Consider the following 57,671-nt stretch of genomic DNA (forward strand, 5'->3'; position numbering starts at 1 on the left):
CAGGGACGAAAGTCGGGACTAGTGATCCGGCACTTGCGAGTGGAAGCGGTGTCGCTCAACGGATAAAAGGTACCCCGGGGATAACAGGCTGATCTTCCCCAAGAGTCCATATCGACGGGATGGTTTGGCACCTCGATGTCGGCTCGTCGCATCCTGGGGCTGTAGCAGGTCCCAAGGGTTGGGCTGTTCGCCCATTAAAGCGGTACGCGAGCTGGGTTTAGAACGTCGTGAGACAGTTCGGTCCCTATCCGCCGTGCGCGTTGGATACTTGAGAAGGGCTGTCCCTAGTACGAGAGGACCGGGACGGACGAACCTCTGGTGTGCCAGTTGTCCCGCCAGGGGCACGGCTGGTTGGCTACGTTCGGAAGGGATAACCGCTGAAAGCATCTAAGCGGGAAGCCTGCTTCGAGATGAGGTATCCCACCACCTTTGAGTGGGTAAGGCCCCCAGCTAGACGACTGGGTTGATAGGCCGGAGATGTAAGCCAGGTAACTGGTTCAGTTGACCGGTACTAATAGGCCGAGGGCTTAACCACATTAAACAAGGTGCTCGACACGCGTCCACTGTGTGATATCTCAGCAAACAACCACCCCCCCTATAGGCCTGGGTGCAACACCCGGGGCAGACAGGAGTGGGGGGTTGGTGCGCTGGCCAGTGTGCCGGTGGTCATAGCGGAGGGGAAACGCCCGGTCTCATTCCGAACCCGGAAGCTAAGCCCTCCAGCGCCGATGGTACTGCACTCGGGAGGGTGTGGGAGAGTAGGACGCCGCCGGACTCAAACCATGGTGAGGGCCGCCCCCAACAAGGGGCGGCCCTCACCTTTTTTGTACCCACAATCGATCTCATGCGCCCACTCGATTGGCCCCTTCATGCTCCCGGGTCCGCGACCTTCGGGTTACTGGCGCTTCGGGTTACTGGCGCTTCGGGTTACTGGCGCTTCGGGTAGCTGGCGCTTCTGGGTCAGTCGCGCTTTTGGGCGGCTTCGCGCACGGAGAGAATCAGCTTCGCCGACTCATCCTCGGATCGCTTGGGAAACAGCGCCAGCGCCACGCTGCCATGGTCTGCCCAGCCGCACACGGCCATGTCGCCGTCGTCGGTGGGGGTACGACCACATTTCACGGTGCCCCCGAGCGGGCCGGCGGGTACTTCGTGCACGTGAGTTACGGCGCCCTGGGCGTCCGACACCAGCCGGAACGCCTTCGTCAGCTCGTCCTCCGGCTGCCAGACCAGACCCGTGCCGCCGACGAAGAGGACGCCGCGACCGGCAGGGTCCTGATACGCGGCCGCGACGGTGTCATCGAGGTCCACCTCGGCAACCAACGCGGTCTGTAGGTACTCGGCGGTACTCCGGCCGTTGTCGCTGTCGTCCCGGGGAAGGTCTGCGACCTGGGCCGGTGCGGCGACCGTGGCGTCCTTCTGCGAGATGATCCGCCAGCCGACAAAACCGGCTGCCACGGCCCCGGCCACCCCGACCGCCAGGAGGGAAGTGAGGGCGATCGTGCGAGCACGTCGGCGCGGCCCAGAAGGCGCCGAAGCTTCGGCGCCTGCGGTCTCGGTTGCTTCCGCGCCGGTCGCGTCGGTGCCGGCGGTGGATTCCGCCGGCTTCGCCGCGGACGTGGCCTCGGCGGATCCCGGGGCAGCCGGGGAGGGCGTACCGGGGGTCGGGCCGGGGTCGCGTTCGGGCATTGCGCGAGCCTACAGCCATCGCCGCCCAGGGGCGGTGCCAGCGAAGGCTGTGCCAGCGAAGGCTGTGCCAGCTAGGGCGGTGCCAGCGAAGGCCACCCAGGCGCCGTCCGTAGAATTGTCGGGTGACCGATGCAGCGCAGACCCGTACCCCTGACAGCCGTCCGACCGGGGGCCTCTCGGCCCAGTACCAGCCCGGTGAGGTAGAGCAGCGGCGGTACGAGCGGTGGGTAGCGGGCGGTTACTTCACAGCGGATCCGGCCAGTGACAAGCCGCCGTTCTCGATCGTGATCCCACCACCCAACGTGACCGGCTCCCTGCACGTCGGTCACGCGCTGGATCACACGATCCAGGACACTCTGTCGCGGCTGAAGCGGATGCAGGGCTACGAGGTGTTGTGGCTGCCCGGCATGGACCACGCCGGCATCGCCACCCAGAACGTCGTGGAGCGTCAGCTGGCCGCCCAGCAGATGTCTCGTCATGATCTGGGCCGGGAAGCGTTCGTGGAGCGCGTCTGGCAGTGGAAAGCGGAGTCCGGCGGGGCGATCCTCGGCCAGATGCGCCGGCTGGGCGATTCCGTGGACTGGACCCGCGAGCGCTTCACGATGGATGAGGGGCTGTCCCGGGCCGTACAGACGATCTTCAAGCGGTTGTTCGACGACAAGCTGATCTACCGCGCGGAGCGGATCATCAACTGGTGTCCCCGCTGCCTCACCGCGCTCAGCGACATCGAGGTGGAGCACACCGAGGACGACGGTGAGCTGGTCTCCATCCGGTACGGCGACGGGGACGCCGCCGTCGTGGTCGCGACCACCCGCGCCGAGACCATGCTGGGTGACACCGCGGTCGCGGTGCACCCGGACGACGAACGGTACAAGCACCTCGTCGGCACCGAGGTGGAGCTGCCGCTGACCGGCCGGCGTATTCCGATCGTGGCCGACGACCACGTCGATCCGGCATTCGGTACGGGCGCGGTGAAGGTGACCCCGGCGCACGACCCGAACGACTTCGAGATCGGCCAGCGGCACGGCCTGCCCAGCCTGACCATCATGGACGAACGGGCCGTGGTCACCGTTCCCGGGCCGTTCGAGGGCCTGGACCGGTACGAGGCCCGGCCTGCCATCGTGGCCGCGCTGCGCGAGGAGGGCCGGATCGTCGCGGAGAAGCGGCCGTACGTGCACTCGGTGGGGCACTGCTCGCGGTGCAAGACCACGGTCGAGCCGCGGTTGTCGCTGCAGTGGTTCGTGAGCACCGGTCCGCTGGCGAAGGCCGCGGGGGACGCGGTGCGTGACGGGCGCGTGGCGATCGAACCGGTCGAGTTGGCGAAGCGGTACTTCGCCTGGGTCGACAACATGCATGACTGGTGCATCTCCCGCCAGCTGTGGTGGGGACACCGGATCCCGGTCTGGTACGGCCCGGACGGCGAGGTCGTCTGTGTCGGCCCGGACGAGCAGCCGCCGTCGGGCGAGGGCTGGCGCCAGGACGAGGATGTGCTCGACACCTGGTTCTCCTCGGCCCTGTGGCCGTTCTCCACCATGGGCTGGCCGGAGCAGACCGCCGAGCTGGCGAAGTTCTACCCGACCAGCGTGCTGGTCACCGGCTACGACATCCTGTTCTTCTGGGTCGCCCGGATGATGATGTTCGGCCTGTACGCGATGGGTGGGCGTCAGCCGTTCGACGTGGTCGCGCTGCACGGGATGGTCCGCGACGGGCACGGCAAGAAGATGTCGAAGTCGTTCGGCAATGTGGTCGACCCGCTGGACTGGATCGATCGGTACGGCGCGGACGCGACCCGGTTCACCCTCGCCAGGGGGGCCAACCCCGGCTCGGACGTGCCGATCAGCGAGGAGTGGTGCCAGGGTTCGCGCAACTTCTGCAACAAGCTGTGGAACGCCACCCGGTTCGCGCTCATGAACGGGGCCACCGTCGCGGGTGATCTGCCGCCCGCCGAGGAACTCTCCACAATCGACCGGTGGATCCTGTCCCGGCTGCAACACGTCGTCGCGGAGGTGGACGAGCAGTTCGCGGCGTACGAGTTCGCCAAGGTGTGCGACACCTTGTACCACTTCGCCTGGGACGACGTGTGCGACTGGTACGTGGAGCTGAGCAAGCCGGTGCTGGCCGCGGAAGGCGCGGACGGGGAGCGGACCCGGCGGGTCCTCGGGCACGTCCTCGACCAGTTGCTGCGGCTGCTGCACCCGGTGATCCCGTTCGTCACCGAGGAGCTGTGGACCGTGCTCACGGGCGGCGAGACCGTCATGCGTGCCACCTGGCCGGCGGTCGACCGTACCCGGATCGACGATGCCGCCGAGGAGGAACTGGCCGCGCTGCAGAAGGTGGTCACCGAGGTCCGGCGGTTCCGCTCGGACCAGGGCCTGCGGCCCGGGCAGCGGGTCACCGCGGCCCTGACCGGCCTCGGCAATGTCGGCATCGACGTGCACGAGTCGCTGATCCGGTCGCTGGCCCGGCTCGACAGCCCCGGCACCGACTTCGCGGCCACGGCAACCCTCGCCGTCACCGGCGGGATCACGGTCGACCTGGACACCCGCGGCACCATCGACGTGGCAGCGGAGCGGGCCCGGCTGGAGAAGGACCGCGCCGCCGCGGAGAAGGAGGCCGCGCAGTGCCGGGGCAAGCTCGGCAACGAGGCGTTCGTCGGCAAGGCGCCGGAGCAGGTGGTCGCGAAGATCAAGGACCGGCTGGCCACGGCCGAGGCCGACCTGACGCGGATCGCCGCGGCCCTGACCGCCCTGCCCTCGGCATGAGCGCGTGCACCGAGCGCCGGTCCGGCCGGCTCAGCGTGAGTGAGGGCGGCCAGGGCCTGTCCTGCTGGCTCCGGGTGAGCGAGCACGGCCAGCGTCGTGGTGGCTCAGCGTGAGCGAGAGCGGCGGGCGCCCGTCCGGGTGGCCCAGCGTGACTGAAGACACCGAGGGCCGCGAGACCATGCGGAAGGCAGGCACGGCATGAGCGGCGGGAGCCGGTACGACGAGGTGGCGGGCGCGCTGGAGCAGCGCGGCTTCACCCGGATGGACTTCGACCTGCAGAAGATCCGTGACCTGATGGACGTGCTGGGCAGCCCGCAGCGGGCGTACCCGGCGATTCATCTCACCGGCACGAACGGCAAGACCAGCACTGCTCGCATGATCGACGCGCTGCTGCGGGCGCACGGGCTGCACACCGGCCGGTACACCAGTCCGCACCTGGAGACCGTCCGGGAGCGGATCAGCCTGGACGGGCAGCCGATCTCCGAGGAGCGGCTGGTGGCCACGTACGACGAGGTCGCGCCGCTGGCCGCGCTCGTGGACGCGCGCGTGGCGGAGCCGCTGACGTACTTCGACATGACCACGGCCATGGCGTACGCGGCGTTCGCGGACGCTCCCGTGGACATCGCGGTCGTCGAGGTCGGGCTGGGTGGTGCCGAGGACGCCACGAACGTCATCGAGGCGGGGGTCTGCGTCATCACCCCGATCGGCCTGGATCACACCGAGTGGCTCGGCGACACCATCGAGGACATCGCCTGGGCGAAGGCCGGGATCATCCACGCCGGTGCCACCGTGGTCAGCGCGGCCCAGACCGAGGAGGCCATGCGTCCGTTGCTGGAGCACTGCGCCCAGGTCGGCGCGACCATCGCCCGGGAGGGGTCCGAGTTCGGCGTCATGCGCCGAGGCATCGCGGTCGGCGGGCAGGTGCTCAGCCTGCAGGGCCTCGGCGGCGTGTACGAGGACGTGTTCCTGCCGCTGCACGGTGCGCACCAGGCGCAGAACGCCGCGGTGGCGCTGGCCGCAGTCGAGGCGTTCCTCGGGGCCGGTGCGCACAAGCAGCTGGAACCCGATCTGGTGCGCGAGGGCTTCGCCGGGGTCGACTCGCCGGGCCGCCTCGAACGGGTGCGCAGCGCGCCGACGATCCTGCTCGACGGGGCGCACAACCCGCACGGCATGGCTGCCACGGTGACCGCGCTGGACGAGGAGTTCTCGTTCCGGCGCCTCGTGGCGGTGGTGGCCGTGCTGGCCGACAAGGACATCTCCGGGTTGCTGGACCTGCTGGAGCCGGCCGCCGACCGGATCGTGGTCACCCGCAACAGCTCGCCGCGCGCCATGCCGGTGGAGGAGTTGGCGCAGCAGGCCGCCGCCGTTTTCGGCGAGGAACGGGTCACGGTCGCGCAGTCCATGCCCGACGCCATCGAGGAGGCGGTCGTCCTGGCCGAGGCGGACCTGGACGGCGAGCTGAGCGGTGTGGGCGTGCTGATCACCGGCTCGATCGTGACGGTCGCCGACGCGCGGAAACTGCTCAAGCGGTGACCGCTCCACCGCCCGCCGGCGACGACGCGGCCGCCGCAGACGCGTCGGCGAACACAGCCGACTCCCCTCCCGCTGCGGGCGTGCCGGGCGCTGCGGGCGTGCCGGGCGGGACGCCGCGGCCGTCGGGACTGCGCAATCCGCAGGCGGCCGTGCGCGGGCTGGGCGCGGGCACGCTCGCGTTGGAGGCGGTCGTGCTGCTGTTGGCCATCCAGCCGATCCGGGTGCTGGGTGGCCACCTCAGCGGGTGGGGTGTCGGCGCGGTCGTCGCCCTGGCGGTGGCGTGCGTGGTGGTCGCGGGCAGCATGCGGCGCGGCTGGGCCTGGCCTGCCGGCACCGCGATCCAGGTGCTCCTGCTGGCGTGTGGATTGCTGCACTGGTCGCTGGCGGTGCTCGGGCTGATCTTCGGCGCCGCCTGGGGGTACGCGACGTACGTGCGGCGCACGATCCTGGGCTGAACGGTCGTCGGGCCGCCCCTGCGGTCGGGTGGCGGGGCGGCCTCAGCTGATCGCCCGCCATTGGGTGATCGCGATGTTGTGGTCGTCCGGGTCGTGGAACGACGCCGCCCACAGTTCCAGCCGGTCACCGCGGTTCACCGGGCGGGGCCCGTGCACGAACGTGATGCCCTTGCGCGTCAGCTCGGCGTACACGGCCTCGAGGTCGCCGACCTCCAGATTGACGTGGAGGAGGCGGGCGGTGCTGGCGGACAGGTCGTGGACGGTGCGCAGGACGAGGCGGGTGTCGCCGGAGCCGAGTACCACGCTGCCCTCGCCGCTGTCGATCTGGAAGAAGCCGAGGAGGTCCCGGTAGAACGCGACCGAGCGCCTCAGGTCGGTGACCAGGACGGTGATGCCGACGCCGTGGATCGCCGCGGCCTCGCCGGGGCGGGCACTGGGGTACGCCGTGATCAGCTCGTCGACTCGCTCGTCCGGTTCGTATCCGCCGTCGAGATCCGTCCAGGGGCTGCCGGCCGGCGGCCCCGGTAGGTCGGTGGCCGGGGGTTGCGGGCTTGGCGCGGGTGGCGCCTCCGTGATTCCGTCGAGCGGAATGTCGATCTCGGAGTCGTGGGCGGGAGCGGGGTCGATCTCGGAGTCGTGGGCGACCGGATCGGTCGGGGGCTCCGGGTCTTCCGTTGTCGTCGCGTCGTCGGTCCGGTGTTCGGTGGAGACTCGCTGTTCCGGTGCGGCCGCTGTGGGCGCCGCTTCCGGTGCGACGGGGGGCGCAGCCGGGCCGAAGTTCAGCGTCGCGGTCGCCGCCCGCGGCCGGGGACTCGGGCGCGACCCGTTGGGCCGTGGGCCCGCGGGACCACTCGGCCCGGCGGCCGCGGCCGGTATGGGCGCGGGCCGGTCCTGGGCCGACGCGTTCTGCGGGAGGCCCGGGTCGTCGTCGTGGTCGACCAGTTGCCCCTCGAGGATCATCGGGCCGCCCGGTGCGTCGCGCACGATCACCGCGCCCGCCGACTCCTCCGCCTGCTGGCCGGAGCGGGGCGCGGGCGGCGGGGGCGGCTCGTCGGGGCCCAGATCCCAGACACGTTCGCGGGCGGCCCACGGCGGGGGCTCCGGCTCGCCAAGGAGATCGTCGTCCGACGGCTCGTCCAGCGGGTCGTGGCCGGGCACCGGCGGGTTCAGCACCGTGGCGTCGGCGCGCGATGGCGCCTCTTCCCAGGTGATCCGTACCCGGCGCATGTCGTCGACGTCCACCGTCACCGGCAGGGTGTCACCCGGGAGAGGCCACTTGTCGACCGGGACGCGGGGGTCGCGGATGACCACTTCGGAGATCGGCAGGCCGGGGGCGATGACGACGACCTGCAACTCGGCGCGTCCGTACACCGAGGAGGAGGGTGGCTCGGAGACGGCCTTGACCTGGGCGGTGCCGCTCACCCAGGCGCGGGCGCCGCGGCGTACGACATTGACCATGGCCAGGGCGATCGCGAGGGCCAGCAGGGCGACGCCGAGGGCGACGATCGACCAGCTCGACAGGCCGAGCCCGAACAGCATGACGAACACGGCGATGGTGCCGAGCACCGCGGCCAGGAGCTTGCGGGCCGGGGCGATGGGGCGGCCGTTCTGGTTCGCCACTGTGGACCTCCCGAGTATTACCGCAAGGCTAGGCCGCCGCGGCGCTATCCGGAAAGTCGGGATGGTGGTATCCGCTCGTCGCGGTACCCATCGGTTGACGCACCGCCCTGGGGCGGATGTGGACGATCGGGCAGCTGCGGGGCCCCGCGGGCCTCGACCGCGATCCCCCGTGTGCACCCGCAGCCCCCCACCACGATCACGACCGATTCCTGCGTCTCCGGCAGGCGGTCCGGCCGTGAATGTCTACGTCGCTGGACCGTCGCGGCATCGGCATTCCGGGGGGCCGGGCCGACCGGTACGGCTGGGTCGGGCGCGGCGCTGGCCGCCTGGCTTGTCGGCGTTGTCCTCTCACGAGTGAAGACCGTAAGGCGGTGTGGCGGAGCTGGAAACGGATTCGTCGATATCCGAATCGTCGAGGTGTCGTGGCGCCCGGCCGGTTGCCGGCGGCTCACCGCCGCCGACTGCACCGCGCTGCGGGGGCTGGCCGCGCTGCCGACCGGGAGCTGGCGCGCGGATGACGGACCCGATTCCGGTGGATCGCCGGGAGGTGGGCGGTGGGCGCTCGCGGCGCCACCGGTACCGATAGGCTGCATCCCGGTGCCCGGCACCGGTGTGTTGTCTCGTCCCGACCAGGAGGAACCGTGTCCACCAGCGCTGCCGAGCGCTCGCTCGTGCTCATCAAGCCGGACGCCGTGCGGCGCGGCCTCGTCGGCGAGATCCTCGGCCGTTTCGAGCGCAAGGGCCTCGTGATCGAGGAGATGGTGCTGCGCACCATGGACGCGCAACTGGCCGACCAGCACTACGCGGAGCACGTGGACAAGGCGTTCTACCCGCCGCTGAAGCAGTTCATGACCGGCGGTCCGCTGGTCGCCCTCGTGATCAGCGGCGACGGGGCGATCGAGGTCGTACGCGGGATGATCGGCGCCACGGACGGGCGCAAGGCCGCCGCGGGGACGCTGCGCGGCGACCTGTCGCTGTCGAACCGGGAGAATCTGGTGCACGCGTCCGACTCGCCCGACAGCGCCAAGCGTGAGCTGGCGCTGTGGTTCCCGCACATTTAGGGGTTCCCGCACATTTAGGGCGTCGGGGGCGGTTCCGTCCGGGTCGAGATGGCCAGCCGGTTCCACACGTTGATCGTGGCGATCGCCATCAGCAGGTTGGCCAGTTCTTCGGGCGTGAACTGCTGGGCGGCCGCGTCCCACACGTCGTCGGGCACACCCTGGTCGCCGAGCCGGGTGACCGCGTCGGTCAGGGCGAACGCGGCGCGTTCCCGTTCGGTGTAGAACGGGTTGTCGTGCCAGGCCGCGAGACCGAACAGGCGGCGGCTGTCCTCGCCCGCGGCCAGGGCGTCGCGGCTGTGCATGTCGACGCAGAACGCGCAGCCGTTGACCATCGAGGCGCGCAGCTTGACCAGTTCGTACAGGACCGGGTCGTTGTGCTTGCGGGCGTAGATCTCCATGCCCATGACGGCCTTGTACGCCTCCGGGGCGACCTCGTTCACGGCCAGGCGCGGCATGGTGTCCTCCTTGTGAGTCGGTGACATAGGCAGGACGGTGGCGTCGCTCACAGCGTATCGAGGGTCGTGTGCCCGTTCAGGAAACAGATGCGCTGGTATCCGAGTCGAGCAGGTTGAGCAGGGCGCGGCCGGTGGGCTCGAGGCCGTACAGGACGCGGCGGCCGGCTCGGCGGCGCTGCACGACGCCGGCGGCCTGCAGCGCGGAGAGGTGTTCCGACACCGTGCTCGGGGCCAGCCCCAGCGCGGCCGCCAGGCCCGTGGTGGTGGCGGGGACGGTCAGCGCCCGCAGCAGTGCGGCGCGCCCGCGACCGATCAGCAGCGCCAGCCGATCGAGGCTGTCCGCGGCGCTCGGTGGCGGGCGCTCGGACAGCACGGCCGCGCCGCGGGCCTGGTATCCCACCAGCATGACGTTCGGATTGTCGTGGGAGGCCATGACCGAGCCGCCCGCGAAGATCAACGGCACCAGCAGGAGGCGCTGGTTGGCCGCGCGGAGGTCTTCCCTCCCCAAAGACTGCTCGAGCATGGTCAAAAACGGAGGCCGCCAGATGATCTGATCGTGCAACTGCGTCAGCAGCGCGTCGGGCCCGCGGGCGGCGAGCGCCTGTGCGCGCAGCAGCACCTCCTCCTCCAGGGCGGCCCGCACCGCGGGCCAGTACGGCGCGACTGCCGCGTCCCAGTAGGCCGCCAGCCCGTCGGCAAGCCATCCGAATGCGGCCGCCGGATCGGTGCGGAACGGCCGCAGGAAGTCCGGTTCGCCGTCCGGATAGTGCTGCGCGAACTGCTCCTCGACCACCTCGGCCGGTATGGCGCGAAGAACCTCGAGTTCCTCAGTGAGGGTCAGCAACGAGCCGGTGGGCAGGGGCACGAAAAGGTCGGGGAAGGAGGGGCGCATCCGGAAGTACAGGTGGACCGGCTCGGCGGCGGGGTCGTTGCGTAGGACGTCCCAGGCTCGCGCGGACCAGCGATCGTACGGCCACGGGACGCCGTTCGGGCTCCGCTGCAGGAGAAACAGCCCGGCGATCAGCTCGGTCAGCGGACTGATCGCGATGCGGGTGCGGGTCACGGTCCGTTCATCGATCTCGATCCGGATCACGGCCCGAGTTTAGGCGGAGGCGGTAAACACGCTAGGTGACCCGATTCGGGGGGTTGCCGCGTGAGCTGGTCTTGAGAAAAGACTGACTGTGACCGAACTCAAGTAGACCCTCCGTTCGCCGACATCAATTGGTGATGCGGGACACTCGACAGGAGGACGACCAATGGTGCGGATTTTGCGGCGGGTGCGGCTGCGCTCGCGCCTGCTCCTGGCGTTCGGGGCGTTCTGCCTGCTGATCTCGGCGATGACCTTCGTCGGCGTCATGGAGTCGAGCCGCCAGGCGGCGGTCACCGACGAGGTGGCCCGGTTGCAGGTGCTGACCCGCGACGTCATGCAGCTCAAGTTCCGTAGCGCGGACGTCAGCGCGCGCCAGCTCGCGTACGCCTGGGACGTGCCGTTCCTCGGCGGCAAGGCGGCCACGAACCCGGAGTCGGACAACCGCAAGATCTTCCTGGGTGTCCTGAAGGACGCCGAGGCGGACCTGAAGGCGGTGCACGCCGGCGATCTGACCCCCGCCGAGCAGAAGATCCTCGCCGCCATCAAGGCCAGCTTCGCCGACTACCAGAAGTACGACGGCCAGGTTGTCGACCTGTTCCGGCAGGACTCCCCGGAGTCGATGAAGCTGGCGAACATGCTGATCCTGGGCAACGGGTACGACGCGTACTACGCGATCATGGACAACACCCTGCAGCTGATCGACTCCGTGCACGCGCGCAGTGACGTGGCCCAGCACGAGGCCCGGCTCGCCGCCCAGCGGCTGCGGATGCTGCTGTTCGTGGGGGCCGGTCTGGCGGTCGTGCTGACCGTACTGATGGGCCTGGCCATCACCAACAGCGTGGTCAAGCCGGTCGCCGCGGTGGCGGAGGCGCTGCGTACCCTCGCCCGCCGCGACCTGACGGGCAACCTGGCGGTCGAGGGCCGCGACGAACTCACCGTGATGGCCCGGGCGTTCAACGAGGCCACTGCGGCCATGCGGGAGACCCTGGCCAGTGTCGGCGCGCGGGCGTCGGCGGTGGCGTCGTCCTCGCGGGCGCTGGCGGCGGTGTCCGACCGGATGCAGGAGCAGGCCGCGGGCACCAGCATGCAGGCCAACATCGTGGCCGGCGCGGCCGGGGAGGTGTCCGACAACGTGACGGGCATGGCCTCCGCGGCCGAGCAGATGAACGCCTCGATCAACGAGATCGCCCGCAGCACCGAGGCCGCGGCCGCGGTGGCGGGCGACGCCGTGGCCACCGCCCAGGAGACCTCCGCCGCGGTGCGTGAGCTGATCGAGGCCAGCGGCGAGATCGGCCAGATCGTCAAGACGATCACCGCGATCGCGGAGCAGACCAACCTGCTGGCGCTGAACGCGACCATCGAGGCGGCCCGCGCGGGCGACGCGGGCAAGGGCTTCGCGGTGGTGGCCAGCGAGGTGAAGGACCTGTCCCAGGAGACGGCCCGCGCCTCGGAAGACATCATCGCCAAGATCGACGCGATCCAGCAGACCACCGAGCGGGCGGCCGCGTCCATCGGGCAGATCTCCGGGGTGGTCAAGCAGATCTCCGAGCTGCAGAGCACCATCGCGGCGGCCGTGGAGGAGCAGTCCGCCACCACGGCGGAGATCAACCGCAACGTCTCCGAGGTCTCCACCGGTTCGCAGCAGATCGCCGCCGGGGTGGGCGGGGTCGCCGACATCGCGTCGGCCACCACCCGCGACGCCGACGCCACCCGGGAATCCGCCCGCGACCTCGGTGACACCGCCCGCGAACTGGACGAACTGGTCTCCTCGTTCGGCTACTGACGCGCAGCCCGGATTACCCGGGCGGTGCCCGCCCGGGTAATCCGGGTGAGGTGACCCGGCCACGGCCGGTATCGTGGTCAGCCAGGCGACGAACCGGCCATCACCGGGGAGCCTCCGGAAGAACGGGCGGGCCACCCTGCCCCAGTAGAACCGGGCGGACCGGCCCGCACCCACGCCGGCAACGAGCGGGCGTCCCGTACGCGGGGCGCCAAGCGAGGTGGTACCGCGGGCCGGAAGGCTCGTCCTCGCAGACCACGACAACGTGAGCTGCCCGAGGAGACGGACCACCAATGGCCTACCCCAAGCACAGCGACGCGGCCGGCGTGCCGGCCAGCCCCGACCTGCCCGCGGTCGAGCGCTCGGTGCTCGAGCACTGGGCCACGGACCACACCTTCGAGGCCAGCGTCGAGCAACGCCCCGCCGGTGACAACGGGAGCAACGAGTTCGTCTTCTACGACGGGCCGCCGTTCGCCAACGGGCTGCCGCACTACGGCCACCTGTTCACCGGCTACGTCAAGGACGTCGTGCCGCGCTACCAGACGATGCGCGGGCGGCGCGTCGAGCGCCGCTTCGGCTGGGACACCCACGGCCTGCCCGCCGAGGTGGAGGCGGAGAAGCAGCTCGGCATCACCACCAAGGCGCAGATCGTCGACCTCGGCATCGACAAGTTCAACGAGGCGTGCCGGGCCTCCGTGCTCGCCTACACCAAGGATTGGGAACGCTACGTCACCCGGCAGGCCCGGTGGGTGGACTTCGGCAACGACTACAAGACCCTCGACCCGGACTACATGGAATCGGTCATGTGGGCCTTCAAGACCCTGCACGACAAGGGCCTGGTGTACGAGGGGTTCCGGGTCCTCGCGTACTGCTTCCGGTGCGAGACGCCGCTGTCGAACACCGAGACCCGGATGGACGACGTCTACCGGGACCGGACCGACCCGGCGCTGACGGTGTGGTTCCAGCTGGAGTCCGGCGAGAAGGTCGGGGTCTGGACCACCACGCCGTGGACGCTGCCGTCGAACCTCGCGCTCGCGGTCGGCCCGGACATCGAGTACGCGGTGCTGGAGCGCGACGGTCAGAAGTACCTGTTCGGGGCGGGGCGCGTCGCCGCGTACGCAAAAGAGCTTGAAGGGTTCGAGCAGGTCGGCACCGTGTTCGGCCGGGACCTGGTGGGGAAGCGGTACACGCCGCTGTTCGACTACCTGGTCGAGCAGGGCGGGCCGAACGCGTTCCAGGTGCTCGGCGCAGACTTCGTGACCACCGAGGACGGTACCGGGGTGGTGCACCTGGCGCCCGCGTTCGGTGAGGACGACCAGAACGTGTGCAACGCGGCCGGGATCCCGACCGTGGTGACTGTGGACGATCACACCCGGTTCACCGCGCTGGTGCCCGACTACCAGGGCATGCAGGTCTTCGACGCGAACAAGCCGGTGATCGCCGCGCTCAAGGAGCGGGGCGTGGTGCTGCGCCACGATGGCTACACGCACTCGTATCCGCACTGCTGGCGCTGCGACACCCCGCTGGTTTACAAGGCGGTGTCGTCGTGGTTCGTGGCGGTGAGCACGTTCCGGGACCGGATGGTGGAGCTGAACCAGGAGATCACCTGGACGCCCGCGCACATCAAGGACGGCTCGTTCGGCAAGTGGCTGGCGGGTGCCCGGGACTGGTCGATCAGCCGGAACCGGTTCTGGGGCTCGCCGATCCCGGTGTGGAAGTCGGATGACCCGAACTATCCGCGGGTCGACGTGTACGGCTCGTTCGCGGAGCTGGAGAAGGACTTCGGGGTGAAGGTCAGCGACCTGCACCGGCCGTACATCGATGAACTGACCCGGCCGAACCCGGACGACCCGACCGGGCAGTCCGTGATGCGCCGGGTGCCGGAGGTCCTGGACTGCTGGTTCGAGTCCGGGTCGATGCCGTTCGCCCAGGTGCACTACCCGTTCGAGAACAAGGAGTGGTTCGAGCACCACTACCCGGGCGACTTCATCGTCGAGTACATCGGGCAGACCCGCGGCTGGTTCTACACCATGCACGTGCTGGCCACGGCGCTGTTCGACCGGCCCGCGTTCCGCAACTGCCTCAGCCACGGCATCCTGCAGGGCGCCGACGGCCGCAAGATGTCCAAGAGCCTGCGCAACTACCCGGACGTCTACGAGGTCTTCGACCAGTACGGCTCCGACGCGATGCGCTGGATGCTGGTGTCCTCGCCGGTGCTGCGCGGCGGGGACATGCCGGTCACCGAGACGGCGATCCGGGACGCCGTGCGCCAGGTGCTGCTGCCGCTGTGGAACGTCTGGTACTTCTTCAGCCTGTACGCCAACGCGTCGGGTCACGAGGCGCGCCTGCGGACCGACTCGACCCACCTGCTGGACCGCTACGTCCTCGCCAAGACCGGCGAGCTGGTCACGGACGTGCAGCGGCAGATGGACGAGTACGACATCTCCGGGGCGTGCGCGACCGTCCGGTCGTACCTGGACGCGCTGACGAACTGGTACGTGCGCCGCTCCCGGGACCGGTTCTGGGCGGGCGACGCGGACGCGTTCGACACCCTGGCCACCGTGCTGGAGACCCTGTGCCGGGTGGTGGCGCCGCTGGCGCCGCTGACCGCGGAGGAGATCTGGCGCGGCCTGACCGGCGAGCGTTCCGTGCACCTGACCGACTGGCCGTCCGCGGAGCAGTTCCCGGCCGACCACGAGCTGGTCGCCGCCATGGACGCGATCCGGGACGTGGCGTCGGCGGCGCTGTCGCTGCGCAAGGCGCGTGGCCTGCGGGTGCGGCTGCCGCTGGCGACGCTGACGGTGGCCACGGCCGGGGCGGCCGGCCTGGAACCGTTCGCGGACCTGCTGGCCGACGAGGTCAACGTCAAACAGGTGCGGTTCAGCCAGGACATGGCGACGTACTGCCGCCAGGTGCTGACCGTGGTGCCGCGGGTGCTCGGCCCGCGGGTCGGCAAGCAGGTCCAGCAGGTGATCAAGGCGGTCAAGGCCGAGGAGTGGGAGCTGGTCGACGGCGCGCCGGTCGCGGCCGGGGTCACGCTCGCCGAAGGGGAGTACGAGCTGCGCCTGGTCGCGGCGGACGTGGAGAACTCCGCGCCGCTGCCCGGGGGTGCGGGCGTGGTCGTCCTCGACACCACGGTCACCCCGGAACTGGCCGCCGAGGGCCTGGCCCGCGACGTCATCCGGGTGGTGCAGCAGGCCCGGCGCGACGCCGACCTGGACGTGTCGGACCGGATCAGCCTGACCGTCGCGGCCGCGGCCGAGGTCGAGGCCGCGGTGGACCGGCACCGGGCGTTCGTGGCGGACGAGACGCTGGCGACGTCGCTGTCGTTCGGGGTGCTGGATCCCAGTGCCGGGTTCACCGGCGAGGTCGGTGACGGCGAGCAGGTGACCGTCGCGGTGGTCCGCGCGGTGTGAGAATTGCCTCTTGGCTCGGCGTACCCCGCTTCCGCCGGGGACGCCGAGCCCGGCAATCCAAGATCCACGCGAGACCGGGGGCGCGCGTCCGATAGCCTCACAACCGCCCCCCACCTTTCTTGCACGCCCGCCGGAGGAACCGTTGCCGCTGCTCTACTCGATCGGCAAAGTCACTGTCGGTAACGCCATGATCCTCGGCTGGCGACCTCAGGTCGACGGCCTCGAACACATCCCCACCACCGGCGGCGCCATCTTCGCCGGTAACCACCTGTCGGTCGCCGACGAACTGTTCCTCGGCGCCGTCGTCCCCCGGCACATCGCGTTCTGGGCCAAGGCCGAGTACTTCACCGGCAAGGGCCTCGGCGGCCTGTTCACCCGCACGCTCATGCACGGCCTGGGCGCCATCAAGGTGGAACGGGCGGGCGGGCGCGCCGCGCTGACCGCGTTCGACGGGGCTATCCCCGTGCTCAAGGGCGGCGACATGGTCGCCGTCTACCCCGAGGGGACCCGTTCCCCGGACGGGCGGCTCTACCGGGGCCGTACCGGGGTGGCCCGGCTCGGGGTCGCCTCGGGGGTGCCGATCATCCCGGTCGGCATGCTGGGCACCGACGAAGTGCAGCCCATCGGGCAGCCGTACCCGAAGCCCGGCAAGGGGCGCGGCAAGGTCGTGGTGCGGTTCGGCAAGCCGATCGAGACCGTCGGGCGCGGCGATGACCGTACGTCGCTACGGGCGCTGACCGACGAGGTCATGGCCGAGATCCAGAAGCTCACCGGGCAGGAGTACGTGCCCCGGTACGCCCCGCCGCGCCAGCAGCAGTCCTGACGGCGGGCCGCTACCCGCGACTGAGGACGGCGTCGCGCAACCTGCCGACCAGCTTGGCGCTCTCGTCGATCGAGCGGCGGGTCAGCAGCACCGTGGCCAGGCTGCCGTGGTCGGCCCAGCCGCACACCACGACCGCGTTGCCGCCGCTGCGTCCGACACCGCAGCGTTCGTGTGCGCCCGCCTCGCCCAGGTCGTACGGTGCGAGGTCGCCCAGGCGGTAGTCGTCGGCGAGATGCCGCAACTCCGCCTCGAGGTCGGCCTCCGGTCGCAGGCGCAGGCCGGTGGTGCCGAAGATCGTGACCCGTTTACCCCGGCCGTCGCCGTACACCCCGGCGAAGGCGGTGCCGTCGGCCAGGCCGCTGTCGCGCAGCTGATCCGCCAGGCGGTCGGTGGCGCGCCTGCTGGCGGCGTCGTCGCGCAGGTTCAGGTCGGCCACCTCATCCGGCAGGTCCGCCGTCACCGGGTACTGGTGCGCTGCGGGCCAGCCGAGGTAGGCCGGAACACCGCAGCAGAAGGCCGCGCTGAGCAGCGAGAACACGAACAGTTTGCGCAGCGGGTGGCGCCGGCGGCGCGGCGCGGCGGGCCCCGGTCTGCCGCCCGGCGGTGCCACACCGGGGCGGCCGCCTCCGGGTGGCGCCCCGACAGGGCGGGCACCGGCCGGGGGTGCCGCGGGTGGCCGGGTGGGTGGACGCCAGGCCGGAGGCGGGGCCGGGTGCGGCGGGCGGGCGCCCGCCGGGGTGAACGGCGCCCCGGCCGATGGACGGGCCGCGGGCTGAGAGTACGGCGGGCGGGACCCGGCCGGGGCGGGTCGTGCCGGTGGCGCGGGAGGCCGGACCGGGGGTTGCGTGCGGCGGCTCCACCAGTGGCGCCGTGCGGCGGGCTGGCCGCCGCTCGGCGCTGCGGCCGGTGCCGGTCCCCCGGGCACCGGGCCACCCGGAACCGGACCGCCCTGCGTCCGCGCGCCCTGTGTCCGCGCGCCCTGTCGCCCGGCCGCCTGCCTCGGCGGTGGGCCGACCGGGGGCGGGGCGGCCGGTGGCCGGGCGGCCGGCTGCGAAGGATACGGCGGCGGTGCGGCGTCGATCCGGGTCGGCTGCGGGGCGTCGATCCGGGTGGGTGGCAGAACCTCCGGTGCCGGGGGCGGCAGCAGATCCCATGGGGTGTCCTGGTCGGCCCACGGATCGACGGCCGGAGGCACGTCCCAGTCGTCGTCCCGCCCGTCCGGGCTGGGCACGGCCCGCCACCGCGACCACCACGGGCGCTTGGCCTCGGCGGCCGGTACGGCTGCCGACCCGCTCCAGCGCGCCGGGGCGGGCGCGGTCGACGGCTCGGCGGCCGCCGGGGTGGTGCCGGCAGCGCCGGTCTCGACCCGGGTGGCGTCGCCCCGGCTGGGGACGGCCCGGGTCGTGTCGGCCGCGCTGGAGTCTGCCCGGGTTGCGTCGGCCGCGCTGGTGACGGCCCGCGTCGTGTCCGCGGAGCCGGGATCCGCGCGGGTCGCGTCGGCCGAGCCGGGATCCGCGCGGGTCGCGTCGGCCGGGGTGGGGTCCGCGCCGGTCGCGTCGGCCGGGGTGGTCTCGTTCCTGACTGCGCCGGCTGTCGCGGCATTGGGCGGGCCGGGGGTGGACGGCAGGGCCGGTGTGGGCTCGTCGGGCAGCTCGGCGGCCGAGGGCGGTTCGCCCTGCTGGTCGGCCATCCGCGCGCTCCTTCCGTGGCCCCCCTTGAGCCTGCTGCCAGGTTAGAGCCGGGGTGCCACCCGGCCGGACGGCGCCCATCGGGCAGGAAGTATTCCGGCCAGTCGGATCAACCGCCGCGTGATCGGTGACCCCGCGCCCGGGCTGCCCTGCCGAAGGTGATGGGCGTGTGCGCCTGTGCGGGTGTGCACGTCGGACCGGGACCGTATCGTGACCAGGGATGTACACGCTTCGACGAAACGCCGTGCCGCGGTCCACCAGCGCGGGCGGTCGGGCAGCGGCGCCCGGAACGCGTCGCGACCGGTGGCATGCCGCACAGAGCCCCCGGACACGGACCGCATCGTCCTGTTCGCTCACATCGGCGTGGGATGTTCCGCCCGGCTCGGTACGGCGGGCGCGCGAGATTCCACTCTCGACGGTTACGCTGCGAACGTGCTGGACATTCGGGGTGAGCCCGCACCACGTCACGTGCCGGGGCGCTCGGCGAGCCCCGCAATCGGTGTGCAGCGTCACCCCGAGGACGAGCGATGAGCGAACGGAGCTGGCGCGGCGACCCCACGATCCCGGCGGGGCGGCGGCATGGATGACGATCCGATCCGGCCCGAGATGACACAGGAACTGCGGCTGCCCTGGGAGGAGGACCCGGAGGAGCTGTACGAGCAGGCCCCGTGCGGCTACCTCACGACCCTGCCCGACGGCACGATCGTCCGGGTGAACCAGACGCTGCTGAGCTGGACCGGCTACCCGCGGTCGGCGCTGGTGGGGCGCCGCCGCTTCCGTGACCTGCTCACCGCGGACAGCCGCAGCTATCACGAGACGCGGTACGCGCCACTGCTCACCATGCAGGGCGACGTACGCGAGGTGGCGTTCGACCTCGTCTGCGCCGACGGGCGCCAGTTGCCGACGCTCGTCAACTCGGTGCTGAGCCGCGATCCCGGCGGGCTGCCCCGGGTGATCCGTACGACGGTCTTCGACGCCACCGAGCGGCGTGGCTACGAGCAGGATCTGCTCGTCGCGCGGCGGGCGGCCGAGGCGTCCGAGCGGCGGGTCGGCGTACTGCAGCAGATCGTCGCGGAGCTGGCGGCCGCTCCTACCGAGGCCGAGGTGGCCGAGGCGGTGGTCCGGGCGCCCGGACCGGCGTTCGGCGCGCTCGACGCCAGCATCTGGCTGGTCGACGCGGACGGTGACCGGCTCGTCGTGGTGGCCTCCACCGGACCCACCCCGCCGAATGGCGAACAGGTGCCGCGCTCCTCGACGCGATCGGTCGCGCAGGTCGCCCGGCGTGGCGACCTGCATGTCATCGGCTCGGTGCGGGAGGCGGCCGAGCACTTCCCGGAGCTGGCCGAGACGATGCGCCGCACCGGCCGCAGCACTGTCGTGCTGCTGCCGCTGACGGCCGGGCCGGGGCATGACGCGGGCCCGCCGGACGTCTTGGGTGTGCTGGCGTTCGGCTTCGTGGAACAGCGCGCGCTCAACGACAGCGAGCTGCGGGTGGTGCGGTTGCTCGGACACCAGGCGGGGCAGGCGCTCGACCGGGCCCGCCTCTACGACGCCACCCGCCGCCGGGAGGCGCGGGCGGTGTTCCTGGCTGAGACCACCCGGGCGCTGGAGGAGCTGCCCCGGCTGCTGCCGCGGGCCCGTCGGCTGGTCGAGCGGCTCGTTCCCGAGGTGGCCGGGTGGGCGGAGGTGCGCCTGCGGGTCGGCCCGGCCGGAGTGGTCGCCGAGGCGGGTGCCCCGGCACCCGACCCGCGGTGGCTGACCGAGCGGGCGGCAGCGGTGACCGCCTCAGGCGATCCCGACTACCCGCCGGACACCGGGCCGGACCGCGAACGCGGCTGTGTCGTGCTGCCGCTGACCGTGCGCGGCCGGGTCCTGGGCACCCTGGCCCTGCGCCCGGCCAGCGGGCGACGGCTGGGCGGGGCCCGCTTCCTCGGCGAGCTGGCCGACCGGGCCGCCCTGTCGCTGGAGAACGCCCGCCTGTACGAGCAGGAACGCACCATCGCCCGCAGCCTGCAGCGCAGCCTGCTGGCCGGGGACCTGCCCGCCGACTCCCGCTACACGCTGGAGACGTACTACCAGGCGGCCGGGCAGGACCTGGAGGTCGGCGGGGACTGGTTCGACGCGTTCCGGATCACCGGCGACAAGCTGGGAGTGGTGGTCGGTGACGTGGTGGGCCGGGGCATCGACGCCGCGACCACCATGGGTCAGTTGCGCAGTGCCATCCGCGCTCTCGCCTCGGCCGAGGCCGGGCCGGCGCGGCTGCTGGAGCGGCTGGACCGGTTCGTCGAGCGGGTCGAGTCGGCCCGGATGACCACGGTCGCGTACGCGGAGATCAACCTGGCCACCTCCGAGATGACGTACGCCTGCGCGGGGCACCAGCCCCCGCTGCTGGCCGAGCCGGGCAGCGCTCCGCGCTACCTGCTGGACGGCCGGTCCGGCCCGCTGGGCTCGCGGGCCGCCCGGCCGGAACGGGTCGAGCACCGGATCCGGCTGGCCGCGGGCAGCCGGCTGCTGCTGTACACCGACGGCCTGATCGAGCGCCGGGACCGGCCCCTGGACGCCGGTTTCGAGGTGCTGGCCCGCGCGTACGCCCGGTGCCGCGACGCCCCGCTGCCCGGCCTCGCCGCGCGGCTGGCGGATCTGCTGGTGGGTCGCGACCACGGCGACGACGTCTGCCTGCTGTGCCTGGCCATGGGCACCGAGGAGCGGCTGGAACGCAGCATCGGCGCGGATCCGATGCAGATCGCGCTGCTGCGCAAGGATCTGCGGGGCTGGCTGGCCGCGCACGCGGTCGACGCGGACAGCAGCGAGGCGGTGCTGCTGGCCTGCTCCGAGGCGGTGGCCAACGCGATCGAGCACGGGTATCGCGACGACCCGTTCGGGACGGTGCGGGTGGAGGCGTCGGTGGCCGGGAGCGCGGTCGAGGTGCGGGTGGCCGACCGGGGGACCTGGCGGCAGACCCGGGACGAGGACGTACGGGGACGGGGGCTGAGGCTGATGCGTCAGGTGATGGACGAGGTGGTGATCGCCCGCGGCGAGGGCACCACGGTCACGATGCGGCGGGGCCGGCGGGCGCAGCCGTGACCCGGCAGGTGGCCTTCGGACGGCAGGACGGCACCGACGTGGTGCGCCTCCACGGGGAGATCGACTTCGCCAACGCCGCCGCGATCGGCCGGGAGATCGTGCACCGCACCGGCACGTCCGGCCCGGTGCTGATCGATCTGACCGGGGTCGCGTTCCTCGACGGGGCCGGGGTGCGGCTGCTGGACGCGCTGGTGGCCGATGTCGAACGGCAGGGTCGCCGGATCCGGCTCGTCGTGGGACCGTCCGGCCCGGCCCGGATGACACTGATGTTGCGGGCGTTCCGTGACGAGCTGCTGGCCGCCGAGCTGGACGAGGCCGCGGCTGAACTGGGCCGCGGACCCGCGTACCCTGGAGTCCCATGAGCGTGGCTTCCGTATTTCCGCAGCTGGAGCAGTTGCTGCCCCGGGTGAGTAAGCCGATCCAGTACGTGGGCGGCGAGCTCGGCGCCGTGGTCAAGGACTGGGACCAGGCCACGGTGCGGTGGGCCCTGATGTACCCGGACGCGTACGAGGTGGGCCTGCCCAACCAGGGCGTGCAGATCCTGTACGAGGTGCTCAACGAGCAGCCGGACGTGCTGGCCGAGCGGACGTACGCGGTCTGGCCCGACCTCGAGGCGCTGATGCGCGAGCACGGGGTGCCGCAGTTCACGGTCGACGCGCACCGGCCGGTGCGGGCGTTCGACGTGCTCGGGGTGTCGTTCGCCACCGAGCTGGGCTACACGAACCTGCTCAGCGCGCTCGACCTGGCCGGGATCCCGCTGGAGGCCAGGGACCGCACCGAGGCCGACCCGATCGTGGTCGCGGGCGGGCACGCCAGCTTCAACCCGGAGCCGATCGCGGACTTCGTCGACGCCGCGGTGCTGGGCGACGGCGAGGAGGCGGTCCTGGAGATCTCCGGGATCATCCGGGAGTGGAAGGCCGAGGGGTGCCCGGGCGGGCGCGAGGAGCTGCTGCTGCGGCTGGCCCGTACGGAAAGCATCTATGTCCCGCGCTTCTACGACGTCGACTACCTGAGCGACGGCCGGATCCAGCGGGTCGTGCCGAACCGCCCGGACGTGCCGTTCCGGGTCGCCAAGCGCACGACGATGGACCTGGACGCCTGGCCGTACCCGAAGAAGCCGTTGGTCCCGCTGGCGGAGACCGTGCACGAGCGGTACGCGGTGGAGATCTTCCGGGGTTGCACCCGGGGTTGCCGGTTCTGCCAGGCCGGGATGATCACCCGGCCGGTGCGGGAGCGGTCCATCACGACCGTGGGGCAGATGGTGCGCGACGGGCTGGAGTTCTCCGGCTTCAACGAGGTCGGCCTGCTGTCGCTGTCCAGCGCGGATCACTCCGAGATCGGCGACATGTGCTCCGGCCTGGCCCAGCAGTACGCCGACACCAACGTGTCGCTGTCGCTGCCCTCGACGCGGGTGGACGCGTTCAACATCGAACTGGCTCAGGAGCTGTCCCGCAACGGCCGCCGCACCGGCCTGACGTTCGCCCCGGAGGGCGGCTCGGAGCGCATCCGCAAGGTCATCAACAAGATGGTGACCGAGGAGGATCTGATCCGTACGGTGGTCACGGCGTACTCGAACGGCTGGCGGCAGGTGAAGCTGTACTTCATGTGCGGCCTGCCCACCGAGACCGACGACGACGTGGTGCAGATCGCCAAGATGGCGCACCATGTGATCCGGGCCGGGCGGGAAGCCGCGGGCACCAAGGACATCCGGTGCACGGTGTCGATCGGCGGGTTCGTGCCCAAGCCGCACACCCCGTTCCAGTGGGCCGCGATGACCCCGCCCGAGGTGATCGACCACCGGCTGAAGCTGCTCAAACAGGAGATCAACAGCGACCGGTCGCTGGGCCGGGCGATCGGCTACCGCTACCACGACGGCGAGCCGTCGCTGATCGAGGGCCTGCTCTCGCGCGGCGACCGCCGGGTCGGGCGGGTCATCCGCAAGGTGTGGGAGTCCGGCGGCCGCTTCGACGGCTGGAGCGAGCACTTCTCGTACTCCCGGTGGGTGGACGCCTGCGCCGAGGTGCTGCCCTCCTTCGGCGTGGACCTGGCCTGGTTCACCACCCGCGAGCGGGACCAACTGGAGGTCCTGCCCTGGGACCACCTCGACTCCGGCCTGGACAAGGACTGGCTGTGGCAGGACTGGCAGGACTCGCTCGGCGAGTACGAGCAGGACGACTGCCGGTGGACGCCGTGCTTCGACTGCGGGGTCTGCCCGGCCATGGACACCGAGATCCAGATCGGGCCCACGGGCCAGAAGCTGCTGCCGCTGACCCCGATCAACGGGATGCGGGTGCCGGCACAATCCCATTAGCACCGCAGCGCCCCTCTCAGTGATCACTGTGTGACGCTTTGTGCTCAAGGGCGGCCCCCCCGGGTGTCTATGGGGGGCCGATGAATGTCTACCCGCCCGCGATCGTCGCCGTCCTGGCCGGGCTGCTGCCGGTGTTCGGCGCGGGTGTGGCGTACGCCGCGGAACGAGGCAGTGATGGCCGGGAGCCGGATGGCAGATCCCCGGCACCTACCTGACGCTCGTGGTCGACAGCGCCGACGCGACGGAGCCCGGATCCGGTTCGGCACGGCCATCGTGCGCGTCACCGCCACCGACTGCCTGGGCAATGAGGCCACAGCGACGACGCCGGTTACGGGGGCCACCAAGGCGGAGACGGCCGCCCGGTTCACGCGCGGCTGGAGCACTCGGCAGTCCGCCGCGTACGCCGGACATAACGAGAAGCAGGCGGCCCGCGGGGTGCCACGGCGACGTACACCTTCACCGGCTCACGGGTCGGCGGGACCGGCTCTCGGGCCGCCGTCACCGGCGTGGCCACGGTCTATCTCGACGGCAGGGCGGGTCGCCACGGTGGACACCCGGGGCCGTACCGCGCACCGCCACCACCACGCGCGCGGGCACGCACATCATGAAGATCGTGGTCAAAGGTACAGCCAAACGCCCGACGGTCACGCTCGACGGTTTCGTCACCCTGCGTTAGCGGCTCTGGTGGTCCGCGCACCCAATTGGGTGGCCGGGCGGTTAAACCGGATGTGCGCATCCCGTTCAACCGTCCCCTTCTGGCGCCCCGCGAGCGCGAGTACCTGACCCTGGCCGCCGAGTCTGGGCAGACCTCGGGCGATGGCCCATACACCCGGCGGGCCACCGAGCTGTTGCGAGAGCTCACCGGCGCGCGGTCCGTCTTGCTCACTACGTCATGCACCCACGCGTTGGAGCTGACGGCACTGCTGCTCGACCTGCGGCCGGGCGACGAGGTGATCATGCCGTCGTTTACGTTCGTCTCCACCGCCAACGCGTTCGTGCTGCGCGGCGCGGTCCCGGTCTTCGTGGATTGCCGCCCGGACACCCTCAATCTCGACGAGCGGGCGGTGGAGGCCGCGGTCACCACGCGCACCAAAGCGATCGTGGTGGTTCACTACGGTGGGGTGGCCTGCGAGATGGATGCGATCACCAAGGTCGCCGAGCGGCACGGCCTGGCGGTGGTCGAGGACAACGCACATGGGCTGGGCGCCAGCTACCACGGGCGTCCGTTGGGTTCGTTCGGTGCGCTGGCCACGCAGAGCTTCCACGCCACGAAGAACGTCTCCTGCGGCGAAGGTGGCGCCCTTCTGATCAATGATGAACGGCTGGTCGAGCGGGCCGAGATCCTGCGAGAGAAAGGCACCGACCGCAGTCGGTTCTACCGCGGACAGGTGGACAAGTACCGCTGGATGGACGTCGGCTCCAGCTACCTGCCGTCGGACGTACTAGCGGCCGGGCTCGCCGCCCAGTTGGAGGTGTTCGACGAGATTCAGCGGCGTCGGCATCGGGTGTGGGACGCGTACGACGCCGCGTTCGCTGGGTGGGGAATGGCAGTGCCGCCTGGGCGCGAGCATCCAGCGCACCTCTACTACCTGTTGATGCCGGACCTGGGACGGCGGCAGGGGCTGCTGTCGCACCTCGCCGAATTGGGGGTGCAGGCGACGTTTCACTATCAGCCGCTGCACAGCGCACCCGCCGGACAGCGGTTCGGCAGGGTGGCGCCGGGCGGGTGCGCGGTGACCTCCGATGTGGCGGACCGGCTGGTGCGACTGCCGCTGTATGCCCGGCTGTCCGAAGCGGAGACGGCGGAGGTGATCGCGGCGGTTCGCTCGTTCGTTGACGCGGCCGATTGACGCCGTCGCTGAATCCGTCCGCGGCCCTCCTCGCGCACCCATAAGGGTGGACGGACGGTTAGGCTGGGTATGCAGATACCGTTCGAACGTACATTTCTTGCGGAATGTGGGCTCAATCGCCTAGCCGAGGAGATGTCGCTCTACGGTGGCCCGTTATCGCCGCACTTCATCGCGTCAGGCCGTCACGCGATGACAGCGCGCTCGTGACCACGTCGCTGACCAGCGGGATCGCGGCCGAGCCCGATCCTTGTTGCCACGACCTACCCGCCCCCACGCGAAGCGGGATTCGGCTGCGCCCGACCGCCTGGCTGCCCTTCCTGCTGTTCGTGCCGCCCACGGTTTTCGCGCTTCATCGGTACGGTGCGCCGGCCCCTGATCTGCTGGCGGTTGGCGCGTACGTGCTCTGCCTGGTGGGCGGGCCCGGCGTGCTGCTGTGGCGGGCGGCTCGGCGGCAGGCCAGATCCCTGGCCGAAGACGCCGGGCCCGGCCTGGCAGTCGGATATGTGCTCGAGGTGTTGGCCTATTTCGTGGCCCGAGCGCTAGGCGACCCTCGGGCCGTCGTTCTGGCACCCGTGCTGGTGCTGGTGCTGTTCGCGGCGGTCCGGCCACTGCGGCGCTACTGGCGGGCGGATCCCGTGGGCGAGCGTGCGCCACTGGGCTGGATCTGGGCCAACACCGCCATCGCCGCCGCGGTTCTGATCTGGGCCGCGATCTACTTCATGCGTACGCGCGGAGTGCAGTACAACTTCAACGACGGCGACCTGCCGTTTCAGTTGGCGTTGATCGGTGAGCTGCGGCATCACATGCCGCCACAGGTGCCATGGGTGCAGGGTGAGGCGCTGAGCTATCACTGGTTCTCCTACGCGGAGATGGCGGCGACCAGCTGGGCTACCGGAGTGGACCCGGAGACCCTGCTGCTCCGGCTGTACTTCGTGCCGTTGTTGGGGATGCTTCCGTTCGCGGTGAGCGCGCTGACCCGCCAGGTGACCGGCCGGTGGTGGCCCGGACCGGTGGCCGCGTTGCTGACGATCGCCGGGATGGCGCCGTACCCGTACGGATGGCGGGCGCCGGAAATGTACCTCGGGAACGGGCTCGGGCCGGTCGAGGATGGGGTGCTCCTGCGCTTCGGGCTGTTCACCAGCCCCACTCAGACGTTCGCCGCGCTGATCGCCATCGGCCTGGTGATGATGCTGGTGGACCTGCTGCGTTCGACGATTTCCGGCCTGCGGAGTTGGCTGCTGCTGGCGGCGATCGCCGCGGTGCTCTGTGGGTCCAAGGCCACCTACCTGCCCCTGGTGATGTGTGCGCTGCTGCTTGTCGTCGGCGTCACCCTGATCGGCGAACGCCGCTGGCAGCGCCCGGCCTTGGCCGCGTTGGCGGTGATCCTGCCGGGCGCCTTGTTCGCCCAGTTCATCCTGTTCCACGGTGAGTCGCAAGGCATGATCATCGACCCGCTCGGCGCTGTCTTGCGGTACAGCCTCGGTGTCTCGACGGAACTGGGTTCGTGGGCGATAGGTGCCGTTCCAGCGACCGACCTGGCCCTCGCCGTGGGTCTGGCGATCACGCTGCTCGCGTGGCTGATGATGTGGGGCGGGGCCCTGGCCACCGTGGTGCGCGGGCGATGGCGCGATCCGGCGAAGGTGCTGCTCTGTGGCATCGGAGGGGCCGCCTTCGCGGCGGTGCTCCTGACCAACCACTACGGCTTTAGCCAAACCTGGTTTCTGGTGGCCGCCCGGCCGTTCCTGTCGGTGGCCGCGGCGGCCGGGCTGGCGGTGCTGACCGAGAGGCGCCGGCGGCGGGGGAGCGGGTGGACCCTGGCGGCCGCGACGGTGCTAGGCGTGGTGGCGGCGTCACTCATCCGTGACCGTGGTCGAGACATCCCGCCCTTGGTACTGGTGGACGGGCGCGACAAGGTGCTGATCGAGATCGTGACGGCGAACCTGTGGCTGGTCGGTGTCGTTGTCGCGGCGGCGGTCCTCGCCCGCATCGCCGTGCCGGGGCTGGTCATGGCCGTGGCTCTGGCGGTGATGCTGGGGATCACCCTGGCCCCGTCGGGCGTGGTGGTCGGCGATCACGTCAGGGCGGCCGCTAAGGCGCGGTTCGAGCCGGAACCGGGCCGGAGGTCGCTGTGGCCGGTGGGCACCCGCGAGGCCGCGGCCTGGGTGCGTGACAAGACAGATCCGAACGACCTGCTGGCCACAAACGCCCACTGCCGGGTGTTCGGCGCGAAGGAGTGCAACAACCTGCACTTCATGTTCACGGCGTTCACGGAGCGGCGATTCCTGGTGGAGGGCTGGGGGTTCACGCCGACGGCGAACCGGTTGCAAACCACGAGCGGGCTTGGCGGCGACCTGGTGCCCTACTGGGACCGAGTGCGGCTGGCCGCCAATGACGCCGCGTTCCACCAGCCCAGCCCGGCCACGCTGGGCCGCCTGCGCGACCTCGGCGTGCGCTGGTTGTTCGTGGATGGACGGGATCGGGCCGTGCGCGGCGATCTGCTGTCTCGCTACGCTCAATTGCGTTTTCAGAGCGGGCTAGTGACGGTCTATCAGCTCTGACTTGTGCGTTTGTCCACCGCCACGAGGCGGGCATCGCTGGCCTCAGCGCAGTTCGTACACCGCGATGTGCGCCGTCCGGAACCGCAGCGTGGCGAAATTCCTGAGCGCGGCCGAGGCCCCCGGCACCCCCGCCTCATCGGCGAACAGCCAGCGAACCCCATAGCGCCGGTGCAACTCCTCCACCGCGGCGGCCGTGGGCGCGCCGAACACCTTGTCGTTGGCCGCCAGCATGTCCTGGTCCCAGAATGGCACCTCCCCCACCAACATCCCGGTCGCGAGGGCCCGGCGGTGTGCCGTCGATGTGTACGCCCAGTTCTCGATCAGCACGCGACGCTCGGTGTAGGCGGTCACCGTGAAGTGCGCTGGCGCACAGGGCTCTAGCAGACGGGAGCGGCAGCGGACGTTCGTGGCCACCAGATCGTCCGGATCGGAGTGGTCACGCAGCCAACGACCGGCCTCGACCGTGCCGACGGTGGTCGGCACGTTGAGTTCGACCGCCCGGCGCCAGTAACTCGGGTACGTGATCGCTTGCTGGCCAAAGACCTCGATACCCGAGGGCAGCGCGAGGCCGTAGACGAACGCTACGAGCGTCGCCAGCCACGCCATACCCCGCAGGCGCCGGCGTGTGAGGAGAAGTACGGCGGCGACGACGACCACCACGCCCGTCATGGCCAGGTACGGCCAGGTGATCGCCTTCGCGACGGCGGACTCGTCGCCCGAGCCGACCACGAACTCGGGTCGGGTGGGACCGTCCAGGTAGCGGATGAACCAGATGACGCTGGCGCCGCCCGCCACCGCACCCACCAACGTCAGTGCGGTGCGCGTACCCGAACGGTGTGCCCCGGCGTCAACCAGGGCCGCGAGCCCCGCCGCCGACAATACGCACAGATATGGTCGGGCCGACTCGAGAAAGAAGTACTGGCTGGAGCCGGGATGGCCGAACACCGTCACGGCCGCGAGGCCGGCAAGTCCGATACCGAGCAGGAACAGGATCTCGGGGCTGGCGAACCCCCTACCACGGAGCAGGCCGAACGCTCCAACCCACACGCAGGTCCAGCAGAGCACGGCGATGGCGACCAGGATGGCCATCCGCCACAGCGGTGTTTCGGACAGGCCGACGAAATTGGTACTGGCATTGACGCCGATCCGCCACATCGTGAACAACGGCGACCACGACAGCCCCTGACTCTGGCCGCCGAAAAGCACGAACTGAGCGAAGCACAACGCCGCCGTGGTCATGACGACGAGCGCCATCGCCGGACGGTGGAGCCTGCGTGCCACGAGCGCGTGACCGAAGACGGCCAGCACCGCGCCGCACAGCAGGAGCGGCACGTAGGTTGCCTTCGCGCCCATCACGACGACAAGCAGCCAGCCCGCCATGACCCACCGAACCACCGCGCGCCGACCACCCGGCTCCCGAAAGAGATCGACGATGACGATCACCAGCAATGCCGCGATCAACTGACCGAACGTCTGGGTGGTGCTGTTCCACATGGTCGGGCGGAGGAGCCCGCCGTCCTCGACCACGCCGAACCCGTACGTCGGGAACGTAAGCTCCAACGGCCAGCCGTACGGGTTCGGCGACTGCGCCAGGAATGTCATGACGACCGCCACCGGGCCGGTCCACCACTGGCCGGTCAGCCGGCGCGCGAGAGACGCGACGAGCACCACGAACGCGGCGAGGAACGGCAACGGGGCCAAGCGGTAGAGCAGGGTCTCCAGCTCGATTCCGGTGGCCCAGCTCGTGGCGGCCAGCTCGGCGTTGACGAACCAGTGGTAGAACAGCGGCTCACCCGCGAGCCACGGCACCGTGGGTGGCATGTGATGCTTCAGCTCGCCGGCGATGCCGAGCAGAAACGGGGTGTCGTAGTCGACGTAGCCGTCCGCGTTCGGGCCGATCTGGATCGCCCGGAAGAACGACAGGCAGCTGTAGAGAATGACGAACGCGACGATCGCCGCCATCGCCCACGGCCACCACCGTGGCCCGGAATCGACCGGCTTGCGGGCCAGCCGGATGCGGGCCGACGGCAGCACGAAGAAGGCGAGAAAGACCGCGATCGGCCACCCGAGCGGCAGCAACGGCGCGCCGAAGGAGCGCCCGACGATATACAGCCCCACCTCGATCGCGTAGCCGAGCGCCGTGCCCGCCGCGAGGTCCTCGGCCAACGTCGCCCGCCGCGGGCTGACGCTGCGCCACACCAGCAGGCCGGGCAGGCTGATCCCGAGAGTGAGGTAGACCACGAACACGACAGCGGTGGGCAGTGGCACCTGAAACTGCCGGAGCGCGAGTGCCGACCCGGTCAACAGGAGGGCTCCCAGCAGCCAACCGACCACTCTGGTCGAACGGGCCGAGGTGACCGTCGGATGATCCCCGGTGCCCGGGGACGCCAAATCTGTCACGGACTCCGCGACGGTGACCATGGTGTGTCCTTATCAATCGGCCCGGTGCTGGAAGCACGGTGAATTCTGATTCAGGTACAGGTTGCCCAACGAGGTCTGGGACAGCTGCCGCAGTGTCGTCGTGGCCGGGAACTTGGTAAGGAAGTCGCTGGTTGCGATGACATACGCCGACTTCAGCGGGCCGCGGAACTGGTGGTTATAGTCGATGCCGATCCCGAATCCCGCCGGCACGGCCGCCAACTCATAGCGAAGGCCATAGTCCGTCGCGGAAAGCACGGTGTTGCACCACGGTTCGGCGTCGGCCCGGAACCGCATCATCCGACCCAGCTCCGCCTGCGCCGCCGCGACCCTCGTCCGGTCGCCGTCGAAGTTCAGCCTGTTGCGGGTGACGAAATCGTGCTGGAGCAGCGAAAGGGCGGCGAGATTCGAAGCCACTAATACCACCGGTACGACCCAGGCCCGCGGTACGGGGACCAGAGCCAGCAGCAGGGCTGAGAAGAGCACGCACGGCGCGAGCGTGCGAGTCCCGTTCTCCATGTCGTAGAGCACTATGATCAACGCCGTTGGCGGCACCACAGCTAGGAGGACCGTTACGCCGACCGCTCGGGACAGTGCCGCCACGTCGGTTCCGTTGCGAATGCGCGACCACCACACCACCAACAGCACACCCACACCGAGCAATGCGATCAACTGGTAATGCTGGACGGAGTTGGTGTACATGACCAAACCGGGTGCGATCAGGAGCAACCGGAGATTGGCCCAGACGTTGTCCCCCAACAGCGACAATTGATCGATCCCCGACGCGGCCCGGATGTGCGCGAGTGCCAGATATGGAAAAGGCGCGGCCCACGCCATGTAGATGACGGCGAAGCCGAGGGCGCTGGCGGTCGCGGCCCCCACCCAGATCCACATGACACGGGCGGGTCGGCCGCGCGCCGCGGCGGCGGCCACCGCGACGAGCATCAGAGCCCACGTCGGCCGGATGAGCGCCGCGGCGCTGCACGTGGCGACGAGCGCGATGGCCAGGCGTTGACGACCACCGGGCGGCGCCTGGAGCAGGCGGGCGAACAGGGTCGCCATCAGCACGGCGATGGCCAGGTGCAACGACTCCTGCATGCCGCTGGGCAGGTAGATCAGCATGGGCGGAAAGGTGGCGAGCACGACGCCGACCAGGAGGACGCGCTGCCACGGAACGCGAGCGAACGCCAACGCCCCCGCCACGATCAGGAAGACCGCCGCCATGCAGATCGCCACAACAGACAGGTACGAGGTCCCGATCACCCGCATCCCGGCACCCATGAGGACGGCGAACCCGGGTCCCCACGGTCCGTAGCCCGATACCGCGCCTATCTGTTCCTGGTAGCTGTAGTAGCCGTTGTCGAAACCAACGGCCGCGAAAGTGGCGCTCTGGTGCCAATTCGACAGCTCATCACTCTGAATGGGGAGGTACTCGCGAAGCGAGCGGTTCAACCATCTGTCGACGAGGAGAAGGGAGATGGCGATCGGAGCCGCGGCCACCGCCACGGCTAACAACGATCTGCCGAGCAGGGTTCGGAAGGGCGGGCCGAATCGAGTAATGACAGGCCCTGGGTCGCCATCAGCGTGATGAAGCTGCTCGACGCTCGGTACGACGCCCAGTTGTCGCCTGCGGAAGACCGTGAACAACTCTCGACCCGCCATACCAGTTCCCCGATCCCTGCCCGCAGGCCTGCCCCCAATGCGACTTTGCCACCTCACCTTCGCCCGCGGCACGCGACACGCGGATCGCCGGAAACGCGCCCGACGGACAATGGCATTCGCAATTGGAGATGGCGATGGAAGGACGGCTTAATCGGTCGGCGCCCGGCCCGGCCGCTCCAGGAAGGTGGCATCCGGCGCCCGGAAGCCGGCCTTGGCGTACACGCCGTGCGCGTCGCCGGTGTGTAGCATCCACCGGAAATGAGGGCCGGGCCCTTTGTCGATCATGAAGTCGACGAGGGCCACGCCCAATCCCCGGCCCCGGTGCTCGGGCAGCACGAACACGTCAGCGAGATAAGCGAGCGAGACCCCATCGGAAATGGCCCGGGCGAAGCCGACCATGTTGCCCTGGCGGTCGTAGCAGCCGACCGTGCGCCACGAGGCGTCGATCTGAGCTTCGACCACCGCGCGATCCCGCCACTTGCCCCAGTACGCCAGCTCGCTCATGAACCGCCACACCACGTCGCGATCGATGCGCTCCGGATCGGCGTCAAACACATAGCCGGCCTGGGCCACGTCACTTTCCCGGAGGACTGTCATTCGCCGGCCTGCCATCCGGCGGTGACCAATTGGGCGTCGCGGCTCTCCGGCACCCTGCCGGTCTCATGGGGACCATCCGGGGCCGATTCCCGGATCAGGTAGTTGGGGCGACCCATGCCCACAGTATGGATCCGTCCTACGTACTCGCCGAGCACGCCGAGGGCGATCAGTTGGGCGGAGGCGAAGAGGGCCACCATCGAGGCGATGGTGGTGAAGCCGGCCACTGTGGTCGCCCCGGTGAAGTACGCGAAGGTGACCTTGCCGAACAGCGCCAGCCCGACCAGGCCGACCGCGAGGCCGACCATGGTGACGAGGCGTAGTGGCGCGATCGAGAAGCCGAACACCATGTTGGCGGTATGTCGTGCCAGGCTGCGGAGGGTATATCCGGATCGGCCGTCGGGCCGGGGGCGCATGCGTACCGTGGTGGCGGTGATCCGTGAGGTGGCCCAGGAGAGCGCCACGTCGATGGACGCGTGCGGACCATCGATCCGATCGAAGACGGGCGTGAGGTGCGCCCGGAAGGCTCGCAGTGCGCTGAAGCTACGCGCGTCGCGGATACCCAGTGCCCAAGCCAGCACCCATTTCACACCGCGCGAGGCCAGGCTGCGAACCGCACGATGCTCCTCAACGTCGGAGACACCGTAGACGAGGTCGAATTCCGGGGTGAGCGCTGCCAGCAGCACCGGGATCTCGGTGGACGGGTGCTGGAGGTCGTCATCCATGGTGATGATCACCTCGTGGCGGGCGGCCCGGATGCCGGCCACGATCGCGTTGTGCTGGCCGTAGTTGCGGGACAGCCGGATCGCCCGGATGGCGGGGCCGCGGCGGGCGAGTTCAGCGGTCAGCTCCCATGTGTCGTCCTCGTCGTCATCCACCACCAGGATGATCTCGTACGGCCGCTGATCGATCGGGATCGCTGCGGCGATGCCCTCGACCAGCGGCGGAAGCGTCGCGGTCGAGCGGAAGCACGGGATGACGATGGAGACGGACACAGTGACTCCTCACGCGTTTGCTCGTTCGTCAGGTTAGGAAACGCACCGAGCGAAATGCGCACAAACCAATGACATGTCCCTAAAATAGGGTCTGGATGTGTCCATGAACCTCAGCGACTCGCCACCACGGGGGCCCGCCACGTGTGATGCGGGTGGCGGCACCGCCGCACGTCCGCTGGCTTCGTGGGCTTTCCCAACGCTTGGTGACGCCGGACAGGGTGCTTCTCATCGACACGGCAAATGAGTGCTGCGCGGGTCCGCCCACATGCCGGTGCCATCCTTCGCCGGGCTGTCCGGACGCCGCGGGGGCGCGGGCCGCGGTGCGCCTACTGGCGCGCCTCGCCGACGATCGCCGGGTTCGGTACCTCGCCGCGGGGGGATTCAGCGCGGCCGTCTACTACGGTTTGTTCGCCGCCGGGTGGCTGGCCCTGTCCCACGTGGTTTCGTACCTGGCGATGTCCGTGATCGCCAGCACCTTGACCACGTTCATCACCTTCCCTGTCTACCGCTACGTGGTATTCCGGGCCGGCGCCGGTGTGCTCACCGCCTTCCTCCGGTTCTACGTGGTGTGCACCTGGGCGTTGCTGTTCAATCTGGCTGGCTTGTGGCTCCTGGCCGATCAGCTGGGTGTTCACCCATTGGTCGCGCAAGCGATCGTCATCGCGCTGTGCCCGCTGATCAACTATCAGATCGGCCGACTGTGGGCGTTCCGGCCTTCACCGGCGCGAACGGATTGACGAATGTTCACCGCCCCGCCCGGCACCCAGGTGGATCCGGCTCCGCGCAGCGAGGCCGCCCCGGTCGTGCCGAGGTCGTGGCGGCGCTGGGCTCCCGTGCTGGCCCTGATGTTCGCCAGCGCGATCGCCGGGGTCTGGACCACGACCGCGATCCGCGCGGCCGGGCGCGGCTTCGACATCACCGATGAGGGCTTCTACCTGCTCAGCTACCGCTGGTGGGACGCCGACCACCGCGGTTTCTCGGGCAGCCAGTACGTGTACGGTCCGTTGTTCGCCCTGCTTGACCACGACATCACCGGCCTGCGCATCGCCCGCCTCGCCAGTGTCCTCATCGCCCACCTGCTGTTCGGTGTGGCATTCATGCGATGGTTGCGGCCGCGTCGCCCGGATGCCCCGCCGACCCGGCTCTGGGAGGCCGCCGGAGCGGCCGTCGTGGTCGCCGCGGGCGGCGCGGTGTACGCCTGGTTCCCGCAGACGCCGGGATACAACGACATCGTTCTGTTGGGCGCGCTGCTCGCGCTGGGCGCCGTGTTCGCCATGGCCCGACAGGCCGAACGCGGCAACCGGGTGCCCGCTTGGCTACCGGTCGGGTTCGGCGCTCTCGCCGTGCCGGTGCTGCTCGCCAAGTGGGCGGCCGTGCTCGCGCTGGCCCTCGTCGCGGCAGCCGCCGTGATCGCCCTGGCCCCCGGGGGTCCCCGCGCGGTGCTGCGCGCCGGCGCCCAGGCGGTGGCCGGGACGGCCGTCGCGGCCGCACTGACACACCTCCTGGTGGTCCCGCTGACCACCGCCGTGCCGCCGATCATCGAGGTCAACCGCCTGCTCGCGGCGAGTTCCATGCCGATCCCGGACCTCGTTCTCCGGTACGCCGTCCAGACCTGGCCCGAGGCGCAGACGGTCGTCCGCGAGTACGGCCTGCTGGTCGCCGCCGCGGTCGCCGCCGCTCGGGCCCGGCGCCCCGCCGTACAGGTGGTCACGGGGCTGGCCGGCGTGGCAGGGCTGGTCGCCGCGGCGCGGTACACGCTTCGCGACGGGGGCCTCGGCGGTGGCCCGGTCAACTCCGAGAAGTTCGTCGTGCCGATGCTGGCGACCGGCGTGCTCGCCGTGCTGGTGGCGGTCGCCGCCCGGGCGGTAGACGCGCGGGGTGGAGCGCTGCTCGGCGTCCTCGCCGTGCTGCCGCTGATCTTCGCGTTCGGCACCAGCAACATTCCGCTCAAGGTGTCCTCGGCGGCGTTCGCCGCCTGGATGGCGGTACTGGTCGCGGCCGTCACCGGGTTGGACCGCCGGGCCATGGCGGCCCGGGGCCTGACCGGCGCGGTGGTCGTCGGGGCGCTGCTGGTCACGGCCTGCGTGGCCACCGGCGGGTTGTGGCGCCACCCGTACCGGGACGTGCCGCGGGACCAGGCCACCGCGTCGGTGCCGGGGGTGCCCGCGCTGGCCGGAGTCCGGATCGAGCCCGCCCGGGCCCGCGCGTACGCGGACCTGCGCGCCCGTCTCGCGCCGTACCTCACGCCACCCGGCCGCAAGGTCATCGCCCTGAACAAGATGGCGGGGATCGTGCTGCTGCTGGACGGCCGCACGGTGGGGGAGGGCTGGTACAGCCCGGCGGATCCGGCGCGCACCCGGGCGGGGATCGCGGCCGAGTGCGCGGGCGGTCCGCCGTGGCAGGCCGGCCGGGCGCCGATCCTGGTGCTCAACCGCCCGGTCCGGGCCGCCGACAACAGCCTGATTCAGCCGTGCGGCCTGGATCTGCGCGCCTACCGGCAACTCGCCCCGCAAGCGGCGACCGGCGGGTTCATCGTGCTCGTGCCGCGCTGACCCGCAACGGTTCCCACCAGGACCGGTGATCGTGGTACCAGCCGACCGTGTCGGCCAGACCCGCCGGGAAGGCGACCGTGGGGGAGTACCCCAGTGCCCTGATCTTCGACGTGTCCACCGCGTAGCGGCGGTCGTGGCCGGGCCGGTCCGGCACGGGACGGATCATCGACCAGTCCCGCCCGCAGGCTTGCAGGAGTAGTCCGGTGAGCTCGCGGTTGGTCAGCTCGGTGCCGCCGCCGATGTTGTAGATCTCCCCGGGCGTGCCCTTGGCGAGCACCAGCCGGATGCCGCGGCAATGGTCGGCCACGTGCAGCCAGTCGCGGACGTTGAGCCCGTCGCCGTACAGCGGGACCGGGTGACCGTCGAGCAGGTTCGTCACGAACAGCGGGATGACCTTCTCGGGGAACTGGTACGGGCCGTAGTTGTTCGAGCAGCGGGTGATCCGTACGTCCATTCCGTACGTCCGGTGGTACGCGCGGCAGAGCAGGTCCGCGCCCGCCTTCGCGGCGGCGTACGGGGAGTTCGGCAGCAGGGGATCGGACTCCGGCCACGAGCCCGCGTCGATCGAACCGTAGACCTCGTCCGTGGAGACCTGCAGGAACGTCGTCACGTCCGCGGCCCGGGCGGCCTCCAGCAGGGCGTGGACGCCGAGCACGTTGGTGCTCAGGAACGCGGACGCGTCGCTGATGGACCGGTCCACATGGGTCTCGGCCGCGAAGTTGACCACGACGTCGATTCCGCGCAGCAGCGTGGTCAGCAGGTCCCGGTCGGCGATGTCGCCGTGCACGAACGTGTAGCGCGGATGACCGGCGACCGGGGCGAGATTGGCCGGGTTGCCCGCGTAGGTGAGCTTGTCCAGGACGGTGACCCGGGCGTCCTCGAAGCCGGGACAGTCGCCGGCGAGCAGGTCGCGGGTGAACTGGGAACCGATGAACCCGGCACCGCCGGTGACCAGGATCCTCATCCGCGCAGCCTGACCGTGCTGTGGTCGCCGATGACCAGCTGGTGGGTGTTCGGCGCGCGGCGTGCCGGCATGACCTCGACGCCCTTGCCGATCAGTGACGCCTCGATCCGGGCCACCCCGCGGATCGCCGACGAGTTCATCACGATCGAGTACTCGATCTCCGCGTCCTCGAGCGTGCAGCCCGCGCCGATCGACGTGAACGGGCCCAGGTACGACCCGGTGATCTTCGAATCCGCCCCGATCACCACCGGGCCCCGGATCACGCAGTCCTCCAGGACGGCGCCGGCTTCGAGGACCACCCGGCCGGTGATCTCGGTGCGGCCGTCGACCGTCCCGGCCAGCCGGGTCTCGATCGACTCCAGCACCATCCGGTTGCACTCGAGCATGTCCTGGACCCGGCCGGTGTCCTTCCAGTACCCGGTGATCACGTGGGAGTGCACGTGGTGCCCGGTGTCGATCAGCCACTGGAGAGCGTCGGTGATCTCCAGCTCGCCGCGGGGCGACGGGGTGATCGCCCGCACCGCGTCGTGCACCGCCCGGGTGAACAGGTACACCCCGACGATTGCGAGGTCGCTGGCCGGCTCGTCGGGCTTCTCCGCGAGGCCGACGATCTGGCCGCTGCGGTTGAGCTGGGCCACTCCGTACGATCGGGGGTCGTCGACCGGGGTGAGCAGGATCTGTGCGCTGTAGTCACCCTCCCCGAACGCCTGCACCATGTCGTGGATGCCTCCGATGAGGAAGTTGTCGCCCAGGTACATGACGAAGTCGTCGTCGCCGAGATAGTCCCGGGCGATCAGTACGCAGTGCGCCAGCCCGAGGGGTGCCTCCTGCGGTATGTAGGTGATCCGCAGCCCGAACTGGGCACCGTCGCCGACCACCCGGCGGATCTCGGCGGCGGTGTCGCCGACGATCATCCCCACGTCGGTGATGCCGGCATCGCGGATCGCCTCGAGCCCGTAGAACAGGACGGGTTTGTTGGCGACCGGGAAGAGTTGTTTGGCGGAGGTGTTGGTGAGCGGCCGCAGCCGCGTTCCCCGTCCCCCGGCGAGTACCAATGCCTTCACTGTCGGATGTCCTCCTTTGGGATACTCCGACAGTATTGCCCGCTATCTACCGACCAGCCGGTTCGGCAGGCCGTATGGCGGCGAGGGATGATGTGGCCGGACCACCTCACGAAGGAGCGGCACGATTCCCAGGAACCAGCCCCCGGGCGGACAGGCCCCGGTCGTCCAGCGCATCCGGATCCGGTATGCCAAGCGCGGCCCGTTGCGCTTCACCTCGCACCGGGACTTCGCCCGCGCGCTCGAGCGGGCGGTGCGCCGTGCCGCCGTGCCGATCGCGTACTCGCAGGGCTTCACCCCCCACCCCAAGATCTCGTACGCGAGTGCGGCGCCGACCGGTGTGGCCAGCGAGGCCGAGTACCTGGAGATCGGCCTGCAGGCACCGGTGGATCCGGGCGAGTTGCGCGCGGCGCTGGACGCGGCGCTCTCGCCGGGCCTGGATGTGCTCGACGCGGTGGTCGCCCGCGAGGGGACGAGCCTGGCCGACCGGATCGACGCCTCCCGGTGGCGGCTGGAGCTGCCCGGCATCGAGCCCGCCACCGCCGAGGCGGCGGTCGCGGCGTTCCTCGCAGCGGACGAGGTGCTGGTCGAGCGCATGACCAAGCAGGGCCGCCGGGCGTTCGACGCGCGCCAGGCAGTGGTGAGGCTCGCTGTGTCCGGTGGCCCGGACGCACCGTCGGGAGCGACGGCCGCGCCGTGTGCGATAATCGACCTTGTCGTGCGGCAGGTCACGCCCGCCGTGCGACCCGATGACGTCCTCTCCGGCCTTCGTGTCGTGGCTGGTCTGGAGCCGCCGGTGCCGCCCCGTGCGACCCGGCTGGCACAGGGCACGCTCACCCCGCAGGGGGAGATCGTCGATCCGTTGGACGCGGATCGCGAGGACGCCACCATCGGAGGGCGCTAGCCGCTTCGGCCGGCGTCCGTTGGCAGACTTCGGCAGCCCGTCCGACGAGGCCGGGGCCGAAACACGTGTGGCGACCCTGCGTGGCAGCGCTTACCCGCGCCCGGGGTCGCCCAGGAACTGGAGACGCCCATGCTCGACAACGAGCCCCAGGAGAACTTGGGAGACCAGGGCGGTGAACGGGACGGAGCTTCCACTCCGTCCGGCGACGCCGCTGCCGAAGGTGCCACCCCGCGCCGCACCAGGGCCCCGCGCCGCAAGGCGGCCCCAGCCGCTGAGGCGGCCGAGCCCGGCACGGGAGGCCCCGCCGAGGCCGGGACGGCCGAGGTCGGGGCACCGGCCGCCGCTCCCACCCGGCGCCGTCGCAAGACGGCCGTGGACCCCGATCAGGCCGCGGCCACCGGGGCGGATCCCGCCGCCGTGGTGGAGAGCCTGCTGAGCGACGCCGAGCCTGCCCCGGCGGCCAAGGCGACCCGCAGCCGCCGCAAGAAGGCGGCCCCCGCCGCCGAGCCGCCACCCGCACCGGCCGAGGCCGAGGTGGCGGCCGAGGACGAGGAGGAAGCCGAGACCGAGGCGGCCGAATCCGGAACCGCCGGGCCCGAGGTGATCACGGTCGTGCCGCTCGACGACGACCTGGTCGAGGAGGAGCCCGCCCCGCGTGCCCGGGCCGCCGCGCTCCCCCCGGCCGTGCTGTTCATGCCGCCGGAGCCGGAGCCGGAGGCAGCCCCGCCCCCGCGCAGCCGCCGGGCCCGCCGGCCCGCCGGCGAGCCCACCGAGCCCGTGGACGCGGTCACGGAAGCCGCCGCCGAGGAGATCGCCGAGGAACCGGTCGAGCCGGCCCGCCGGTCGCGGCGCCGCCGTCGCGGCGCGGAGCCCGAGGAGCCGGTCGAGGCCGCCACGGACGTCGGTGAGCCGTTGCTGGAAGAACCCGACGAGACCGCGGACGACATCGATGACGGGGTCGACGAGGACCTCGACGACGAGGACAGCGCTGCCCGTCGTCGCCGCCGCCGGGGGCGCCGGGGCCGGGGCCGGGGCAAGGGCCCCGCGGACGAGGCCGAGGAGGCCGGGGAAGCCGCCGAGACGGAGCCGTCGGCCGAGGCGGAGCCCGAGGACGACGAGGAGGGCGCGGACGGCGACGGGGTGACCCGCCGACGTCGTCGTCGCCGTCGCAAGGGCGCGGGCGACGCGGACACCGGTGGCGTCGAGGACGGCGTGCACACGGTCGTGCGGGTTCGCGAGCCGCGCCGTACCGATGAGGTGCAGGGGGTTTCCGGCTCCACCCGGCTGGAGGCCAAGCGGCAGCGCCGCCGGGACGGCCGCGAGCAGCGCCGGACCCGCCCGCCGATCCTGAGCGAGTCGGAGTTCCTGGCCCGCCGGGAGGCGGTCGACCGGGTCATGGTCGTGCGCCAGAAGACCGACCGGATCCAGATCGCGGTGCTGGAGGACGGCGTCCTGGTCGAGCACTACGTCGCCCGGGCCACCTCCGGCACCATGGTCGGCAACGTGTACCTGGGCAAGGTGCAGAACGTGCTGCCCAGCATGGAGGCGGCGTTCGTCGACGTCGGCCGCGGCCGCAACGCGGTGCTGTACGCGGGTGAGGTCAACTGGGACGCGACCGGGCTGGAGGGCCGGGCCCGCTCCATCGAGCAGGCGCTCAAGTCCGGCGACTCCGTGCTCGTGCAGGTGACCAAGGATCCGCTCGGGCACAAGGGTGCCCGGCTCACCAGCCACATCGCCCTGTCCGGCCGGCACCTGGTGTACGTCCCGAACGGCAACGCCTCCGGGATCAGCCGCAAGCTGCCGGACAACGAGCGCAAGCGGCTTCGCGACATCCTGAAGAAGATGGTGCCCGACGGCGCGGGCGTCATCGTGCGCACCGCCGCCGAGGGGGCCAGCGAGGACGGCCTGGCCCGCGACGTGAAGCGGCTGCAGGCGCAGTGGGAGGACATCCAGGCCAAGGCGGCCGAGGGTGGCGCCCCCCGTGCGCTGTCGGAGGAGCCGGACCTGGTCATCCGGGTGGTGCGGGATCTGTTCAACGAGGACTTCCGCGAACTGGTCGTGCAGGGTGAGCAGGCGTACGGCGAGATCGAGGCGTACCTGAACGCGGTCTCCCCGGACCTGGTCGAGCGGCTGCGCCGGCACGCCGGCACCACGGACGTCTTCGCGGACAAGCGGATCGACGAGCAGATCCTCAAGGGCCTGGACCGCAAGGTCTTCCTGCCCTCGGGCGGGCACCTGGTCATCGACCGCACCGAGGCGATGACCGTGGTGGACGTCAACACCGGCAAGTACACCGGTGCGGGCGGCAACCTGGAGGAGACGGTCACCCGCAACAACCTGGAGGCGGCCGAGGAGACCGTGCGCCAGCTGCGGCTGCGCGACCTCGGCGGCATCGTGGTGATCGACTTCATCGACATGGTGCTGGAGAGCAACCGCGAGCTGGTGCTGCGCCGGCTCACCGAGTGCCTCGGCCGGGACCGCACGAAGCACCAGGTCACCGAGATCACCTCACTCGGCCTGGTGCAGATGACCCGCAAGCGGATCGGCGCCGGGCTGCTCGAGGCGTTCAGCGAGACCTGTGATCACTGCAAGGGCCGCGGGTTGATCGTCCACACCGAGCCGGTTCCGGAGAAGCGCACGTCCGGGGCGGCGAACCAGGTGAAGGCGGTCGCGTCGGCCCCGGCCCGGAGCGAGGCGCCGACCGGGCGGTCCCGGCGACGCCGCGGTGGGGCCGAGCCCGCCCCGGCCGAGGCCCCGGCCGCGGAGACCGTGGACGTGGCGGTCGTCGAGATCCCGGTCGAGGAGCCGGCCGAACAGGTGGAGCAGGCGGGCCCGGTGTCCGAGGCGGCCGGGCTGGCGTCCGCGCCGCCGGAGGTGGGCTCGGGCATCATCAGCCGGTCCGCCCCGCACCTGACCACGTCCGATGACGACGACTACGACATGAGCGGCTACGACCTGTCCCGGTACGACACCCCGGCTCTCGACGACGAGTCCGAGCCGTTGCAGCTGACCGGGACGGATGACCCCGACGCGGCCGACGACGAGGACGACGACGAGGACGACGAGCCGGTGGGTGCCGGAGCCGGTGGCCGCCGCCGGTCCCGCCGGGGCGGCGCGCGCCGCCGGACCCGGCCGTGAGCCGGAGCGCTTGATCGGATGCCCGGGGGCGGCCGCCCCCGGGCATACCCGGTGGTCGATGTCGGGTACCCTCGCCGCACCCGCCCCCCGAGGAGTACGAACCGTGCGACGCCTCTGCCGCCTGACCGCCGTGAGCGGTGCTCTCGTCCTGCTGGGCGCCGGCTGCTCGGCCGGCCCGGACCCCGTCGCCCAGCCCGCCGCGACGCCCGCGGTCGCCCCGGCCGCCCCGAGTACCGCTCCGGGTGGTGCACCCCCCGCGGCCGGTGCGGCGTCGGGCACGGCCGCGCCGGCGGGCGACGTCGCGCTCAAGGGCAACTCCGCGGCCATCTGCGACCAGGCCAGCACGACCGGAGCGCACGCGGGAGTCACCTTCGCGCAGGACCTGAAACTGCTCATCGACGTCGAAACCGCGCAGGACGGCGCGGCGGTGTCGCAGGCCAGGGCCAAGACGACCAGGGACGTGCAGAACTACGCGCACGCGCTGGCGGACATGGGTAAGCTCGCCTCCGAGCCGGCCCTCAAGAAGGCACTGACGACCATGAGCAAGCAGGTCGGCGCGCTCAAGGGTGACGTGCGCAAGCTCGACGCCACCCGGCTCGCCGCGCTGCGGGCCACCCTCGACACCGCCTGCGGAAAGGGTTGAGCGGACCCGGTTTGGGTGCCGGGCCGCGCATGAAGTAGTCTTTCTGACGGCGCATTTTGAATGCGCCTCGTTCCTGTGGGCTCCGACTGTGTAGGCACCGACCGGGTTACGCGGCTGGGGCCACGACACCGGGAACCCCTCAGTTCCATCCGCCAGCAGCGACCTGCTGCGTAAGTCTCAGGGAGTCCGCGTCCGATGTACGCGATCGTCAAGACCGGCGGCAAGCAGTACAAGGTCGCCGAGGGCGACGTGATCGAGGTCGAGAAGCTCGCGGGTGAGCCCGGCGACGCGGTGACGCTCGCCGCGGTGCTCCTCGTCGACGGTGACGACCTGGTGACCGAAGCGGCCAAGCTTGCCAGCGTGGCGGTGTCCGGCGAGATCGCCGAGCACACCAAGGGTCCGAAGATCCGGATCCACAAGTTCAAGAACAAGACCGGATACCACAAGCGCCAGGGGCACCGTCAGCCGCTGACCCGCGTCAAGGTGACCGGCATCTCGACCGGGAAGTAGGGCGCAGCCATGGCTCATAAAAAGGGTGCTTCCAGCTCGCGGAACGGCCGTGACTCCGCCGCCCAGCGGCTCGGTGTCAAGCGGTTCGGCGGCCAGCTGGTCAACGCCGGCGAGATCCTGATCCGCCAGCGCGGCACGAAGTTCCACCCGGGCGAGCTCGTCGGCCGCGGCAGCGACGACACGCTGTTCGCGCTCGCGAACGGCAACGTGCTGTTCGGCACGAAGCGCGGCCGTAAGACCGTCAGCATCGTCCCGCTCGCGGAGCCGGTGCAGCAGTAGTCACGCATCACGACGGGCCGTGGGACTTCTCGTCCCCGGCCCGTCGTTGCGTTCACGGGACCACAAGGAAGTTGGAGACAGCCAGTGACCACGTTCGTCGACCGGGTCGTGCTGCACCTGCAGGCGGGTGACGGCGGGCACGGCTGCGTCTCCGTGCACCGGGAGAAGTTCAAGCCGCTGGGCGGCCCGGACGGCGGCAGCGGTGGGCACGGCGGCAGCGTCACCCTGGTCGTGGACCCGCAGCAGCACACCCTGCTGGACTTCCACTTCCGCCCGCACGTCAAGGCCGCCAACGGCGCAGGGGGCGCGGGCAGCAACCGCGACGGTGCCAACGGCAAGGACCTGGTGCTGCCCGTGCCGGACGGCACGGTGGTGCAGACCACGGACGGTACGGTGCTGGCCGACCTGGTCGGCGCCGGAACCGAGTACGAGGTGGCCCGCGGCGGGCGCGGCGGGCGCGGCAACGCGTCGCTGGCCAACGCCCGGCGCAAGGTGCCCGGCTTCGCCGAACTGGGTGAGCCCGGCGACCACCTCGACGTGGTGCTGGAGCTCAAGAGCGTCGCGGACGTGGGCCTGGTGGGCTTCCCGTCGGCGGGCAAGTCGTCGCTGATCTCGGTGCTCTCCGCGGCCCGCCCCAAGATCGCCGACTATCCGTTCACCACGCTCGTGCCGAACCTCGGGGTCGTGCAGGCCGGTGAGCACACCTTCACGATCGCGGACGTGCCCGGCCTGATCCCGGGCGCGGCCACCGGCAAGGGCCTGGGCCTGGAGTTCCTGCGGCACATCGAGCGCACCGCGGTGCTCGTACACGTGCTGGACTCGGCGGCGCCGGAGATCGAGCGGGACCCGCTGGCCGACCTGGACGCGATCGAGGCGGAGCTGACCGCGTACGGCGGGCTGGAGGACCGGCCCCGGATCGTCGTCCTCAACAAGATCGACATCCCGGACGGCCGGGACCTGGCCGACCTGGTGCGCGCCGACCTGCAGGCGCGCGGCCTGCCGGTGTACGAGGTCAGCGCGGTCACCCGGGAAGGGCTCAAGGAGCTCACGTACGCCCTGGCCGAGGCGGTCGCCGCGCACCGGGCGGCCACCCCGACCCCCGAGCCGACCCGTACGGTGCTGCGCCCCCGCGCGGTCGACGACGCCGGCTTCACGATCGAGCCGGACCCCGACGGGACGTACGTGGTCCGGGGCGCCAAGGTGGAGCGCTGGATCCGGCAGACCAACTTCGACAACGAGGAGGCGGTCGGCTACCTGGCCGACCGGCTGGAGCGCCTCGGGGTCGAGGCGGCGCTGGCCAAGGCGGGCGCAAAGCCGGGCGACCCGGTGCGCATCGGCGACCGCGAGTTCGACTGGCAGCCGACCGCCAGCGCGTACGTGACCGGCCCGCGCGGCACGGACCAGCGCCTGACCGAGCCGAGCGGCCGGGCCACGGCGGCGCAGCGGCTGGCCGCCCGCAAGGCACGCCGGCAGCGCACCGACGACGAACTGCTGCACATGTCCGCGGACGGCACCATCTCCACGGTCGCGAACGCGCCACGCCCGGTGCTCATCGACGACGACGGCACCCCGGATGATCTGGACGACACGGACGAATAGCGCCGCGGCCAGGTCACGGCAACCCCGGCGCAACACAGGGCCGCTAACGTGACCGGGGTGTTGATCGAGTCCCGCCCCGCCACCGACGCCGAGCTCGGCACCCTGCTCCTGGCCCAGCAGCGCGAACTGGCCGAGGCACACGGCGGCGCCGACGGCGTCGTCTACCTTCTGCACGACACCGCCGCGTACCTGGTCGCGGTGGTGGACGGCCGGGCCGTGGCGTGCGGCGCGTGGCAGCCGCTGGAGCCGGGCGCCGCCGAGCTGAAGCGGATGTACGTGCGCCCGGCGTACCGGGGACGCGGGATCGCCCGGCAGCTGGTGGTCGCGCTGGAGGAGGAGGCCCTCGCCACGGGCCGCCCGACGCTGCGGCTGGAGACCGGCACGTACCTGCCCGCGGCGATCGCGCTGTACCGCGCGTGCGGCTACACCGAGATCCCGCCGTACGGCGAGTACGTCGGCAACCCGTTCAGCGTGTGCCTGGAGAAGCGTCTGGCCGTCTCGGTGCGGTAGCGCTCAGCCCAGCAATCCGATCGCCTCGCGGGCACGGCGGATGGTGGCCCGCGCGGTCTCCCGGACCCGGGCCGCGCCGTCGGCCAGCACGGCGTTGACATACCCGGGGTCGGCCACCAGCTCGGCATGCCGCGCGCGGATCGGCGCCAGCGCCGCCTCCACCGCGTCGGTCACCTCGCGCTTGAGGGCGGCGTACGAGGCCAGCGGGCCGGGTGCGGCCCCGGTGCACGCGGCGAGGATCTCCAGCAGGTTCGTCACCCCGGGCTGGGCGGCCGGGTCGTGCCGCACCACCCCCACGGTGTCGGTTACCGCCCGGGCGATGGTGCGGCGTACCACCTCCGGCGGGTCGAGCAACCCGATGCGGCCGGCGCCCACGGTCCCGCTCTTGCCCATCTTGGCCGTCGGATCGGCCAGGTCCATGATCCGCGCCGCGGCCGGTGGCCGGACCGCCTCGGGCACCACGAACGTCTCGCCGTACCGGGCGTTGAACCGGGTCGCCACGGTCCGCGCCAGCTCCAGGTGCTGGCGCTGGTCGTCGCCGACCGGCACCTCGCGCACGTCGTGCAGCAGGATGTCGGCGGCCATCAGCACCGGGTAGGTGAGCAGGCTGAGCCGGACCGGACCGCCACCCGCGGACTTCTCCTTGAACTGGATCATCCGGGCCGCCTCGCCGTGGTTCGTGGCGCATTCCAGCAGGTAGTGCAGCTCGGTGTGCTCGGGCACCTGGGACTGCACCACGATCGCGGTGCGCGCCGGATCCACGCCGACGGCCAGCATGACGGTCGCCTGTTCGAGCGTGAGTGCGCGTACCGTCTGCGGGTCGTGCTCGACGGTGAGCGCGTGCAGGTCCGCGATGAGCGCGATCGAGTCGTGGTCGTGCTGCGCCGCGGCCAGCGGCCGCAGCGCGCCGAGCAGATTGCCCAGGTGGAGATGGCCGGTGGGCTGGAAACCACTGAGGCGGGTCTTGCTGCTGGTGAGGGTTGCGGTGGGGGTCATGGCAGGCTCCTTTTTTGAGGTACGGGAAGCCGCCGCACGCGCCGGACGCCGCCTGCACATGCAAACGCGGCCGCCTGCGTGAGGCGGCCGCGGATGAGGTCATACGCGTGGGGTCGGGCCGCCCGTCAGGACGGCCACCAGTTGAGGGTGTGCACGCGCATGGCACGAGGGTAGCCCAGTCCCGTCCCGGCGCCGCCCCTGTTTTCTGCCTCCGCGAGTCCCGCCACGGCGTGGAGGCACCGACTCGCCGGGCCCGCCGCTGTGCGGGCGGCGCCGATCGCCGGGCGCGGTCGGCCGGGAGGAATTGATCGGGGTCTCGGCGGAGTGAAATGGATCGCCGGGGCGTGCCGTCGCGGGGCCGGGGCCCGGACCGGCATGATGGTCGGCATGCCGATCCTGACCCGCGCCGAGGCCGTCACCCGGGCCGCCGCGATCACCGTGACGGGATACGAGATCGATCTCGATCTCACCGGTGGTCCCGACACGTTCCGGTCCCGGACCACCGTCCGGTTCACCGCCGAGCCGGGCGCCGCGACATTCATCGAGGTCGAGCCCGCCACCCTCGGGGCCGCGCGGCTCAACGGCGCGACGCTGCCCGGCGACGCCCTGGTGGAGCACCGGCTCGCCCTCAGCGGGCTCGCGGCCGACAACGAGCTGACCGTCGAGGCCGACATGGCGTACTCCAACACCGGAGAGGGCCTGCACCGCTTCGTCGACCCCGCCGACGGCAACGTCTACCTGTACGCCCAGTCCTTTCTGGACGCCGCCCGGCGGATCTTCCCCTGCTTCGACCAGCCCGACCTGAAGGCGCCGGTCCGGCTCAGCGTCACCGCCCCCGAGAACTGGCTGGTCGCCGCGAACGGCATGCCCGCCGGAACGCCCTCGGGCGGGCGCCACGAGTTCGCACCCACCCCGCCCATGTCCACGTACCTGGTCAGCCTGATCGCCGGGCCGTACCACGCGCGTACCGCGGAGCACGACGGCATCCCGCTGGCCCTGTACTGTCGCCGTTCGCTGGCCGAGTTCCTCGACGCGGACGCCGACGAGATGTTCACGATCACCCGGCAGTGCCTGGACCGGTACCACGAGCTGTTCGACGTGCGCTACCCGTACGGTCACTACCAGCAGGCGTTCGTGCCCGAGTTCAACGCAGGGGCGATGGAGAACCCCGGGCTGGTCACCTTCCGTGACGAGTTCGTGTTCCGTTCCGCGGTCACCGAGAGCCAGCGCGAGCAGCGGGCGATCGTGATCGCGCACGAGATGGCGCACATGTGGTTCGGCGACCTGGTGACCATGGCGTGGTGGGACGACCTGTGGCTCAACGAGTCGTTCGCGGACTACCTCGGGGTACGGATCGCGGGCGAGGCGACCCGGTTCGGCGGGACCTGGACCAGCTTCGCGATGGGTGACAAGGCGTGGGGCCTGCGCGCCGACCAGCGCCCTTCCACCCACCCCGTGGCGCCCGACGAGGTGGCCGACACCGCCATGGCGCTGCTGAACTTCGACGGCATCTCGTACGCCAAGGGCGCCGCGGTGCTCAAGCAGCTCGTCGCCTGGGTGGGGGAGAAGCCGTTCCTGGCCGGGCTCAACGCGCACTTCGCCGCGCATGCGTACGGCAACGCCACCCTCGCCGACCTGCTGGCCGCGCTGTCCGAGGCCAGCGGGCGGGACCTGTCCGCGTGGTCCGACGTGTGGCTGCGCCGGGCTCAGGTCAACACACTGCGCGCCGAGGCGGCCCGCGACTCCGACGGCCGGTACACCGCGGTCACCATCGTGCAGACCGCCCCCGAGGACCACCCGACGCTGCGGCCGCACCGGCTCGGCCTGGGCCTGTACGACCTGGGCGCCGAGGGAGCGGTGCGGCGCGATCGCATCGAACTCGACCTGGACCCGGCCGCCGACGGCGGACAGACCCCGGTGCCGGAGCTGACCGGCGCGGTGGCGCCGGACCTGCTGCTGCTCAACGACGGCGACCTCACGTACGCGAAGATCCGCCTGGATGCCGCCTCCGCCGCCGCGATGCCGCAGGTGCTGCCCGCGCTGCGCGACCCGCTGGTCCGCGCGGTGTTGTGGGCGGCGGTCCTCGACGCCGTGGTCGACGCCGAGCGCCCGGTCGCCGACCTGGTCTCGCTCGTGCTCGCCGCCCTGCCGGTGGAGACCGAGGTGGTCATCGTCGAGCATGTGCTGCGCACGACGCGCAACCTCGTGGACCGCTACGCGGTCCCCGAGGCCCGGCCCGCGGCTCTGGAGTTGCTGAGCAGCGCGTGTGAGCGGCTGCTCGGTACGTCCGCGGCGGGCAGTTCGGGGCAGCTGGCCGCCGCCCGCGGCCTGATCGGCGCCACCTCCGACGCGGCCCTGCTGCGGGGCTGGCTGGCCGGTGACGGCGTCCCCACCGGCCTGGCCGTGGACGCCGACCTGCGCTGGCTGATCCGCTACCGGCAGGCCGTGCTGGGCGACGCGGGTCCGGACGACATCGAGGCCGAGCTGGCGGGCGACCGCAGCGCGACGGGGGAGCAGTGGGCGGCGCGCTGCCACGCCGCCCGGCCGGACCCGGATGCCAAGGCGCGGGCGTGGGCCACCCTGATCGGCGACACCTCGATGTCGAACCGGCTGGTCGAGTCGGCCGCGGCGGGGTTCTGGCAGCCGGAGCACCTGCACCTGACCGAGGGCTACGTGCAGCGGTACTTCGCCGAGATGCCGGAGATGGCCAAGGTCCGGCCCAGCCAGGTGGCCGAGCGGGTGGCGATCACGGCGTACCCCCTGCTGGTGGTCGAACCGCGGACCCGGCAGCTCGCCGCCGAGCTGCTGGCCGACGCCGACCTGCCGGCCCTGCTGCGCCGGGCGGTCGTGGACTGCGACGACGACGTCCGGCGGGCGCTGGCCGCCCGGCAGTGATCCGGCCGATCGGGCAGACCGTGGGCGGCGCCAGCCACGGTTGATCTACCATGCCCGGATGTCCAACAGGCGGCGGGTCGGGATCATGGGTGGGACGTTCGACCCGATCCATCACGGGCATCTGGTGGCGGCGAGCGAGGTGGCCGACCTCTTCGACCTGGAAGAGGTCGTCTTCGTGCCCACCGGGCAGCCGTACCAGAAGGGTGGGGCGGTCAGCGACGTGGAAGACCGGTACCTGATGACGGTCATCGCGACCGCGTCCAACCCGCGGTTCCATGTGAGCCGGGCCGACATCGACCGCTCCGGGCCCACGTACACGGTCGATACCCTGCGTGAGCTGGCCGCGGTGTACGGCCCCGAGACGGAGCTGTTCTTCATCACCGGGGCGGACGCGCTGGCCCGCATCCTGTCATGGAAGGACGCGCTGGAGATGCTCTCCCTGGCGCACTTCATCGGGGTGACCCGGCCGGGCTTCGAGCTGTCCGACGCGCACCTGCCCGCGGACTCGGTGACCCTGGTGGAGGTGCCCGCGATGGCGATCTCGTCGAGCGACTGCCGGGAAAGGGTCGAAACGGGCAAGCCGGTCTGGTATCTCGTGCCCGACGGTGTCGTGCAGTACATCGCCAAACGACGGCTGTATCGCCCGGCTGGCGATGTCGGACGGGTGTGAGAGGCTTGTATCCCGGGAATGCTGGACGGTGTTCCCCATCAGGCGTTACCGGGCCGTAAAGGTCTGACGAAAGGGAGCCTCTTGCCCGTCACCGACCGCGCTCGTGAGTTGGCCCTGGCCGCCGCGCAGGCCGCCGCCGACAAGAAGGCGCAGGACATCGTCCTCATCGATGTCGCCGACCAGCTGTACATCACCGATGCCTTCGTCATCGCGTCGGCCTCGAATGAACGGCAGGTGATCGCGATCGTCGACGCCGTCGAAGAGGCACTGCTCAACCTGCCGGAGAAGGCCAAGCCGGTCCGCCGGGAGGGCGAGCGGCAGGGCCGCTGGGTGCTGCTGGACTACGTCGACATCGTGATCCACATCCAGCACGCCGAGGAACGCGAGTTCTACTCGCTCGACCGGCTGTGGAAGGACTGCCCGACGATCCCGTTCGTCGACCGGGACATGGTGCAGGCCGACACGTCCGGCGCGGCGTGACCCGCCTCATCGTCTGGCGGCACGGCAACACCGACTGGAACGCTGAGCACCGCGTCCAGGGCCAGACCGACGTGCCGCTCAACGACCTCGGCCGCCGTCAGGCGGTGGACGCGGCGGAGCTGCTGGCCCGCCTGAAGCCCGCCGCCATCGTCTCCAGCGACCTGCGCCGCGCCGCCGACACCGCCGCCGCGCTCGCGGCCCTGACCGGTCTCGCCGTGGACTACGACCCCCGGCTGCGCGAACGCTACTTCGGTCCCTGGCAGGGCCTCACCATGGCCGAGGTGGCGCAGGCCCGGCCGGTGGAGCACGCCCGCTGGACCGCCGGTGAGGCCGTCATCGGCGACGACATCGAAACCCTCGACGACCTCGGCAAGCGCGTCGCCGACGGGCTGCAGGCGGCCGCCGAGACGGTGCCGCACGGCGCCACGGTGGTGGTCACCACGCACGGTGCCGCCGCCCGGCAGGGCATCGGGCACCTCGTCGGCTGGCCCGTCGAGCAACTGCGCACCCTGCGGGCGCTGCAGAACTGCCACTGGGTGGAGCTGACCCACGACGGCAGGTGCGGCTGGCAGATCGGGGCGTACAACGTCGGCCCGTTCACCCAGCGGCCGGTCCCGCCGGCGGTCTGAGCCCGGTCACCTGCCGCGACACGCCGGTACCGCACGAACGGGTGGCCGATCGGCTACCGTGCCCGCATGCCCGTCGCGGTCGTGACCGACTCCACGGCGTACCTGCCCGCGGAGCTGAACGGCAGGTACGACCTCACCGTCGTCCCCCTCACCGTCGTGGTGAACGGGCAGGCGGGGCGCGAAGGGCTGGAGATCTCGCCGGACGACGTGGCCCGGGCGCTCGGGGCCCGTCGTGTCGCGGTCAGCACCTCCCGCCCCGCGCCGGATCAGTTCCTCGCCACGTACCGGGCGCTGCTCGACGCGGGCGCCGACGGCATCGTCTCCGTGCACCTGTCCGCCAAGCTGTCCGGCACGTACGACGCCGCCTGCCTGGCCGCCGCCGAGATCGGCCCGCAGGTCGAGGTCGTGGACAGCGGCACGACCGGCATGGGGCTGGGCTTCGCGGCGCTGGCCGCCGCGGCCGAGGCCGGTCGCGGCAGAACCCTGACCGAGGTACGGCAGGCCGCGGTCACGCACGCCGACCACGTCACCATCCTGTTCTACGTCGACACGCTCGAATTCCTGCGCCGGGGCGGCCGGATCGGCGCGGCGTCCGCGCTGCTGGGCACGGCCCTGTCGGTGAAGCCGATCCTGCACGTCGTGGACGGGTCGATCGTGGTGCGCGACAAGGTCCGTACGGCCGGGCGGGCGCTGGCGCGGCTCGTCGACCTGGCGGTGGATGCCTCCGGCGCCGGTGAGGTGGACATCGCGGTGCACCACCTCGGTGCGCCGGACCGGGCGACCGCCCTGGCCGACGCGGTGTCGGTGCGCCTGGGCGACCGGCTGCAGGACTGCTACGTGACGGAGATCGGGGCGGTGGTCGCGGCCCATGTGGGGCCGGGCGTGGCCGGGGTGGTCGTACACCGCCGACCGTGACGCAGCCCAGTTGTCGGCCGGTCCTGCCGGGCGGCCTTACGTCACAACGGCGGCCCTACCTCTCAACGGCGGCCTTGGATCGCGGTGGCCTCCAGGTCCGGGTCGTGGTGCACGGCCGGGCGCAGGCCCGCTGCGCGAAGCGCGGCGGTCGCCGCCTCGCTCTGGGCGCCGGTGATCTCGGAGAACAGGACGCCGCCCGGGGCGAGCCACGCGGGCGCCTCGGCCACCACCGAGCGGAACACGTCGAGCCCGTCGGCGCCGCCGTCCAGGGCGGTGGGCGGCTCGTACAGCCGTGCCTCCGCCGGAAGCAGCGGCAGGTGCCGGGTCGCCACGTACGGGACGTTGGCGATCAGCACATCGATCCGGCCGCGAAGCCCCGCGGGCAGGGCGTCGAACAGGTGACCCGCGAAGACGCGCGGGCCGTCGGCGCCGAAGTTGTCCCGAGCGCAGGCCACCGCGACCGGGTCGACGTCGGCAGCGTAGAGGTCCGCGCCGGGCACGCGATGCCGCACCGCAAGTCCGAGCGCGCCGGAGCCGCAGCACAGATCCACGACCACCGGGGTCCCCTGCGCGCCCCCGGCGCGGTGCGAGAGGGAGTGCCCGGGCAGGCTTGCCCGGGCGGCTTCCTCGGCGGCCAGGCGGACCATGAGCGCACTGCGCACCCGCGGCACGAAGACGTTCGGCCGTAGCCGGATTCGTATCCCGCAGAAGTCGGCGAAGCCCACCACCTGTTCGAGCGGCTCCCCGGCGGCCCGTCGCCGTACCAGGGTCCCCAGGGCCGTCACGTCGTCCGCCGCGGCGCCCAGCACGGCGGCCTCGTCCTCGGCGAACACGCAGCCCGCCGCGCGCAGTGTGCCGACAGCGTCGGCCAGCACCGACGCGGGGATCCCCGAAGTCACGAACCCTGCCTAGCACACGTCCGCACTGACCGGTGCCTGCCGCCCCCGGCCCACCCGTGGGCGTCTTCCTGGGTGGGTCGTCCCTCAGATCCGCTCGACACCGGCTCAGCCGAGCTGGGTGATCAGGTCGCGGAGGTCGGCGAGGTGAGTGTCGAGGTGGGGATCCGGGCTCCCGGTCCAGGGCCCGTGCAGATCAGGCCGGTGGCGTACGACATGGACGGTGAAGGCTGCCAGCTGATCCCGCGCATTCTCGTCCGGGCTGACCTCCTCGCCGATCGCGGTGCGGGCGCCGTAGCACAGCTCTATCCGTTCCTGCAGCCACGGCGGGGCGAGGCGGGCGCGTGGCGCCGCGGTGCTCGTGTCGGCGCCCGCCAGGACAGCGATCCGGGCAGCCAGCCCGGCATGGCCGTGCCGGTCCGCGAGGCGTTCGAAGCGGGTCCACTCCCGTCCCATGGAACCTAGACGTTCACCCCACCGCTCGATCAGGACCAGCCTCAGGGCACGGGCGGACTCTCGCAGCTGATAGGTGGCCGCCACCGGGTCGCCGGGTCGGATTCGGGCCGCTTCGGCCAGCGCGCCGGTCGCCTGCTGCCACCAGGCGTCGATGCGCGCGGTGACGACCGCGGGATGGAACCGTACGCCGTTGATCCAGGCGGCGAACCTGTTCCCCACCTCGTCGTCCGGGTCGGCGGCGTGGCCACCGTACGCCTTGTCCAGGCCGTGGAACCAGCGCCGGTCGGCCATGCGCGCGGCGGCCTGCTCCGGGCCGGCCGCCATCGCCTCGCGGATCTCGGCGGCGGTGAACGCGAGCCAGCCGAGATCGAGGGTCTGGGCCCGGCCCGACGCGGCCCACCAGTCGACGAGTTCCGCGCGGCGCTGATCGACCTCGGAGGCGGGATCTGTGGAGCCGCGGTAGATCGGGAGCAGGTCGATGTCAGACATGGGCCACGGTTCGCCGCGGCCGACGCTGCCGCCGACGATGAAACCCTGGACACCGTCGATCCGGCCGAGAACGGTGACGGCCTCCTGAAGTCGCTGGTCGAGCAGTTGCCGCCAGCGAGCGGTGGGCTTCATCGGCCGGCGGGTCCCTTCGGTGCGATGCGGCCGAGTTTTCCACAGTGGGCCGTCGTCCACAGGCTCGGACGCCCGGCGCGCCCGGGTGGCCCTACGGTCTCGGGTGTGCGAGACACCTCCGACCCCGGCGACGCGGTACGAGCCAGACTGCGGACGGTCCTGCCCGGCGGTATCCCGGCCCCGTCCCATCCGGCCCGCCTGCCTTCGCCGGACCCGTCCGATCCCGCACGTCTGCCTTCGCCGGGCCTGGATGGTGCGGTGCTGGATCATCGGTTCCCGGCGGCTGACGGTTATCCGGCGGATCTGCCGTTCCCGGTGGCGACGGAGGACCGGACACCCACCGGCATCGAACCTCGCGCAGCCGAGGCGGCCCACCACGCGGGTGACGGTGCCTTCAGCTCCCGCGCCCGCGGGTCTGCCGCGCTGGCCGCGTTCGATCCGGGACGGCTCGGTGTGCGGGCGCTCGCCGCCGCCGCGGCGGTCGCGGTGCTCGTCGCCGGCGTGGTCGCCTGGCGGGCCCGCCCGCGCGTGGAGCCCGTCCCGGCCGCGGTGGGCGCGCCCGGCCGGGGCGACCCCGGTGCGGCCGGGTCCGGCCGAGCCGACGGCGCGCCGGCCCCGGCCGCCGCGTCCGCCGGACACTCCGCCGGTGCGGAGATCGTCGTCGCGGTCGGCGGCAAGGTCCGCAAGCCCGGCCTCGTCCGCCTGTCACCCGGTGCGCGCGTCGCAGACGCCCTGCAGGCCGCGGGAGGGGCCGAACCGGGCGTGGACGTGGCTCCGCTGAATCTCGCCCGCAAGGTTGTGGACGGCGAGCTGATCATGGTCGGCGTCGCCGCGCCACCTCCCGGTGCGGCGGCACCGACCGGCCCCGCCGCTGCCGCAGCGCCACCCGGGCCGATCAATCTGAACACGGCGACCCTGGCGGAGCTCGACTCGCTGCCCGGCGTCGGGCCGGTCCTGGCGCAGCGGATCCTCGACGCCCGGCAGGCCAGGGGCGGGTTCGCGGCCGTCGGTGACCTGCGCCAGGTCGACGGCATCGGCGAATCCCGATATGAGCAGCTCAAGGACCTGGTGACGGTGTGAGCACCGAACCGTCTACGGACCCACCGCGCCCGCCGGATCTGCGGCTCGCCGGTTTCGCGGTGTCGGCGTGGCTGGCCGCCTTGACGGCCCTGCACTCGTCAGCCACCGCCGGGGCGCTCCAGGCCGCGGCCGCCCTGATCGCTGCTTTGGTCGTTGCCGTCCTCGACCCCGCGCGGTGCTGTGCCGTGCGGTCCCGCCTGCTGCGCGGCCGTCCGGTCGGCTTGGCCCGGGGAAGGCACGGCCGTCCGGTCGGCTCGGCCGCAGGAGAGCGCGACCGTCCGGTCGGCTCAGCCCAGGGCAGGACGGTGCCGCCCGGGCCGTCGCGGCAGCGGCGGTCGCCGGCCAGGTGGTCTGGGGCGCGGCGGGGCCGGAGTGGGCCGTTCGGCCCAGCGTTGCGGCGAGTGCCTGCCGCCCGCTGGATCGTCGTGGCCGCCCTCCTCGGCGCCGCATGCGGTGCGTGCGCCACCGCCGTCCGGGTTGCCGTGCGCGACGCCGGCCCGCTGGCCGCGCTGGTCGCCAAGGGCGCGACGGTCGAGGCCGACCTCGTGGTCACCGACGATCCACGGGCGCTCGCCGGTACTCCCGGCAGACCGACCACGTTCCTGGTCGCCGTCGATCTCACCGGGGTGCGCGCCCACGACCCGGTGATCGTGGTGCGGCTCGACGTCCGCGCGCTGGTTCTGGCGACCGACCCGGGGTGGCGGGGGCTGCTTCCCGGCCAGCACGCCACGGTGAGCGGGCGGCTGTTGGCGCCGCGAGGCGGTGATCTGCGCGCGGCCGTCCTGTCCGTCAAGCGGGCGCCCGCCCTGCACGGACGTCCACCGTGGACGCAGCGGGAGGCAGGCACGCTACGGGCGGGCCTGCAGCGGGCGTGTGCACCGCTGCCGGATGCCGCCGGTGGGCTCCTGCCCGGGCTGGTCGTCGGTGACACCAGCAGGCTCGATCCGGGGCTGGCGGAGGACTTCCGCACCACCGGACTGACCCACCTCAACGCCGTGAGCGGCGCGAACGTCGCGATCGTCCTCGGGGTGGTGCTGTTCGGGCTGCGCCGGGTGCGGGCCGGGCCGGCGGTGACCGCCGTGGTGTGCGCGGTCGCGCTGGCCGGATTCGTGCTGCTGGCCCGCCCCTCGCCGAGCGTCGTACGGGCCGCCGCGATGGGCGCGATCGGACTGCTCGGCCTCGCCGCGGGGCGGCCACGGGCGGCGTTGCCGGCGCTCGGCGCGGGGATCGCGGTGCTGGTCGTTGTCGACCCCGAACTGGCCGGTGACCCCGGGTTCGCGTTGTCGGTGCTGGCCACGGGCGGTCTGCTGCTGCTCGCGCCGCCCATGCGTGACGCGCTGCACCGCCGCCGCTGGCCGCGATGGGCCGCGGAAGCGCTCGCCGTACCCGCAGCGGCGCAGCTCGCCTGCGGACCGGTGGTGGCGGGGCTGTCCGGCACGGTCAGCCTTGTCTCGGTGCCCGCGAATCTGCTGGTCGTGCCCGCGATCGCACCCGCCACGCTGTTGGGGGTCGCCGCGGCGGTGCTCTCGCCGGTGTGGCCGTCCGGCGCTGAGTTCGCCGCCTGGGCGGGGCAGTGGCCCGCACGCTGGCTCGTGCTCGTGGCGACCCTCGGGGCCCGGGTCCCGGCCGGAGCCCTGCCGTGGCCGGGCGGCGTGCCCGGTGCCCTGCTGCTGGCCGCGGGAACGGCCGCGCTGCTGGTGGCGGCGCGCAGGCCCCTCGTGCGGCGGCTCGTCGCCGTGGTGTCGGTCGGCGCCGTCGTGGGCACCCTGCCCGTACGGCTGCTGGCCGCGGGCTGGCCGCCGACCGGCTGGCTCGTCGTGGCGTGTGCGGTCGGTCAGGGCGACGCGGTCGTACTGCCGGTCGGGCCCGGGCGGGCCGTGGTGGTCGACGCCGGTCCCGAGCCCGCCCCCGTCGACCGGTGCCTGCGGCGGCTCGGCGTACGCGACGTGGCGGTGTTCGTGGTCAGTCACTTCCACGCCGACCATGTGGGCGGGGTGGCAGGAGTCTTGCGTGGCCGTACGGTGGCGGCGGT

At 71.6% G+C, this 57,671-nt stretch carries 43 protein-coding genes and 2 rRNA genes (2 of these 45 cut by a window edge); 31 read left to right on the forward strand and 14 right to left on the reverse strand.

The features are described from left to right. Window positions 1–535, forward strand: a 23S ribosomal RNA gene (locus ACMCNO_RS09230) (it extends 2,573 nt beyond the left edge of the window). A gap of 123 nt (window positions 536–658) precedes the next feature. Next, window positions 659–775 (forward strand): 5S ribosomal RNA (gene rrf, locus ACMCNO_RS09235). 185 nt (window positions 776–960) lie between these two features. Here rrf and ACMCNO_RS09240 read toward each other — a convergent pair. Continuing rightward, window positions 961–1,686, reverse strand: coding sequence for a hypothetical protein (locus ACMCNO_RS09240; protein WP_412748984.1), 726 nt, complete (start codon window positions 1,684–1,686; stop codon window positions 961–963). A gap of 122 nt (window positions 1,687–1,808) precedes the next feature. On the opposite strand from ACMCNO_RS09240, the gene ACMCNO_RS09245 reads away from it, so the two are divergent. From ACMCNO_RS09245 to ACMCNO_RS09255, 3 genes are all read left to right on the forward strand, one after another. Next, window positions 1,809–4,448: a valine--tRNA ligase gene (locus tag ACMCNO_RS09245; RefSeq protein ID WP_412748985.1), complete on the forward strand. Its 2,640-nt coding sequence runs from the start codon at window positions 1,809–1,811 to the stop codon at window positions 4,446–4,448. A gap of 198 nt (window positions 4,449–4,646) precedes the next feature. Then, the gene (locus tag ACMCNO_RS09250; RefSeq protein WP_412748986.1) at window positions 4,647–5,981 is read left to right on the forward strand and encodes a bifunctional folylpolyglutamate synthase/dihydrofolate synthase; all 1,335 of its coding nucleotides are present in this window, start codon (window positions 4,647–4,649) and stop codon (window positions 5,979–5,981) included. Continuing rightward, window positions 5,978–6,436: a DUF4233 domain-containing protein gene (locus tag ACMCNO_RS09255; protein WP_412748987.1), complete on the forward strand. Its 459-nt coding sequence runs from the start codon at window positions 5,978–5,980 to the stop codon at window positions 6,434–6,436. The genes ACMCNO_RS09250 and ACMCNO_RS09255 overlap by 4 nt, the downstream gene beginning before the upstream one ends. 42 nt (window positions 6,437–6,478) lie before the next feature. On the opposite strand, the gene ACMCNO_RS09260 is transcribed toward ACMCNO_RS09255, so the two are convergent. Continuing rightward, window positions 6,479–8,056 carry a VOC family protein gene (locus tag ACMCNO_RS09260; RefSeq protein WP_412748988.1) on the reverse strand — a complete coding sequence of 526 codons (1,578 nt, stop codon included), beginning with the start codon at window positions 8,054–8,056 and terminating at the stop codon, window positions 6,479–6,481. Between the two features lie 641 nt (window positions 8,057–8,697). On the opposite strand from ACMCNO_RS09260, the gene ndk reads away from it, so the two are divergent. Further along, window positions 8,698–9,117, forward strand: a complete 420-nt coding sequence (ndk, locus tag ACMCNO_RS09265) for a nucleoside-diphosphate kinase (RefSeq protein ID WP_412748989.1) — start codon at window positions 8,698–8,700, stop codon at window positions 9,115–9,117. A 14-nt stretch (window positions 9,118–9,131) separates the two neighbouring features. Here ndk and ACMCNO_RS09270 read toward each other — a convergent pair whose 3' ends face one another. Both ACMCNO_RS09270 and ACMCNO_RS09275 read right to left on the reverse strand, forming a co-directional pair. After that, a complete protein-coding gene (locus ACMCNO_RS09270) occupies window positions 9,132–9,572 on the reverse strand; it encodes a carboxymuconolactone decarboxylase family protein (RefSeq protein ID WP_412748990.1) in 441 nt (146 codons plus the stop codon). Window positions 9,573–9,648: 76 nt separating this feature from the next. Beyond that, window positions 9,649–10,665 carry an ArsR/SmtB family transcription factor gene (locus ACMCNO_RS09275; RefSeq protein WP_412748991.1) on the reverse strand — a complete coding sequence of 339 codons (1,017 nt, stop codon included), beginning with the start codon at window positions 10,663–10,665 and terminating at the stop codon, window positions 9,649–9,651. A gap of 163 nt (window positions 10,666–10,828) precedes the next feature. Here ACMCNO_RS09275 and ACMCNO_RS09280 point away from each other — a divergent pair, with 163 nt between their 5' ends. The 3 genes from ACMCNO_RS09280 (at window position 10,829) to ACMCNO_RS09290 (ending at window position 16,681) form a co-directional block, all read left to right on the forward strand. Beyond that, window positions 10,829–12,445 carry a methyl-accepting chemotaxis protein gene (locus ACMCNO_RS09280; RefSeq protein ID WP_412748992.1) on the forward strand — a complete coding sequence of 539 codons (1,617 nt, stop codon included), beginning with the start codon at window positions 10,829–10,831 and terminating at the stop codon, window positions 12,443–12,445. 290 nt (window positions 12,446–12,735) lie between these two features. Beyond that, window positions 12,736–15,858 carry an isoleucine--tRNA ligase gene (gene ileS, locus ACMCNO_RS09285; protein ID WP_412748993.1) on the forward strand — a complete coding sequence of 1,041 codons (3,123 nt, stop codon included), beginning with the start codon at window positions 12,736–12,738 and terminating at the stop codon, window positions 15,856–15,858. A 142-nt stretch (window positions 15,859–16,000) separates the two neighbouring features. Continuing rightward, window positions 16,001–16,681 carry a lysophospholipid acyltransferase family protein gene (locus tag ACMCNO_RS09290; protein WP_412748994.1) on the forward strand — a complete coding sequence of 227 codons (681 nt, stop codon included), beginning with the start codon at window positions 16,001–16,003 and terminating at the stop codon, window positions 16,679–16,681. A gap of 10 nt (window positions 16,682–16,691) precedes the next feature. Here the strand turns inward: ACMCNO_RS09290 and ACMCNO_RS09295 are convergent, their stop codons facing one another. Then, window positions 16,692–18,371, reverse strand: a complete 1,680-nt coding sequence (locus ACMCNO_RS09295) for a hypothetical protein (RefSeq protein WP_412748995.1) — start codon at window positions 18,369–18,371, stop codon at window positions 16,692–16,694. Between the two features lie 577 nt (window positions 18,372–18,948). Here ACMCNO_RS09295 and ACMCNO_RS09300 point away from each other — a divergent pair. The 6 genes from ACMCNO_RS09300 (at window position 18,949) to ACMCNO_RS09325 (ending at window position 28,172) form a co-directional block, all read left to right on the forward strand. Then, a complete protein-coding gene (locus ACMCNO_RS09300; RefSeq protein WP_412748996.1) occupies window positions 18,949–21,453 on the forward strand; it encodes a SpoIIE family protein phosphatase in 2,505 nt (834 codons plus the stop codon). Then, window positions 21,450–21,815: an STAS domain-containing protein gene (locus ACMCNO_RS09305; RefSeq protein WP_412748997.1), complete on the forward strand. Its 366-nt coding sequence runs from the start codon at window positions 21,450–21,452 to the stop codon at window positions 21,813–21,815. The genes ACMCNO_RS09300 and ACMCNO_RS09305 overlap by 4 nt, the downstream gene beginning before the upstream one ends. Continuing rightward, window positions 21,812–23,764, forward strand: coding sequence for a TIGR03960 family B12-binding radical SAM protein (locus ACMCNO_RS09310; protein WP_412748998.1), 1,953 nt, complete (start codon window positions 21,812–21,814; stop codon window positions 23,762–23,764). Before ACMCNO_RS09305 ends, ACMCNO_RS09310 begins: the two co-directional genes overlap by 4 nt. Before the next feature lie 80 nt (window positions 23,765–23,844). After that, the gene (locus tag ACMCNO_RS09315) at window positions 23,845–23,979 is read left to right on the forward strand and encodes a hypothetical protein (RefSeq protein WP_412748999.1); all 135 of its coding nucleotides are present in this window, start codon (window positions 23,845–23,847) and stop codon (window positions 23,977–23,979) included. A gap of 513 nt (window positions 23,980–24,492) precedes the next feature. Next, entirely contained in the window at window positions 24,493–25,614 is a 1,122-nt protein-coding gene (rffA, locus tag ACMCNO_RS09320) for a dTDP-4-amino-4,6-dideoxygalactose transaminase (protein WP_412749000.1), read from the forward strand. Between the two features lie 203 nt (window positions 25,615–25,817). Further along, window positions 25,818–28,172 carry a hypothetical protein gene (locus ACMCNO_RS09325; protein WP_412749001.1) on the forward strand — a complete coding sequence of 785 codons (2,355 nt, stop codon included), beginning with the start codon at window positions 25,818–25,820 and terminating at the stop codon, window positions 28,170–28,172. A 42-nt stretch (window positions 28,173–28,214) separates the two neighbouring features. Here the strand turns inward: ACMCNO_RS09325 and ACMCNO_RS09330 are convergent, their stop codons facing one another. From ACMCNO_RS09330 to ACMCNO_RS09345, 4 genes are all read right to left on the reverse strand, one after another. Beyond that, a complete protein-coding gene (locus ACMCNO_RS09330) occupies window positions 28,215–30,440 on the reverse strand; it encodes a hypothetical protein (RefSeq protein ID WP_412749002.1) in 2,226 nt (741 codons plus the stop codon). Between the two features lie 165 nt (window positions 30,441–30,605). Further along, window positions 30,606–32,252: a hypothetical protein gene (locus tag ACMCNO_RS09335; RefSeq protein ID WP_412749003.1), complete on the reverse strand. Its 1,647-nt coding sequence runs from the start codon at window positions 32,250–32,252 to the stop codon at window positions 30,606–30,608. Window positions 32,253–32,399: 147 nt separating this feature from the next. Continuing rightward, window positions 32,400–32,825, reverse strand: coding sequence for a GNAT family N-acetyltransferase (locus ACMCNO_RS09340; protein ID WP_412749004.1), 426 nt, complete (start codon window positions 32,823–32,825; stop codon window positions 32,400–32,402). A 20-nt stretch (window positions 32,826–32,845) separates the two neighbouring features. Further along, window positions 32,846–33,841, reverse strand: a complete 996-nt coding sequence (locus ACMCNO_RS09345; RefSeq protein WP_412749005.1) for a glycosyltransferase family 2 protein — start codon at window positions 33,839–33,841, stop codon at window positions 32,846–32,848. 218 nt (window positions 33,842–34,059) lie between these two features. Here ACMCNO_RS09345 and ACMCNO_RS09350 point away from each other — a divergent pair, with 218 nt between their 5' ends. Together ACMCNO_RS09350 and ACMCNO_RS09355 are read left to right on the forward strand one after the other, a co-directional pair. Beyond that, on the forward strand, window positions 34,060–34,578 hold the full coding sequence (locus tag ACMCNO_RS09350) for a GtrA family protein (RefSeq protein WP_412749006.1): 519 nt from the start codon (window positions 34,060–34,062) through the stop codon (window positions 34,576–34,578). A gap of 3 nt (window positions 34,579–34,581) precedes the next feature. Further along, window positions 34,582–36,393, forward strand: a complete 1,812-nt coding sequence (locus ACMCNO_RS09355; RefSeq protein ID WP_412749007.1) for a hypothetical protein — start codon at window positions 34,582–34,584, stop codon at window positions 36,391–36,393. Here the strand turns inward: ACMCNO_RS09355 and rfbB are convergent. Together rfbB and ACMCNO_RS09365 are read right to left on the reverse strand one after the other, a co-directional pair. Continuing rightward, entirely contained in the window at window positions 36,371–37,357 is a 987-nt protein-coding gene (rfbB, locus tag ACMCNO_RS09360) for a dTDP-glucose 4,6-dehydratase (protein WP_412749008.1), read from the reverse strand. The two genes, ACMCNO_RS09355 and rfbB, sit on opposite strands and share 23 nt — an antisense overlap. Beyond that, on the reverse strand, window positions 37,354–38,421 hold the full coding sequence (locus ACMCNO_RS09365; protein ID WP_412749009.1) for a glucose-1-phosphate thymidylyltransferase: 1,068 nt from the start codon (window positions 38,419–38,421) through the stop codon (window positions 37,354–37,356). Before ACMCNO_RS09365 ends, rfbB begins: the two co-directional genes overlap by 4 nt. A gap of 178 nt (window positions 38,422–38,599) precedes the next feature. Here ACMCNO_RS09365 and ACMCNO_RS09370 point away from each other — a divergent pair, with 178 nt between their 5' ends. The 7 genes from ACMCNO_RS09370 (at window position 38,600) to ACMCNO_RS09400 (ending at window position 46,001) form a co-directional block, all read left to right on the forward strand. Next, the gene (locus tag ACMCNO_RS09370; RefSeq protein WP_412753658.1) at window positions 38,600–39,322 is read left to right on the forward strand and encodes a TIGR03936 family radical SAM-associated protein; all 723 of its coding nucleotides are present in this window, start codon (window positions 38,600–38,602) and stop codon (window positions 39,320–39,322) included. A 129-nt stretch (window positions 39,323–39,451) separates the two neighbouring features. Continuing rightward, on the forward strand, window positions 39,452–42,460 hold the full coding sequence (locus ACMCNO_RS09375) for an Rne/Rng family ribonuclease (protein WP_412749010.1): 3,009 nt from the start codon (window positions 39,452–39,454) through the stop codon (window positions 42,458–42,460). Window positions 42,461–42,563: 103 nt separating this feature from the next. After that, window positions 42,564–43,103 carry a hypothetical protein gene (locus tag ACMCNO_RS09380; protein ID WP_412749011.1) on the forward strand — a complete coding sequence of 180 codons (540 nt, stop codon included), beginning with the start codon at window positions 42,564–42,566 and terminating at the stop codon, window positions 43,101–43,103. A gap of 195 nt (window positions 43,104–43,298) precedes the next feature. Next, window positions 43,299–43,613: a 50S ribosomal protein L21 gene (rplU, locus tag ACMCNO_RS09385; RefSeq protein WP_412749012.1), complete on the forward strand. Its 315-nt coding sequence runs from the start codon at window positions 43,299–43,301 to the stop codon at window positions 43,611–43,613. A 9-nt stretch (window positions 43,614–43,622) separates the two neighbouring features. After that, on the forward strand, window positions 43,623–43,892 hold the full coding sequence (gene rpmA / locus ACMCNO_RS09390; RefSeq protein WP_130511173.1) for a 50S ribosomal protein L27: 270 nt from the start codon (window positions 43,623–43,625) through the stop codon (window positions 43,890–43,892). Between the two features lie 84 nt (window positions 43,893–43,976). Next, on the forward strand, window positions 43,977–45,491 hold the full coding sequence (gene obgE, locus ACMCNO_RS09395; protein WP_412749013.1) for a GTPase ObgE: 1,515 nt from the start codon (window positions 43,977–43,979) through the stop codon (window positions 45,489–45,491). A gap of 57 nt (window positions 45,492–45,548) precedes the next feature. Next, window positions 45,549–46,001: a GNAT family N-acetyltransferase gene (locus tag ACMCNO_RS09400; protein ID WP_412749014.1), complete on the forward strand. Its 453-nt coding sequence runs from the start codon at window positions 45,549–45,551 to the stop codon at window positions 45,999–46,001. 3 nt (window positions 46,002–46,004) lie between these two features. On the opposite strand, the gene trpS is transcribed toward ACMCNO_RS09400, so the two are convergent. Continuing rightward, window positions 46,005–46,997, reverse strand: coding sequence for a tryptophan--tRNA ligase (trpS, locus tag ACMCNO_RS09405; protein WP_412749015.1), 993 nt, complete (start codon window positions 46,995–46,997; stop codon window positions 46,005–46,007). A 387-nt stretch (window positions 46,998–47,384) separates the two neighbouring features. Here trpS and pepN point away from each other — a divergent pair, with 387 nt between their 5' ends. The 5 genes from pepN (at window position 47,385) to ACMCNO_RS09430 (ending at window position 52,586) form a co-directional block, all read left to right on the forward strand. Beyond that, entirely contained in the window at window positions 47,385–49,892 is a 2,508-nt protein-coding gene (gene pepN, locus ACMCNO_RS09410) for an aminopeptidase N (RefSeq protein WP_412749016.1), read from the forward strand. A gap of 58 nt (window positions 49,893–49,950) precedes the next feature. Then, complete coding sequence (nadD, locus tag ACMCNO_RS09415) at window positions 49,951–50,562, forward strand: nicotinate-nucleotide adenylyltransferase (protein WP_412749017.1); 612 nt, start codon at window positions 49,951–49,953, stop codon at window positions 50,560–50,562. Window positions 50,563–50,643: 81 nt separating this feature from the next. Then, window positions 50,644–51,042, forward strand: a complete 399-nt coding sequence (rsfS, locus tag ACMCNO_RS09420; RefSeq protein WP_412749018.1) for a ribosome silencing factor — start codon at window positions 50,644–50,646, stop codon at window positions 51,040–51,042. After that, window positions 51,039–51,671, forward strand: coding sequence for a histidine phosphatase family protein (locus ACMCNO_RS09425; protein WP_412749019.1), 633 nt, complete (start codon window positions 51,039–51,041; stop codon window positions 51,669–51,671). The genes rsfS and ACMCNO_RS09425 overlap by 4 nt, the downstream gene beginning before the upstream one ends. Before the next feature lie 66 nt (window positions 51,672–51,737). Continuing rightward, window positions 51,738–52,586 (forward strand): DegV family protein, encoded by an 849-nt coding sequence (locus tag ACMCNO_RS09430; RefSeq protein WP_412749020.1) that lies wholly within the window; start codon window positions 51,738–51,740, stop codon window positions 52,584–52,586. Between the two features lie 62 nt (window positions 52,587–52,648). Here the strand turns inward: ACMCNO_RS09430 and ACMCNO_RS09435 are convergent, their stop codons facing one another. Together ACMCNO_RS09435 and ACMCNO_RS09440 are read right to left on the reverse strand one after the other, a co-directional pair. Continuing rightward, complete coding sequence (locus tag ACMCNO_RS09435; RefSeq protein ID WP_412749021.1) at window positions 52,649–53,485, reverse strand: putative protein N(5)-glutamine methyltransferase; 837 nt, start codon at window positions 53,483–53,485, stop codon at window positions 52,649–52,651. 105 nt (window positions 53,486–53,590) lie between these two features. Next, window positions 53,591–54,559, reverse strand: a complete 969-nt coding sequence (locus ACMCNO_RS09440; RefSeq protein WP_412749022.1) for a nucleotidyltransferase domain-containing protein — start codon at window positions 54,557–54,559, stop codon at window positions 53,591–53,593. 258 nt (window positions 54,560–54,817) lie between these two features. Between ACMCNO_RS09440 and ACMCNO_RS09445 the strand changes: the two genes are divergently transcribed. Continuing rightward, window positions 54,818–55,639, forward strand: coding sequence for a helix-hairpin-helix domain-containing protein (locus ACMCNO_RS09445; RefSeq protein ID WP_412749023.1), 822 nt, complete (start codon window positions 54,818–54,820; stop codon window positions 55,637–55,639). After that, window positions 55,636–57,671, forward strand: the 5' portion of a protein-coding gene (locus tag ACMCNO_RS09450) for a ComEC/Rec2 family competence protein (protein WP_412749024.1). 547 nt of this gene lie beyond the right edge of the window; 2,036 of the gene's 2,583 nt are visible here — the first part of the coding sequence; the start codon lies at window positions 55,636–55,638; the stop codon falls past the right edge of the window. Before ACMCNO_RS09445 ends, ACMCNO_RS09450 begins: the two co-directional genes overlap by 4 nt.

This window comes from Krasilnikovia sp. M28-CT-15 (assembly GCF_047159595.1).
Taxonomy (GTDB): domain Bacteria; phylum Actinomycetota; class Actinomycetes; order Mycobacteriales; family Micromonosporaceae; genus Actinoplanes.

Bases quoted from the DNA above. Each gene is read 5' to 3' on its own strand.
- ACMCNO_RS09315 (WP_412748999.1), top strand. From the start codon at position 23,845: ATGAATGTCTACCCGCCCGCGATCGTCGCCGTCCTGGCCGGGCTGCTG.
- trpS (WP_412749015.1), bottom strand. From the start codon at position 46,997: ATGACCCCCACCGCAACCCTCACCAGCAGCAAGACCCGCCTCAGTGGT.
- ACMCNO_RS09335 (WP_412749003.1), bottom strand. From the start codon at position 32,252: ATGGCGGGTCGAGAGTTGTTCACGGTCTTCCGCAGGCGACAACTGGGC.
- ACMCNO_RS09440 (WP_412749022.1), bottom strand. From the start codon at position 54,559: ATGAAGCCCACCGCTCGCTGGCGGCAACTGCTCGACCAGCGACTTCAG.
- ACMCNO_RS09270 (WP_412748990.1), bottom strand. From the start codon at position 9,572: ATGCCGCGCCTGGCCGTGAACGAGGTCGCCCCGGAGGCGTACAAGGCC.
- ACMCNO_RS09300 (WP_412748996.1), top strand. From the start codon at position 18,949: ATGGATGACGATCCGATCCGGCCCGAGATGACACAGGAACTGCGGCTG.
- pepN (WP_412749016.1), top strand. From the start codon at position 47,385: ATGCCGATCCTGACCCGCGCCGAGGCCGTCACCCGGGCCGCCGCGATC.
- ACMCNO_RS09240 (WP_412748984.1), bottom strand. From the start codon at position 1,686: ATGCCCGAACGCGACCCCGGCCCGACCCCCGGTACGCCCTCCCCGGCT.
- ACMCNO_RS09295 (WP_412748995.1), bottom strand. From the start codon at position 18,371: ATGGCCGACCAGCAGGGCGAACCGCCCTCGGCCGCCGAGCTGCCCGAC.
- ACMCNO_RS09375 (WP_412749010.1), top strand. From the start codon at position 39,452: ATGCTCGACAACGAGCCCCAGGAGAACTTGGGAGACCAGGGCGGTGAA.
- ACMCNO_RS09430 (WP_412749020.1), top strand. From the start codon at position 51,738: ATGCCCGTCGCGGTCGTGACCGACTCCACGGCGTACCTGCCCGCGGAG.
- ACMCNO_RS09310 (WP_412748998.1), top strand. From the start codon at position 21,812: ATGAGCGTGGCTTCCGTATTTCCGCAGCTGGAGCAGTTGCTGCCCCGG.
- nadD (WP_412749017.1), top strand. From the start codon at position 49,951: ATGTCCAACAGGCGGCGGGTCGGGATCATGGGTGGGACGTTCGACCCG.
- rplU (WP_412749012.1), top strand. From the start codon at position 43,299: ATGTACGCGATCGTCAAGACCGGCGGCAAGCAGTACAAGGTCGCCGAG.
- rfbB (WP_412749008.1), bottom strand. From the start codon at position 37,357: ATGAGGATCCTGGTCACCGGCGGTGCCGGGTTCATCGGTTCCCAGTTC.
- rpmA (WP_130511173.1), top strand. From the start codon at position 43,623: ATGGCTCATAAAAAGGGTGCTTCCAGCTCGCGGAACGGCCGTGACTCC.
- ACMCNO_RS09355 (WP_412749007.1), top strand. From the start codon at position 34,582: ATGTTCACCGCCCCGCCCGGCACCCAGGTGGATCCGGCTCCGCGCAGC.
- ACMCNO_RS09280 (WP_412748992.1), top strand. From the start codon at position 10,829: ATGGTGCGGATTTTGCGGCGGGTGCGGCTGCGCTCGCGCCTGCTCCTG.
- ileS (WP_412748993.1), top strand. From the start codon at position 12,736: ATGGCCTACCCCAAGCACAGCGACGCGGCCGGCGTGCCGGCCAGCCCC.
- ACMCNO_RS09250 (WP_412748986.1), top strand. From the start codon at position 4,647: ATGAGCGGCGGGAGCCGGTACGACGAGGTGGCGGGCGCGCTGGAGCAG.